Source organism: Mangrovibacter yixingensis (assembly GCF_020523985.1).
Lineage (GTDB): Bacteria > Pseudomonadota > Gammaproteobacteria > Enterobacterales > Enterobacteriaceae > Mangrovibacter > Mangrovibacter yixingensis.
In genome coordinates, this window is sequence record NZ_JAIVKM010000001.1 from 229,442 (window position 1) to 287,112 (window position 57,671).

The 57,671-nt window shown below is 50.6% G+C and carries 55 protein-coding genes and 1 pseudogene (2 of these 56 running past the window's edge); 25 read left to right on the top strand and 31 right to left on the bottom strand.

The window, feature by feature from the left end; all coding sequences use genetic code 11:
• Positions 1-228, top strand: partial view of a TetR/AcrR family transcriptional regulator gene (locus tag LC084_RS01115; RefSeq protein WP_226568606.1) — the end only. It extends 390 nt beyond the left edge of the window; 228 of the gene's 618 nt are visible here — the last part of the coding sequence; its start codon lies off the left edge, out of view; the stop codon is at positions 226-228.
• A 3-nt stretch (positions 229-231) separates the two neighbouring features.
• Positions 232-1,404 carry a multidrug effflux MFS transporter gene (locus LC084_RS01120; protein ID WP_226568607.1) on the top strand — a complete coding sequence of 391 codons (1,173 nt, stop codon included), beginning with the start codon at positions 232-234 and terminating at the stop codon, positions 1,402-1,404.
• Between the two features lie 345 nt (positions 1,405-1,749).
• Here the strand turns inward: LC084_RS01120 and LC084_RS01125 are convergent, their stop codons facing one another.
• A complete protein-coding gene (locus LC084_RS01125; RefSeq protein ID WP_226568609.1) occupies positions 1,750-2,097 on the bottom strand; it encodes a hypothetical protein in 348 nt (115 codons plus the stop codon).
• Between the two features lie 551 nt (positions 2,098-2,648).
• On the opposite strand from LC084_RS01125, the gene LC084_RS01130 reads away from it, so the two are divergent.
• Positions 2,649-4,322, top strand: a complete 1,674-nt coding sequence (locus LC084_RS01130; protein ID WP_226568611.1) for a methyl-accepting chemotaxis protein — start codon at positions 2,649-2,651, stop codon at positions 4,320-4,322.
• A gap of 92 nt (positions 4,323-4,414) precedes the next feature.
• Here LC084_RS01130 and LC084_RS01135 read toward each other — a convergent pair whose 3' ends face one another.
• The 5 genes from LC084_RS01135 to LC084_RS01155 are packed head-to-tail and all read right to left on the bottom strand — an operon-like array spanning position 4,415 to position 9,398.
• Entirely contained in the window at positions 4,415-5,500 is a 1,086-nt protein-coding gene (locus tag LC084_RS01135; RefSeq protein ID WP_226568613.1) for an ABC transporter ATP-binding protein, read from the bottom strand.
• Positions 5,487-6,449, bottom strand: coding sequence for a carbohydrate kinase family protein (locus LC084_RS01140; protein WP_226568615.1), 963 nt, complete (start codon positions 6,447-6,449; stop codon positions 5,487-5,489). The genes LC084_RS01135 and LC084_RS01140 overlap by 14 nt, the downstream gene beginning before the upstream one ends.
• 2 nt (positions 6,450-6,451) lie before the next feature.
• Positions 6,452-7,291, bottom strand: coding sequence for a carbohydrate ABC transporter permease (locus tag LC084_RS01145; protein WP_226568617.1), 840 nt, complete (start codon positions 7,289-7,291; stop codon positions 6,452-6,454).
• Positions 7,281-8,189 (bottom strand): carbohydrate ABC transporter permease, encoded by a 909-nt coding sequence (locus LC084_RS01150; protein ID WP_226568619.1) that lies wholly within the window; start codon positions 8,187-8,189, stop codon positions 7,281-7,283. The genes LC084_RS01145 and LC084_RS01150 overlap by 11 nt, the downstream gene beginning before the upstream one ends.
• Positions 8,190-8,198: 9 nt before the next feature.
• Positions 8,199-9,398 carry an extracellular solute-binding protein gene (locus LC084_RS01155; RefSeq protein ID WP_404808345.1) on the bottom strand — a complete coding sequence of 400 codons (1,200 nt, stop codon included), beginning with the start codon at positions 9,396-9,398 and terminating at the stop codon, positions 8,199-8,201.
• A gap of 311 nt (positions 9,399-9,709) precedes the next feature.
• Between LC084_RS01155 and LC084_RS01160 the strand changes: the two genes are divergently transcribed.
• A complete protein-coding gene (locus tag LC084_RS01160; protein WP_226568623.1) occupies positions 9,710-10,882 on the top strand; it encodes an ROK family transcriptional regulator in 1,173 nt (390 codons plus the stop codon).
• A 79-nt stretch (positions 10,883-10,961) separates the two neighbouring features.
• Here LC084_RS01160 and LC084_RS01165 read toward each other — a convergent pair whose 3' ends face one another.
• Together LC084_RS01165 and fhuE are read right to left on the bottom strand one after the other, a co-directional pair.
• Entirely contained in the window at positions 10,962-11,444 is a 483-nt protein-coding gene (locus tag LC084_RS01165) for a cold-shock protein (RefSeq protein ID WP_226568625.1), read from the bottom strand.
• A 251-nt stretch (positions 11,445-11,695) separates the two neighbouring features.
• Positions 11,696-13,906, bottom strand: a complete 2,211-nt coding sequence (fhuE, locus tag LC084_RS01170; RefSeq protein ID WP_226568626.1) for a ferric-rhodotorulic acid/ferric-coprogen receptor FhuE — start codon at positions 13,904-13,906, stop codon at positions 11,696-11,698.
• A 395-nt stretch (positions 13,907-14,301) separates the two neighbouring features.
• On the opposite strand from fhuE, the gene LC084_RS01175 reads away from it, so the two are divergent.
• A complete protein-coding gene (locus LC084_RS01175; protein WP_226568628.1) occupies positions 14,302-15,396 on the top strand; it encodes a YncE family protein in 1,095 nt (364 codons plus the stop codon).
• A 137-nt stretch (positions 15,397-15,533) separates the two neighbouring features.
• Here the strand turns inward: LC084_RS01175 and LC084_RS01180 are convergent, their stop codons facing one another.
• The 9 genes from LC084_RS01180 to LC084_RS01220 form a co-directional block, all read right to left on the bottom strand.
• Positions 15,534-16,313: a heme ABC transporter ATP-binding protein gene (locus tag LC084_RS01180; protein ID WP_226568630.1), complete on the bottom strand. Its 780-nt coding sequence runs from the start codon at positions 16,311-16,313 to the stop codon at positions 15,534-15,536.
• Positions 16,303-17,268 (bottom strand): FecCD family ABC transporter permease, encoded by a 966-nt coding sequence (locus LC084_RS01185; protein ID WP_226571098.1) that lies wholly within the window; start codon positions 17,266-17,268, stop codon positions 16,303-16,305. Before LC084_RS01185 ends, LC084_RS01180 begins: the two co-directional genes overlap by 11 nt.
• 32 nt (positions 17,269-17,300) lie before the next feature.
• Positions 17,301-18,119, bottom strand: a complete 819-nt coding sequence (locus tag LC084_RS01190; protein ID WP_226568631.1) for a heme/hemin ABC transporter substrate-binding protein — start codon at positions 18,117-18,119, stop codon at positions 17,301-17,303.
• A complete protein-coding gene (locus tag LC084_RS01195) occupies positions 18,116-19,171 on the bottom strand; it encodes a hemin-degrading factor (protein WP_226568633.1) in 1,056 nt (351 codons plus the stop codon). Before LC084_RS01195 ends, LC084_RS01190 begins: the two co-directional genes overlap by 4 nt.
• Positions 19,172-19,263: 92 nt before the next feature.
• A complete protein-coding gene (locus LC084_RS01200; protein ID WP_226568634.1) occupies positions 19,264-21,636 on the bottom strand; it encodes a TonB-dependent receptor domain-containing protein in 2,373 nt (790 codons plus the stop codon).
• A gap of 290 nt (positions 21,637-21,926) precedes the next feature.
• Positions 21,927-22,415, bottom strand: a complete 489-nt coding sequence (gene hutX, locus LC084_RS01205) for a heme utilization cystosolic carrier protein HutX (RefSeq protein ID WP_226568636.1) — start codon at positions 22,413-22,415, stop codon at positions 21,927-21,929.
• Positions 22,412-23,764 carry a heme anaerobic degradation radical SAM methyltransferase ChuW/HutW gene (gene hutW, locus LC084_RS01210; RefSeq protein WP_226571099.1) on the bottom strand — a complete coding sequence of 451 codons (1,353 nt, stop codon included), beginning with the start codon at positions 23,762-23,764 and terminating at the stop codon, positions 22,412-22,414. Before hutW ends, hutX begins: the two co-directional genes overlap by 4 nt.
• Before the next feature lie 357 nt (positions 23,765-24,121).
• A complete protein-coding gene (locus tag LC084_RS01215; RefSeq protein ID WP_226568638.1) occupies positions 24,122-24,367 on the bottom strand; it encodes a DUF2543 family protein in 246 nt (81 codons plus the stop codon).
• Positions 24,368-24,515: 148 nt separating this feature from the next.
• Complete coding sequence (locus LC084_RS01220) at positions 24,516-25,406, bottom strand: LysR family transcriptional regulator (RefSeq protein ID WP_226568640.1); 891 nt, start codon at positions 25,404-25,406, stop codon at positions 24,516-24,518.
• 88 nt (positions 25,407-25,494) lie between these two features.
• Here LC084_RS01220 and LC084_RS01225 point away from each other — a divergent pair, with 88 nt between their 5' ends.
• The 4 genes from LC084_RS01225 to mmuM all read left to right on the top strand — a co-directional run bounded on the left by LC084_RS01225 (position 25,495) and on the right by mmuM (position 30,222).
• A complete protein-coding gene (locus LC084_RS01225; RefSeq protein ID WP_226571100.1) occupies positions 25,495-26,943 on the top strand; it encodes a coniferyl aldehyde dehydrogenase in 1,449 nt (482 codons plus the stop codon).
• A gap of 32 nt (positions 26,944-26,975) precedes the next feature.
• The gene (locus LC084_RS01230) at positions 26,976-27,653 is read left to right on the top strand and encodes a type 1 glutamine amidotransferase domain-containing protein (RefSeq protein WP_226568642.1); all 678 of its coding nucleotides are present in this window, start codon (positions 26,976-26,978) and stop codon (positions 27,651-27,653) included.
• 204 nt (positions 27,654-27,857) lie between these two features.
• A complete protein-coding gene (gene mmuP / locus LC084_RS01235; protein ID WP_226568644.1) occupies positions 27,858-29,291 on the top strand; it encodes an S-methylmethionine permease in 1,434 nt (477 codons plus the stop codon).
• Positions 29,278-30,222 carry a homocysteine S-methyltransferase gene (gene mmuM / locus LC084_RS01240; RefSeq protein ID WP_226568646.1) on the top strand — a complete coding sequence of 315 codons (945 nt, stop codon included), beginning with the start codon at positions 29,278-29,280 and terminating at the stop codon, positions 30,220-30,222. The genes mmuP and mmuM overlap by 14 nt, the downstream gene beginning before the upstream one ends.
• A gap of 108 nt (positions 30,223-30,330) precedes the next feature.
• On the opposite strand, the gene LC084_RS01245 is transcribed toward mmuM, so the two are convergent.
• The 3 genes from LC084_RS01245 to LC084_RS01255 are packed head-to-tail and all read right to left on the bottom strand — an operon-like array spanning position 30,331 to position 32,920.
• Positions 30,331-31,152, bottom strand: coding sequence for a PfkB family carbohydrate kinase (locus tag LC084_RS01245; protein ID WP_226568648.1), 822 nt, complete (start codon positions 31,150-31,152; stop codon positions 30,331-30,333).
• Between the two features lie 7 nt (positions 31,153-31,159).
• Positions 31,160-32,137: an SIS domain-containing protein gene (locus LC084_RS01250; RefSeq protein WP_226568649.1), complete on the bottom strand. Its 978-nt coding sequence runs from the start codon at positions 32,135-32,137 to the stop codon at positions 31,160-31,162.
• 3 nt (positions 32,138-32,140) lie between these two features.
• Positions 32,141-32,920 carry an ABC transporter substrate-binding protein gene (locus LC084_RS01255; RefSeq protein WP_226568651.1) on the bottom strand — a complete coding sequence of 260 codons (780 nt, stop codon included), beginning with the start codon at positions 32,918-32,920 and terminating at the stop codon, positions 32,141-32,143.
• A 220-nt stretch (positions 32,921-33,140) separates the two neighbouring features.
• Here LC084_RS01255 and LC084_RS01260 point away from each other — a divergent pair, with 220 nt between their 5' ends.
• On the top strand, positions 33,141-33,929 hold the full coding sequence (locus LC084_RS01260; protein WP_226568653.1) for a GntR family transcriptional regulator: 789 nt from the start codon (positions 33,141-33,143) through the stop codon (positions 33,927-33,929).
• On the opposite strand, the gene LC084_RS01265 is transcribed toward LC084_RS01260, so the two are convergent.
• Positions 33,909-34,439, bottom strand: coding sequence for a DedA family protein (locus LC084_RS01265; protein ID WP_226568655.1), 531 nt, complete (start codon positions 34,437-34,439; stop codon positions 33,909-33,911). The genes LC084_RS01260 and LC084_RS01265 overlap by 21 nt on opposite strands.
• Before the next feature lie 198 nt (positions 34,440-34,637).
• Here LC084_RS01265 and LC084_RS01270 point away from each other — a divergent pair, with 198 nt between their 5' ends.
• On the top strand, positions 34,638-35,402 hold the full coding sequence (locus tag LC084_RS01270) for a hypothetical protein (RefSeq protein ID WP_226568661.1): 765 nt from the start codon (positions 34,638-34,640) through the stop codon (positions 35,400-35,402).
• On the opposite strand, the gene LC084_RS01275 is transcribed toward LC084_RS01270, so the two are convergent.
• Positions 35,360-36,457: an ABC transporter substrate-binding protein gene (locus tag LC084_RS01275; protein WP_226568663.1), complete on the bottom strand. Its 1,098-nt coding sequence runs from the start codon at positions 36,455-36,457 to the stop codon at positions 35,360-35,362. The two genes, LC084_RS01270 and LC084_RS01275, sit on opposite strands and share 43 nt — an antisense overlap.
• A 101-nt stretch (positions 36,458-36,558) precedes the next feature.
• Complete coding sequence (locus LC084_RS01280; protein ID WP_226571101.1) at positions 36,559-38,268, bottom strand: lysophospholipid acyltransferase family protein; 1,710 nt, start codon at positions 38,266-38,268, stop codon at positions 36,559-36,561.
• 165 nt (positions 38,269-38,433) lie between these two features.
• Here LC084_RS01280 and LC084_RS01285 point away from each other — a divergent pair, with 165 nt between their 5' ends.
• The 3 genes from LC084_RS01285 (at position 38,434) to LC084_RS01295 (ending at position 40,844) form a co-directional block, all read left to right on the top strand.
• A complete protein-coding gene (locus tag LC084_RS01285; RefSeq protein WP_226568665.1) occupies positions 38,434-38,922 on the top strand; it encodes a DUF2946 domain-containing protein in 489 nt (162 codons plus the stop codon).
• Between the two features lie 75 nt (positions 38,923-38,997).
• The gene (locus LC084_RS01290; RefSeq protein ID WP_226568667.1) at positions 38,998-40,365 is read left to right on the top strand and encodes a PepSY-associated TM helix domain-containing protein; all 1,368 of its coding nucleotides are present in this window, start codon (positions 38,998-39,000) and stop codon (positions 40,363-40,365) included.
• Between the two features lie 179 nt (positions 40,366-40,544).
• Positions 40,545-40,844 (top strand): hypothetical protein, encoded by a 300-nt coding sequence (locus LC084_RS01295; protein ID WP_226568669.1) that lies wholly within the window; start codon positions 40,545-40,547, stop codon positions 40,842-40,844.
• A 74-nt stretch (positions 40,845-40,918) separates the two neighbouring features.
• On the opposite strand, the gene hemB is transcribed toward LC084_RS01295, so the two are convergent.
• A complete protein-coding gene (gene hemB / locus LC084_RS01300) occupies positions 40,919-41,896 on the bottom strand; it encodes a porphobilinogen synthase (RefSeq protein WP_226568671.1) in 978 nt (325 codons plus the stop codon).
• A gap of 103 nt (positions 41,897-41,999) precedes the next feature.
• Positions 42,000-43,157 (bottom strand): D-alanyl-D-alanine-carboxypeptidase/endopeptidase AmpH, encoded by a 1,158-nt coding sequence (gene ampH, locus LC084_RS01305; protein ID WP_226568673.1) that lies wholly within the window; start codon positions 43,155-43,157, stop codon positions 42,000-42,002.
• A gap of 187 nt (positions 43,158-43,344) precedes the next feature.
• On the opposite strand from ampH, the gene LC084_RS01310 reads away from it, so the two are divergent.
• Positions 43,345-43,875 (top strand): isochorismatase family protein, encoded by a 531-nt coding sequence (locus LC084_RS01310; RefSeq protein WP_226571102.1) that lies wholly within the window; start codon positions 43,345-43,347, stop codon positions 43,873-43,875.
• A gap of 144 nt (positions 43,876-44,019) precedes the next feature.
• On the top strand, positions 44,020-45,237 hold the full coding sequence (sbmA, locus tag LC084_RS01315) for a peptide antibiotic transporter SbmA (protein WP_226568675.1): 1,218 nt from the start codon (positions 44,020-44,022) through the stop codon (positions 45,235-45,237).
• A 42-nt stretch (positions 45,238-45,279) separates the two neighbouring features.
• Here sbmA and LC084_RS01320 read toward each other — a convergent pair whose 3' ends face one another.
• Positions 45,280-45,576 (bottom strand): DUF2755 family protein, encoded by a 297-nt coding sequence (locus LC084_RS01320; RefSeq protein ID WP_226568677.1) that lies wholly within the window; start codon positions 45,574-45,576, stop codon positions 45,280-45,282.
• Positions 45,577-45,833: 257 nt separating this feature from the next.
• Between LC084_RS01320 and LC084_RS01325 the strand changes: the two genes are divergently transcribed.
• Positions 45,834-46,049: a DUF2754 family protein gene (locus LC084_RS01325; protein ID WP_226568679.1), complete on the top strand. Its 216-nt coding sequence runs from the start codon at positions 45,834-45,836 to the stop codon at positions 46,047-46,049.
• On the opposite strand, the gene ddlA is transcribed toward LC084_RS01325, so the two are convergent.
• Positions 46,046-47,146 carry a D-alanine--D-alanine ligase gene (gene ddlA / locus LC084_RS01330; protein WP_226568681.1) on the bottom strand — a complete coding sequence of 367 codons (1,101 nt, stop codon included), beginning with the start codon at positions 47,144-47,146 and terminating at the stop codon, positions 46,046-46,048. The two genes, LC084_RS01325 and ddlA, sit on opposite strands and share 4 nt — an antisense overlap.
• Before the next feature lie 312 nt (positions 47,147-47,458).
• Between ddlA and LC084_RS01335 the strand changes: the two genes are divergently transcribed.
• From LC084_RS01335 to LC084_RS01345, 4 genes and pseudogenes are all read left to right on the top strand, one after another.
• Positions 47,459-48,673: a multidrug efflux MFS transporter gene (locus LC084_RS01335; protein ID WP_226568683.1), complete on the top strand. Its 1,215-nt coding sequence runs from the start codon at positions 47,459-47,461 to the stop codon at positions 48,671-48,673.
• Between the two features lie 208 nt (positions 48,674-48,881).
• Entirely contained in the window at positions 48,882-49,133 is a 252-nt protein-coding gene (gene iraP, locus LC084_RS01340; protein ID WP_226568685.1) for an anti-adapter protein IraP, read from the top strand.
• A gap of 165 nt (positions 49,134-49,298) precedes the next feature.
• Entirely contained in the window at positions 49,299-49,433 is a 135-nt protein-coding gene (locus LC084_RS23175) for a hypothetical protein (RefSeq protein ID WP_264193493.1), read from the top strand.
• Positions 49,414-49,677: pseudogene (locus tag LC084_RS01345) on the top strand (alkaline phosphatase); the annotation flags it as partial. The gene LC084_RS23175 and the pseudogene LC084_RS01345, both read left to right, overlap by 20 nt.
• A gap of 81 nt (positions 49,678-49,758) precedes the next feature.
• Here LC084_RS01345 and proC read toward each other — a convergent pair.
• Both proC and LC084_RS01355 read right to left on the bottom strand, forming a co-directional pair.
• The gene (gene proC, locus LC084_RS01350; RefSeq protein WP_226568687.1) at positions 49,759-50,565 is read right to left on the bottom strand and encodes a pyrroline-5-carboxylate reductase; all 807 of its coding nucleotides are present in this window, start codon (positions 50,563-50,565) and stop codon (positions 49,759-49,761) included.
• 108 nt (positions 50,566-50,673) lie between these two features.
• Positions 50,674-51,435, bottom strand: coding sequence for a DUF2076 domain-containing protein (locus LC084_RS01355; protein WP_226568689.1), 762 nt, complete (start codon positions 51,433-51,435; stop codon positions 50,674-50,676).
• A gap of 333 nt (positions 51,436-51,768) precedes the next feature.
• Between LC084_RS01355 and aroL the strand changes: the two genes are divergently transcribed.
• From aroL to ppnP, 3 genes are all read left to right on the top strand, one after another.
• On the top strand, positions 51,769-52,305 hold the full coding sequence (gene aroL, locus LC084_RS01360; protein WP_226568691.1) for a shikimate kinase AroL: 537 nt from the start codon (positions 51,769-51,771) through the stop codon (positions 52,303-52,305).
• Positions 52,306-52,664: 359 nt separating this feature from the next.
• Positions 52,665-53,348: an AroM family protein gene (locus LC084_RS01365; protein ID WP_226571103.1), complete on the top strand. Its 684-nt coding sequence runs from the start codon at positions 52,665-52,667 to the stop codon at positions 53,346-53,348.
• A gap of 72 nt (positions 53,349-53,420) precedes the next feature.
• Positions 53,421-53,705, top strand: coding sequence for a pyrimidine/purine nucleoside phosphorylase (gene ppnP / locus LC084_RS01370; RefSeq protein ID WP_226568693.1), 285 nt, complete (start codon positions 53,421-53,423; stop codon positions 53,703-53,705).
• 163 nt (positions 53,706-53,868) lie between these two features.
• Here the strand turns inward: ppnP and rdgC are convergent, their stop codons facing one another.
• Positions 53,869-54,786 (bottom strand): recombination-associated protein RdgC, encoded by a 918-nt coding sequence (rdgC, locus tag LC084_RS01375; protein WP_226568695.1) that lies wholly within the window; start codon positions 54,784-54,786, stop codon positions 53,869-53,871.
• A gap of 126 nt (positions 54,787-54,912) precedes the next feature.
• Here rdgC and mak point away from each other — a divergent pair, with 126 nt between their 5' ends.
• Positions 54,913-55,824: a fructokinase gene (gene mak, locus LC084_RS01380; protein WP_226568697.1), complete on the top strand. Its 912-nt coding sequence runs from the start codon at positions 54,913-54,915 to the stop codon at positions 55,822-55,824.
• A 273-nt stretch (positions 55,825-56,097) separates the two neighbouring features.
• Here the strand turns inward: mak and sbcC are convergent, their stop codons facing one another.
• Positions 56,098-57,671 carry the 3' portion of an exonuclease subunit SbcC gene (sbcC, locus tag LC084_RS01385; RefSeq protein ID WP_226568698.1) on the bottom strand. Its footprint extends 1,585 nt past the window's final position, so 1,574 of the gene's 3,159 nt are visible here — the last part of the coding sequence; its start codon lies off the right edge, out of view; its stop codon occupies positions 56,098-56,100.

Here is a 57,671-nt window from a genome sequence, read left to right on the forward strand (position 1 = left end):
TTTGAGCAAGGGTGTGCCATGCTGAAAGCACGCTATCCACTGCTGGATGAAACTCAGGTTAATGCACTGAGCGAAGTGATGGCTGTGCTCACTGAAGGCACACTGGTTCGTCGCCATGTTCGCCCACATCGCCCAATAGATGCGCAATGCTTGCAAAGCCATTACCTCGCCATTTTGCACACCCTGTTTCCAGACTCTCTGCGCAACAACACCAGTCAAAAGGATTGAATCATGTCCACACAACAACGCACATTGTATGCCCTGATACTTGGGATGCTGGCCGCGTTGGGGCCACTATGCACAGATTTTTATTTGCCTGCATTACCGGATATTACGGCCCATTTACAGGTGTCCACTTCAGCGACACAACTCACCCTCACTGCATCATTGGTTGGTTTGGGGTTGGGGCAACTGGTTTTTGGCCCGTTAAGTGACCGAATGGGGCGAAAAGTGCCTCTGCTGGCTTCTTTGATTATTTTTATTCTGGCATCCATTGGCTGCGCGATAGCAACCAATATGCCCGGTTTAATGGCGGCTCGTTTTATTCAGGGGCTGGCAGGCGCTGGGGGGGCAGTATTATCCAGGGCCATTGCCAGGGATTGTTATTCCGGGCAGGAACTGACGCAGTTTTTTGCTTTACTGATGGCGATTAATGGTGTGGCGCCCATTGCCGCACCAGTATTGGGTGGCTTGCAATTAGCAATCACTGGCTGGCAGGGGCTGTTTGTTACCCTTGCTCTGCTGGGGCTTGTGATGCTGGTTGTGGTAACCACTAAACTCGCCGAAAGTTACCCACCGCAACGGCGGCAAAAACAGCAAAGTAATATGGTTGCATCGTTTATTGCGGTAATGCGGGACAGGCGATTTATGGGGCTCTGCCTGGTGCAGGGGTTTATGTTGGCCGGGTTATTTGCCTATATTGGCGCATCATCTTATGTTTTCCAGTCCCACTGGCAGCTGACGCCACAACAATATAGTTACCTGTTTGCGTTGAATGGCGCCGGGCTTATTGTGTTTTCCCTTGGCACGGTGAAATTATCGGGCCGCTGGGGAGAAAAGCCGGTGTTGGTGGGGGCATTGGTTCTGTCGGTACTGGCTGCGGCGATTTTGTTGAGTTGTGGGGCAGTGGGCGCACCTTTAGTGGCTATTGTGCCTGTATTGTTCGTCGCTGTATCCATTAACAGCGCAGTCTGTACGCTGGCCGGGGCGATGGCAATGCAAACACAAGGGCAGCATTCAGGTACTGCATCTGCATTTTTAGGCACGCTGATGTTTTTGATGGGCGGTGTGAGTGCGCCATTAACCGGCATTGGCGGGACGTCGTTTATCTCTATGGGCATGGTGCTGGCAGGGAGCTATCTGTTAGCGCTGCTAAGTTATGTGCTGATAGCCCGCAAAGCATAACCGGGCGAGTCTTCAATGACGCGTGATGTGCCGGGTGTTTTTACCGGGTAATGTGGCCTGCCGTCAGTTGCATTTGTGGTTGGTTGTACCGTTCCCACCGTGCGAATAACAATGTAATGCATTAAACAAGAAGGAAACCCTGAAGGTTTCCTGAGTCTGATGACAAACCTCATGTTCGCACAGAACGAGAGGATGTCACCCAATAAAAAACCAGGAAAATCAATTTATTGATTTTCGGCTGCTAACTAAAAAGAAGGAAAAACCACGCTTTTTCCTTCTTTTTCCTCACTCTGAGGAAACCCTGAGGGTTTCCTTCTGTGCATTCAGAAACAGATAAGTGCCAGCTTAACGCGGTTGTACTGGCAGTTTGTTATCACCGTTATTGTTCTGGCCCGGTTTCATATTCTGGCTACCGTTCTGGCCGGGTTTCGTATTTTGGCCGCCGTTCTGGCCTGGCTTCATATTCTTGTTACCGTTCTGGCCGGGTTTACCTTGTGAATTTTTGTGGTTGTTGTTGTGATTACCGTTGTGGTTGCTCTGGTGCTGGCTTTTATGAGAACCATTGTTTTGGTTATGGCCCTTTTTATGCAGCATCTGTTGGTCGTTTTGCCCTTGTACAGGCTGGGGCGCTGCCTGAGCAATGGGAGCTGCGGCAAAGGCCAGTAAAGCAGAAAGTGCGATTAATTTATTCATATCATTCTCTGATTAAGATTTACCGGTTACCTGGTTACAGGCTTCCGTCAAGGTTGTTTGTGCGGGAGAGATACTTCCCGAACGTTGTAATAGCTGAGGTATATAAAGGGGAATTGTGAGCAAAATATGGATCTGTTTTTAATTAAGATTGTTCTTGCTGTAATGTAAAGATATGTTAGTGTTCATGAAATGTGTTTTATTCTCAGTTAGCCGGGCTTAATTAATTGGGAAATCATACTTTTGTTGGATTGTTTTATTTTTTCAAAAATATTTATTTTTTGTGGGTATTTCTCTTGTTGTGGGTGTTTGTATTAATTTCCTGGCTGTAATTTGAATTTAAAGTATAGTAAAAACAGAGAGATAAAATAATTCTACTCTGTATTTTTGGTGTGGGTGAAGTGATAAAAATATTAATTAAAAATGTAATTGTGCCGATATTACATTCAGGTGTTGCGCGCCAGACACGGAAATGATGCAACGGCATCAGGTTGTGTTCCTGTTTCTTATCTCAGCACTTGCTTTGTTATCAGTTCAATACTTCCGGGGGTTATATGCACTTCATTCGCAACCTTAAAATTAAGGTTATGATGTTATCTATCCTTATCTTGTTCACTCTGCTGTGGAGTGGCGTGTCCTTTTTCTCTTTGCACTCTCTGGGCAGCCTGAAAGAAGAAGTCGCGCTCACCAATGTTCAGCAGGTTAATGGCGATATTATTAATGGTGCCAGTGCGCGTTACTACCAGGTTAAGCTGGCTATGGACCGTGCTATGGTTGCACAAAAAAAAGGGGATACAGCCAGTTACCAGCAGTTAGTGGATGGGATTGGTAAGGATATTGATTTCCTGCAGGGGGGGCTTAATCAGTTCAAAGTGACAGACCATGCCAACATCAGCAGCACGTCGATCGATAATATTTACAACAGTTCACTGACACTGTTTACCCAGGCCATTAAACCGATGTTCGAAACGGTGAAGGCAAATAACCTGGAAGCTTTTACTCAACTGACAAGTGATAAATACAACCCGCTTCGCACCAATTTCACTGACGCCATTCTTGCTTATAACCAGGAAATTCAGGATCTTAAAACGGCAGCAAATGGCCGTATTAATAATTGGGTTTCTGTATCTCGCATTACCATAATTATTACGATGATTATCGGCCTGGTGATTTTGGTGCTGAGCGAACGTTACTTATCCGTGTTCCTTGGCCGCCCACTGGAGTGGGTGAAACAGCATTTGCAGGTGTTATCACAAGGGCATTTAGATAAATCCACACATCCACTGGGTAATAATGAAGTCGGCCAGTTAATTCCTTTCCTTGATACTATGCAGCAAAACTGGGTAAAAACGGTTTCACAAATTCGTGGCAGTGCCAGCGAGATTTACCACGGTTCCAGTGAAATTGCCGCAGGTAACGTCGATTTGTCGTCACGTACTGAAGAACAGGCAGCAGCACTGACAGAAACTGCTGCCAGCATGGAGCAATTGAGCGCGGTAGTAAAACAGAATGCCGATAACGCAGCCCAGGCCAGTACGTTGGCGCAAACAGCATCCAAAGCGGCGAATGAAGGCGGTGAAGTGGTGCAGGGTGTTATTAGTAGTATGAAAAATATCACCAGCAGCTCACAGAAAATCGCCGATATTATCAATGTTATCGATAGCATTGCATTCCAGACTAACATCCTGGCGCTTAACGCTGCAGTTGAGGCTGCTCGTGCTGGTGAACAAGGGCGCGGGTTTGCGGTGGTTGCCAGCGAAGTACGTAACCTGGCGCAGCGCAGTGCGGGTGCGGCAAAAGAGATTAAAACCCTGATTGATGAATCAGTCAGTAATGTTAACACCGGTTATGAGCAGGTATCGCTGGCAAACACGACGATGGATAACATCCTGAAGTCTGTTTCCAGTGTGACCAGTATTATGGCAGAGATTGCCTCGGCATCGGTTGAGCAAAGCAAGGGCATTTCCCAGGTGGGAAGCGCAATTTCTCAGATGGACACCGTAACGCAGCAGAACGCCTCGTTGGTGGAAGAGTCTTCCGGTACTTCGGCGTCACTGGAAGAACAAGCTCACCGATTGACGGAAATTGTTTCGGTATTCCGCTTGCCTGGTGATTCGGGCGGAAATACAGCGAAACCCGCAGCGCGTAAAGAGCTGTCTCCGGCGAAAAAAAGCCAACTTGCCCTGGCGGGTGGTGGCCAGAAAGAGAATGACTGGGAGTCATTTTGATTTTCGGCTGCTAACTAAAAAGAAGGAAAAACCATGCTTTTCCCTTCTTTTTCATCAATCTGACGGGGGCTTAAGCCCCCGTTTTTATTATGTTACTTCCCTTGTGCCAGCCGTTCCCCGCTCGCTTTATCAAACAGGTGCAGCCGTTCACTTTTTGCCACTAACGACAGTGTTTGCCCTGGGCCGGTGTTGGGCCTGCCTGTTGCCTGAACATGAACGGCAAAACCCTGCCAGTCCACGTGTAGCAATGTAGATTCACCCGTTACTTCCATAATATTCACCTGAGCACTGGTCCCTTGTGGGGCGATAACAATATCTTGTGGCCGTAACCCGGCGATGACGGGTTTTTCACCCTGTATGCGTGCGGCTTCGTGCCAGTGAGCAGGCAACGGTATCCAGAGTTCACCACACTGCACGCCTGGCTCGCCCTGGCGAAGCTGAATAGTGCCTTCCAGCAGGTTCATTGGCGGCGAACCAATAAAGCGGGCCACAAAAGTATTGCGGGGCTGGTCGTAGATAGTTAACGGGCTACCTTGCTGAACAATGACACCATCACGCATCACCACAATTTGGTCGGCCAGTGTCATGGCTTCTACCTGATCGTGGGTGACATAAATCATGGTGGTTTTAAACCGCTGATGCAGGGATTTTATTTCGGCACGCAGCTCCATACGTAGCTGGGCATCCAGGTTGGACAGTGGCTCGTCGAACAAAAACACCTGTGGGTTGCGCACCATGGCGCGCCCCATCGCCACTCGCTGGCGCTGCCCGCCGGACAAGGCCCGTGGGTAGCGGCTGAGCAATTTATCAATCCCCAGCATGGTGGCTATTTGGGTGATTTTGCTCTTTTGCGTGGTTTTATCCACCTTTTTAACCTGCATATGAAAAGCAAGGTTTTCAGCGACAGTCAGGTGGGGATAGAGCGCGTAGCTTTGAAACACCATAGCGATATCCCTGTCGGCTGGGTCAAGGTCGTTTATCTGTTTTCGGTTCATCAAAATCGCCCCATCAGAGGCGCTTTCCAGGCCAGCCAGTAGCCGTAACAGAGTGGATTTGCCACATCCTGAAGGGCCAACCAGTACGGTGAAACTGCCATCAGGAATGGTCAAGTCCAGTGGGTGCAGAACAGTTTGCTTCCCGTAACGCTTGGCTACTTTTACCAGTTCAACCCCGGCCATGTGACATCTCCTCTATGTGGTGTTGTAACGCCTGCCAGTCAGGGTAACTACGTGGTGAACTACTGATGGCGTGGGCAGCAACGGCATTTCCCCAGTACAACGCTTCTTCGGGGGGCTGTGCCTGGCAAAGTGCGGCCAGAAAACCGGCATTAAAACTGTCGCCAGCGCCTATGGTGTCGATAACCCTGACAGGTTGGCATGGGGCGTGATAAGCCTGTTGTGTAGCCCATAAACGGGCTCCCTCAGGGCCGCATTTCGCCACACATCCCCCTTTTCCACTGAGCTGCCGGGCAAGTTCAGCCCCTGCATCCTCCAGATTTTCCAGCCCCGCGAGCCCCAGTGTTTCCACCTCGTTAAGCAGTAACCAGTCGCAGTCGGGTAACCAGGTATATACGTCTGCGCGTAATTCTGGTGTCCAGCCAGTGGGGGGCCAGCCGGTATCCACCGCTATACGGTAACCCTGCTTGCGCAGTGTGGGTAGCAGGCCTGCGTACTGGCGGAACAATGTGCTGCATAAAAAGGTGCCGCACAGCAGGACAACATCGCCCGGAATAGCTTGTTCCGGCAGTTGGTGCAGAATGTCGTCGGCGCTGAGGCGGGTGATATGGCCGTAATTGCTAAGAAAAGATCGTTCTTTGTCCGGGTGTGTTACACCTACTGTGAAAGAGGTTTCGCAGGCATAAGCTGGCCACCTGACGGCACTTTCCGGAAAATATTCGGCAAGCCATGGTGTGAAGGCATCATTGCCCTGGCAGGAAATAGCCCGGTGGGGAATGTCCATCGCAGAGAGGGCCAGTGCACAGTTCCCGGCTGAACCACCGGGGCGCAGCGCGCTATGCTCCAGCATGGCTTCAGTGCCAGGTAAGGGCCACTGCGCCAGGGTGCCCATAATGATATCGACGTTGATATTGCCTGCGACATACAACACAGGCGCGGTTAAGTTGTGCATAGTTATCCTTTACTTCCACCGCTGGCAAGCCCACCGACCAGCGTTTTTTGCAGCCAGATAGCAATAAACAGCGGCGGAACAGATGCCAGAATGCCGACTGCCGCTATCAGGCCGTCATCGGTTGCGCGCCCGGCAGTAAATCCGGCAATTGTGACGGGCAACGTTTGCGCCGCAATGTTGCTGGTAAACAGCAGTGAGTAGAAAAATTCATCCCAGGCCAGTAGCCAGCCAAACAGCGCAGAGGCACCCAACATTGGTTTTGCCAGTGGCAGCGTGATGCGCAACAGAACCTGCCAAAACCGTAAACCATCAAGCCGGGCCGCCTGTTCAATATCGCGGGGCAGGGTATCGAACTGGTTTTTGAGCATCCAGGTGAGAAAGGGCAGGATCAGCGAGCAATAAACCAGAACCAGGCCAATACGCGTATTCAGCAGCCCTAATTGTTCCAGAATAAAATAGAGCGGCAGTACGAAGGCAACGGGAGGCACCATGTAAATGCCCAGCCCGGCATATAACCACCCATCGCGGCCTGGGTAGCGTGAAAAACTGAACGCTGCCGGGACCGCCAGCACCAGTGACACCAGCGTGGCACCACAGGCAACCAGAATGCTGTTTAACAGCGCGTGCAGAAAGAGTGCTCCCGGCTTACCCGGTTCCAGTGAAACCAGGCTTGCATAGCGGCTGAAATCCCACTGGCGTGGCAACCATTCAAGGGGAATGCGGGTGAGGTCGGCGGTGGAGCTGACACTCATTAAAAATAGCCACGCCATCGGGCCCAAAATTGACAATGCCACGACCAGAGCTGCCAGGTAACGCAGGATAGTGCGAATTTTACGCTTCATGTGCAGTACTCCGGCGGCGCTGGCGCAATAGCATCAGCAGGTAAATGGCAATCAGTACGGCACACATCAGTGCCATCAGAATGGCGTAAGCCGCACCACTGCCTGCGCGCATATAACTGAACGATTCCTGGTAAACGAAAAAGCTCAGGGTTTTGGTGCTGTCCATGGGGCCGCCACGTGTCATGACGTAGATGATGTCGAAAACTTTGAAGGCATCAATGGTACGCAGAACCAAAGCTACACCCAGGGGCGCGACAATGGCCGGGAAGGTGATGGCACGAAAGCGCCGCCATGCACTGGCACCATCAAGCCTTGCCGCTTCATACAAGTCTTCCGGTATGGATTGCAGCGCAGCGAGCACCAACAATGTCACCAGTGGGTAGTTTTTCCAGATATCGGCAAACATCACACTGTTCAGCGCTGCGTCCGTTGAGCCCAGCCAGGAACGGTAGCTGTCCAAAATACCCAGTTGGGTGAGCAGGGCATTGATGCTGCCGTAATCCGGGTTAAAGTTCAGCCGCCACATCATGGCGTTAACGATGGTGGGCAGCGCCCAGGGGAGGATCACCAGCACCCGCAGAATGTTGCGCCCGACAAATTTCTGGTTAAGCAGCAGTGCCACTAATACGCCCAGTACGCCTTCGATTGCCACAGACACAACCGTAAAGTAGAGCGTGCGGCCAAATGCGTCCCGAAAATCCGGGTCGGTCAGGGCGTAAATGTAGTTATCCAGCCCAATATAATTTGGGCTGGTCCCGGTGCTGATAAGCGCGGCATCGGTAAAACTTAACCACAGGGTACGCAGCAATGGCCAGGCTGTTAGCAACAGCATCATGATAACCATGGGTGCTAACAGCACCCATGCCTGACGGTGTTCGCGTTGTTGCAAATTCAGCATCACGCTTCCTTAACGCAGACGTGCCGCGCTTTTATCTACGGCTTTCATAGCGTCTTGTGGTGTTGCTTTGCCTTGTAATACCGCCTGGAGTTGTTGCTGCAAGGTATTAGACAGGCGTGAATAGTCTGCCGTTTCCGGGCGGGAAAGCATGACATTCAAAGAAGTATCGGCGGCTTTAATCAGGCTTTCCTGGCCCTGAGCGACTGCCGGGTCGGTATAAGATGCTTTCCAGATGGGCAGGCTCAGTTTGGCGTATTTATCCTGTACCGGTTGCGAGGTGATATAGCTGATAAACTGCCATGCCTGTTCCGGATGCTGGCTGCCTTGAGTGATACCTAAGCCCATCGAACCATTTACCGCACCGGCTTTGCCTGGCGCATCGCCTGGGGCAGGCATAATCGCGACATCACCCGCTACTTTGCTCTGTTTCGGGTCATTTGCCATGTTGTACATGTAGGTCCAGTTCAGGGCGAATGCGGCATCACCATTAGAGAAGGCTTTACGAACATCTTCCTCAAGGTATTCCCGTGAAGCCGGGTTAGTCAGGCCTTCATCCAGCGAGCTTTTCATCAGCTTCAGTGCCGCCAGCGAAGCCGGGGAGCTGAAATCCAGTTTGTCGTTGTGATAGAAACTGCCGCCAAATCCCGATACCAAAGTGGTGTAATCACACACCAGCGCTTCAGACTGTGACCAACTCCAGACCAGCGGGTATTTCACAATGCCTTTGTCTTTAATGATTTTTGCATCGTCCATCACCTGCTGCCAGGTGGCTGGCGGCTGGGTTATCCCGGCTTTACTGAGCATGGCTTTGTTGTAGTAGAGATATTTGGTATCCAGAATCCACGGCATACCCAGCGTTTTCCCTTTGTAAACCACGGTGTTCATCGCACCAGGGAAAATCTTTTCACGTTCAGCATCGGGGATACGTGTGCTGACATCTTGCAGCAGGTTAAAGCGGGTAAATTCTGCCGGCCAGATGGCATCAAACAGCACCACATCGTAGCCGTTGGTGCCAGCACCACGTGCCGCGACGATTTTGTCATGCAGCGCTTCATAAGGCACAAACTCCAGGTTGACGTGAATATCCGGGTGCTGTTTTTGGAAATCACTGGTCATGGCACGAATATCGTTTTCGCTGTAGGCCGCCTGGGTCATAAACAAGGCGTTGATTTGTGTGGCAGCCGTGGCGCTGGTACAAACTGCGAGCATTGCCAGCAGGCTCAGACGCAAGCGGTGTGTATTGTGGTGACGCATGGTGTTCTCCCCCAGCCCTGTTACCTGGGTTGCTTTCTTTTGCTGTGTGCAACCGGGTGTCAGAGCGTAAAACCGTTTATGATTTATTAAATCAATTTGATTGATTTAATCAGGATGACAAAAAGGTCCGGCTGACTTCGCCTTCACTGATTAAGCTTTAAGCAAACTTTATGCCAGCCAATGAACAGGGCACAAAGCTTGCTTAACCGTTGCTATCCGCCAGGGGGCAGAAGATACTGCCCGCAGGGCCGCCAGGAAAGGAACAGATGAAAACCTCAGGAACCAACCTTGAACACGCGCGTGCGCACAACCGGCGAGTGGTTATTGAAACCATTCGGTTGCACGGTGAGCTGACACGGGCAGAGCTGGCGCGGCTTACCGCTCTGACACCGCAAACCGTTTCAAATATTGTGGCGGAACTACAACAGGCAGAAATTTTACTCAGCCATGCGCCACGAAAAGTTTCCGGGCGTGGCCAACCGGCTGTTCCGGTCAGCCTGAACCCGGCCAGTGCCTGGTCCGTTGGGATCCATTTGGATCACCAGACGTTAATTATCGTGCTGGTGGATTTGGCCGGTGAAATTCATTTCCGGCGGCTCATTATGGTGCAAAAGCCCCAGCCCGATGCCACATTTGCGCGCATTATGGCGGTTATTGATGAGATAAAAGCCTTACCGGGGCTGGACTGGCAAAAAGTGCTGGGTGCCGGAGTAGTAATGCCTGGTCCATTTGGTGTGGAAGGGATTTCTTCTGCCGGGCCGACAACACTGAATGGCTGGCAGCATGTTGATGTCGCCGCTACGCTCTCGGCGCTGATTGGGCTGCCGGTGACGCTGGAGAATGATGCCACGGTTGCGGCAATCGGTGAGCGTTTCCATGGCGTAGCCCGCCAACTCAGTTCATTTATCTACTTGTATATTGGTACTGGCCTGGGGGCCGGAATTTTTACCGATGGGCATATCTACTCTGGCCATGAGCATAATGCAGGGGAAGTGGGGCACATAGTGGTTCAGCCAGGTGGTAAGGCCTGTTATTGCGGGAACCATGGTTGCCTTGAGCGCTATGTCTCTTTGCAAGCAGCGTATGAGTTTTGCGGCCTTGACCCTTACCAGGCGCTGCCCGATGACTTGCTGGCGGTGGATGATGCGCTGTTTGACTGCTGGGTAGAGACGGCGCTGCCGCCGTTACGCCAGGCGATTAATATGCTGGAGTGTATTTTTGATGCGCAAACCGTGGTGGTGGGGGGCATGATGCCTGCACCATTGCTGGAGAAAGTGCTGGCACGTCTGCCACCGTTTTACCAGTCGGTACGCGGGCGTTACCTGGATGGCATGCGGGTGAAAATGGGGATGTCTGGCATGGACACTGCAGCGCTTGGGGCGGCAGCCCTGCCGATTTTTGATGAGTTTAACCCACAATTTCAGGTGCTGATGAAGTAGGTGCTGGCGGGTTCAGGCGTCCAGGGAAAACACCAGAGTGGGAGCCGGGGCAGATATTTCTGCCCCGGCGCTGAACGCGTCAGACTTTGAGCATTTTCACTGTTGCATCAATGTCGATTTCATCTTCTGTGAAGATCAGCGTGGTTCCCTGAAAAGTGGTGATCACCAGTTTTTTCACTGAACGCATCTCACCGGTTTTTTGTGCCGATTTTGGCCTGATGCTGTTCATCAGTATGCCGACAGACAGCACCGCATTTTCTTTATCAATCCGGGTGTCGGCAGGCTCTTCTTCACTGTAAACCAGGTAAGACTTAATCGAGGTGAGTTTCACGCGCTCACCGGCGATATACAGGTGTTTGCTCTCTGGTGCCACTTTCACCGCGAAGGCTGATAACCCTTTGTTATTGGTGCCTGGCTCAAAGGTTACCGCCGCATCTTTCTTAATCAGTTCTGGGTTAGATACCTTGATGACATGGAAATAGCGGTTGTCGCCGTTTTCATCTTTGATAAACCCAAAACCTTTGTCCTGGAACCAGGTTGTGATTGTTCCTTTCATGGTCATTACCGCTTACTTACAGGTTGTTCACTCAATTTCGCAGCGCGCAGTGTAAAGCACAATGCTCGGGCAGACTACGTCTTTGGTTTAAGTCTGGCTGTTATCTTGCGTAAAGGCGAGGGTGAACAACAAATATTCGCGGGAGTTTTGGGCAGAACATCAAAAAACGGTGTATGGCGCCCCGGAAGTACAGATCCAATCTGGCAGGCCACAGCCCCGAGTCTGCAAGGGCTGTGGTTATCTTAAACAGCTAATATTCAGAACTGCCAGGTGACACTCACCGACATGTTGCGTGGCTCACCATAAACATAGTTGTTCATGTACGCATAGTATTTGCGGTCGAACAAGTTGCTGATGTTCCCCTGCACAGAAACTTGTTTGGTCACCTGATAACGAGCAAACAAGTTAGCCAGCGGGTAACTTCCCTGGTACACGCGTTTGGTTGTGCCATCTGGCGCGCTGACATCTTCAAAGACGCGGTTTTGCCAGTTGACACCGCCACCCAGCGTAAGGGCGGGAAGTTCTGGGACATTGTAGCTGGCGAAAAGTTTAAAGCTGGTTTGGGGTTGATCCGGGTTATAACGGCCATCGGAATCTCTGGCCACATAACGTGTTGCGCCGAACGTCATTTGCAGGTTATCGGTAAGCGCTCCATTCAGTTCAAATTCCGCGCCCTTGCTGCGTGCGCCTTTTGTGGCTACATACGCCTGCTCACTGCTGTTATTCACATAAGAACCACTGACTTCCTGGCCGACATTGTTTTGTTCAATGCGAAAGAGAGCCATAGTTGCGGTCAGTCGGCCATCAAGCCAGGCGGATTTCAGCCCGGTTTCGTAACTTTTCCCGGTAACCGGGGCCAGGTAGTGCCCACTGGTGTCCCGGTAAGTTTGCGGCTGAAAAATCGAGGTATAGCTGGCATAAGCAGACCAGGTGTCGTTAATGTCATACACCACACCGGCATAAGGCGTGGTGTTGTTCTTTTTCATATCACCGCTGCTGCCAATGGTACTGTACTGGGTGTAGCGGGCACCCACAATCAGCGATAACGGGTCGGCCAGTGAAAAGCGCGCTGCGGTATAAGCGGATTTCTGCCGCACGACATCATTAGCGTTTGCATACCAGTCGCTCCAGTTTGGTTCAGCGATGTCGCCATTCCAGCTATTGTTGAAAATACCGATATCGCTGGTTGCCATGTCATAAGCGTCTTCATCGGTAACCCCATCCCGGCTGTAGGTGGAGTTATGCTGGCGGCTATACGTGAGGCCTGCCATTAGCTGGTGTTGCCGCCCGAACAGTTCGAATGGGCCACTGGCATAACCATCCACTGATGTTTGCTCACGTTTGCCCCGGTCCATACTGCCAAATCCATCGGCACCTTCCCCGGTTTGCTCATTTGGCGCAGAGAGGTAACCCACATACAGCAATTTATCACTGAAGGTATTTTCAGCGTGGGTACCGTTCAGGCGGAAGGACCATCCGTTATCAAAGTTATGTGTCAGGTCGGCATAAACTTTACGCACGGTGGTGTGGTAATACGTCCAGTCTGCCGAAGAGTTCAGGCTGCGCCGGTAGTGGGTCAATGAGCTGTTGCTGTAGAAGACAGGGTTTCCGCCCCAGGTCGGATCCCGTGTGTCTGCATCCTGGTAATCCCAGGCCAGAGACAGAGTGGTACTGTCATTCAGGTCTGCATCGACAACACCATATAAAAACTTGGTGTTTTTATGGTAACGGTCCAGCCAACTGTCCTGATCCTGATACCCTGCGATGACACGGCCACGAATCGTTCCGGAATCATTTAACGGTGTGCTGATATCAGCTACATAGCGTTGTTTATTCCAACTGCCATAGCTGGCGGTGAGGTTACCGGTGAATGTTTTACTGTCGGCATGTTTACGCACCATGTTAACTGAAGCCGCCGGGCTGCCAGCCCCGGTCATCAGCCCGGTCGCCCCGCGCACCACTTCAATGCGGTCGTAAATGGCGGTATCGGATGCGGCATCACCAAAATTCCAGGCGTCACCCATGCTGGTGGGAATACCATCGTAGGTGAAATTCGTGATTTGGAAGCCGCGTGAGTAGTAATAAGAGCGCTCGCTGTCGTCCTGTTGGGTTGTGATCCCTGTGGTATTGCTAAGAACGTCATTGATGGTTTGCAGTTGCTGGTCTTGCATACGTTGCTGTGTCACCACACTGAGCGACTGCGGAACGTCTCGCGGAGTCAGTAGCAGTTTGGTGCCAGCCCGCGTGGTTTTAACCTGGTAATCCTTGCTTTCCTGGGAAGCTGTGTCTTTCTTTGTTGTGGCATTGACCACCATGGTTTGTTCGTTGCTGGCTGTGTCTGTTGTGGTGTTGTCTGCCGCAATGGCCTGGGTTGGGTTGAACAATGTATGAATTGCCAGTGCGAGAAGAGAAAGCGTGAATCTGGGTTGAAGAATCGGTTTTCCCGGTTTCCTGTGATTAAACGACATAATATCCCCGTCCAAAAGTTGTATTGCCGCTGCACAGCTTTGTTATTTGCTGCATCAGTCCTGGTGAGCACATAGCAGGCTCATTATGAGAGGTTGAATGATAATTATTTTCTTTATTATTCGTAAAATTATTTGCATGAAATGTGTAATTGTTTATTTCAGAATGATGAATGAGGAATGTGTTTTATAACAAATTGATTTATTTAGTGTATTTGTTATTTTGTGGATTTTTTGACAGTGGGCTATGCCTGGTTATTGCATGCTGCCTGGCTGCTGATACCTGTTTTACCTGATGTTTGCTAATTGCATTCTAACGCGTATGATTCTCATTCTCTTTTTTGTGCCTGTATTGCCTGGGGCCAGATAGTACCGGGCATTGATTAATGGAGCCTGGAATGAAATCGTTTTGCAGTCTGCCCAAAAGCGGTATTGCCACGCTAATTGCCGCCACCCTTGCCCTTACTGCCTGCCAGCATCAGCCTGAAAAAACTGCGGTTCCCACGCCTGCTGTGGCTGCTAAGCCTGTATACCCGCAAGTGACTCAGCGCGAAGTGGGCGATGGCTTATATGAAATGGCCTATTCGCCAGTGGCTGATGCGTTATATGTTGCCAGTGCTCAGAGCTTTAAAAATGTTAATGGCGGGGTTATCTATCGCCTGAACCCGGTTACGCTTGCCACGGAAGGGGAAACACATACCGACCTGAAAAACTTTGGTATGGCTGCTGATGACGCAGGTGCTGTTTTCTATACCTCTAACTCCCTTGATGGCACTATTTCTAAAGTTGATGCCCGCAGCGGTAAGGTGTTGCAGCGGTTAAATTTAGGTGGGAAGAAAGACAAAGATGGTGATTTGCCGGGCGCGCGCGAATTGCTATTGCAGGGGCATAATTTGTACGTAAGCCGGGTGGCTGACCCAGGCTTTATTTCCATTGTGGATACCCGCACTTTCAAACTGGCTGGCACTATTCAACATGCCGGGAAGTGGGTAACCGGTTTGCTCTACTCACCCTCAATGGGGGTTGTGTACGCTGCGAATGGCGATGGTGATATTCTGGTGATTAACCCCCGAACCCACAAAATAGAGCACCGTTGGACAGCGGGTGATAGCAAAAAATATCTCTTCCTGAATATGGCGGAGGACCCGGCCACCGGGCGTTTATTTGTAACCGATAATTCTCAGGGGAAAACCACACTGGTCTTTGATGAGCATACTGGCCGGGTCATTAAACGTATTCCGGGCGATGCACTGGGGATTAAATTCAATGCACAGCGTAATGAAATCTACATTTCTCAGCGCGAAACGAAGAAGGTTTTGCAACTGGATGCCACGACTTATGCTGTGAAGCACAGCTGGTCATTCGACACTAATCCTAACAGCCTGCTGGTCTCACCGGACGGTAACACCTTGTACGTTACACTCAAGCAACCGTTTAATAAGGACAATTCAACACCGGGTAAAGACAGCGTGGTGCGTATTGCGCTGAAGTAACAGATGGGGTGCGGCTGCTAAACATGAACAGCCACCCTGAATACCTTTGCACATCTGCCAGTTTCTTGCCGAACCTGGCAGGTTTTACTTTGACCAGTTAATTCCCCAGGCAACTGATCACCCTGAATGCACAGCGCTTATGAACACAAAAATACCTGCGGAGTACCTTCCTTTGGATGTTCACTCACCTGCACATCTGCGCCATACCAGCGGTTAATTATTGGTGCCTGAATAACAGCCTCCGGTGTCCCTTGTGCAACCAGTTTCCCCTGGTGCATCAACAACACCCGGCTGGCCCACAGTGCAGCCAGATTCAGGTCGTGCAGCACTGTGAAAACATGCAAGTTCTCCCCCGAAGTGAGGGTTTTCAGCAGGCGCATCAGGTGCTGCTGATAGCGTAGATCCAGGGCTGACGTAGGTTCATCAAGGAACAACCAGCCTTGTGGTGCGCCATTATGCCATAGTTGTGCCAGGCAACGAGCCAGTTGCACACGCTGTTGTTCACCACCCGATAATGTGCCACACAGCCGGTTGGCAAACGTATCGCAACCGGTAAGCGCCAGCACTTGCTGCACTATACTGTGTTCATGTTGTGGCCCCCAGGGCGCGCGCCCCATTGCCACTACCGCCGCCACTGGCCAGTTTGCCAGCCCTCGGGTATGTTGCAACATAACTGCCCGCTGGCGAGAAAGCGCTTGTGCAGGCCAGCCAGAAAGCGGCTGGCCTGCTAACAGTAACTCTCCGTTTTCTGCTGGCAGATAACCGGTAAGCAGGCGCAATAGTGTCGATTTTCCCGCCCCGTTCGGGCCGATTAATGCCACTCGCTCCCCGGGCTTGAGTTCCAGAGAAATATCATCAACCAGCCAGCGAGCTTCCCGCTGTATGCGCAGGTTTTTCGCAATTAAGCTACCACTCACGGCCAATGCTCCTCTGGCGAAAAATAAGCCATAAAAACCAGGGGGCTCCCAGCAGGCTGGTAATCAGCCCAACCGGCATTTCTGCCGGAGCCACCAGTGTGCGAGCGGCCGTATCGGCAACCAGCAACAGCATTGCCCCGGCAAGGAGTGAACCCGGCACCAGAGCCCGGTGGTTCGGCCCCAGCCACATTCGTATCAAGTGCGGTATAACCAGGCCAATAAACCCAATAATACCGCTGACAGCAACAGAGGCCGCCACTAACAACGCACTGGAAAGCAGAAGTATTCGTTGCAACTGCGGCACATTGACACCCAGGTAGTGAGCTTCTTCTTCTCCCAGTTGCAGTAAGTCCAGTTGGCGACGGGCCAGACTGATAACGATGGCCGACGGCACAATAAATACGGCAGCCACGGCCAGGCTTGCCCATTGCGCCTGGCCGAGACTGCCCATGCCCCACTGGGAAAGCTGGCGTAGTTGAGAGTCGCTGCTTATCCAGGACAGCAGGCCGACAGCTGCGCCACACAGTGCATTAATGGCAAGCCCGACCAGCAGCAAACGCGACATCGCATTATCCTGAGCCTGGCTAAGGAGGAAAATGACCAGCATAACGGCCAGACTACCGATAAATGCTGCCACGACAGGCATCCATAGTGCTATCCAGGCAGGAACATGCAGGGGTAAAACCAGCCAGCAGGCAACAGCGAGTGCGCTACCGCTGCTAATCCCCAACAACCCCGGGTCAGCCAGCGGGTTGCGAAACAACCCCTGCATCACGCAGCCAGAGGCGGCCAGTGCTGCACCAAGGAGTAAAGCCAGAAGCACTCGCGGAAGGCGCACGGTCAGCCATATTTGGCGCAGAGCCTCTGCGCCCGGTTGCCATAACTGCCTTAAGGGCAATGACATTGCACCCTGCGTGGTGGCAAACAGTGTCAGCCCCAGCAGAAGCAATACCATTCCCCATAATGCCCAGGTCACAGCCCGTTGGTTCACGGGAGTTGCTCCGCTTTATGGCGCAACGCCAGCAGTGCCTGCGGGGTACGCAGGCCGAAACCGAGTAGTGCCATATCATCTACGAACAGCACTTGTTTATTGCGCCCTGCGGGGGTTTCCGCCAGACCCGGGAGTTTCCACAAACCGGCTTCACCCCCCAGACTTTTCAGGCCATCAGCGGAAATAACAATTAAGTCTGGTTTGCTGGCAATAATCCCTTCCTGAGACAAACCACGGTAGTGGGTGAAACCCTGCATGGCATTTTGCAGGCCAGCGGCACGAATGGCGCTGTCTGCCGCAGTTTCCTGCCCTGCGACCTGGGTTCCCATACCTCCGTGGCTCAATAAGAACAGCACCTGTTTGTTTAGCGGGGCTGTGGGCAGTGCGGCAATTTCAGCAGCCAGATGCCGGCGTAATTTTTCGCCCGGAGCGGTTTTTCCCAGTGCGGCGGCTACCACAGCAATTTTTTGGTCGATAGCAGACAGTGTGTTATCGCCGGGAACAGTGACGACCCTGACATGGTTTTCCGCAACGGTATTCAATACCGATGACGGTTGTGCCTGGCTTCCTGCCAGCACCAGCGTTGGGTGAAGTGACAAAATACCTTCGGTATTCAACTGACGGACATAACCGACATCCGGCAGTTTGTTCGCCGCCTCAGGCCAGGTGCTGGTGGTGTCTCGCCCAACCAGTTCAGCCTGCGCACCCAGTGCCCAGGCTATTTCGGTAATGTCTCCGCCCAGCGTAATCACCCGGGGAGTGGCAGATAACACCCAAAAAGGCACAACCATCAATAACAACAGATATTTTTTCATACCACAGTTCCTGCCTTGCACAGTGCGTCCACTTGCTCACGCCACAGTGCCTGTTCTGGTTCCCCCTCTCTGCGCTGACCATACAACTGCGCGATTTGTGTGCCATCTTCAGCAAACAGCTCCAGACTGGTGACATGCCCATCCGCGGTGGGTTTGCGCGTAACCCAGCTTTCTGCAATTGCGGCATCATCCAGGTGTAGCGTGAAGCGTTCATTGAAAATGTTGAACCAGCCTTTCATCGGTGCCAGCTTTTCGAGTTTCCCGGTGAAAATTTGCACGCACCCGCGGTTACCGACAAAAATCATAATTTCGTTCCCTTGCTGTAAAACGGTTTCCAGCAGAGTGGGCAGGGCGGTGTTGCTGACCTGGCAGGCGAGATCATTGCCCACCAGACGAAAAGCCTGCTGGCGTGAAATCCGGTGTTTTTTCAACAGGCCAAAGAACTGATGCACATCTGTGAGCGCTCGCCATTCCTGGTCCACCGCCACGCCATCGGCTTGTTGTGCGTACTGTGCAGTTTCTGCTGCGCTGATGGTCAACGCCATGGGGTCCTGTGCTGTAAAACGGGCTACCAGTGCGCTCCATTCCACCATGCGGGTTTGTGCCGTGGCCCAGACTTTTAAAATGGCATCGCCTTGTGCATCAAAAAATTGAATACTCTGGCGTACCCCGTGCAGCCCCTGTTCACGCAGGAGGAAAACACTGGCCCAGTGGTTCAAAAACAGGCGTAAATCCAGGGCGCGTGGGTTAAGCACTAAACCGGCATGCTCACCGATACGTTGGTTGGTAAAACTGCCCAATTGCTCGTGAACGGCCCAGTTATTGCGGCAAATACATTTTGTTTCACCAACGGTTTCCAGCGCGGCGATGATATCGGCGATTTCACCACACAGTCGCACGGCATCGTGCCCCACACGGGCACAGGCGAGTTCAGCTTCGCTAACAGACAGCGTACTGGCGATATCCCGGGCGTATTTCCCCGGCTCATGGTTTTTTATTGCCTGATATTCTTGCCAGATGGCAGCGAAATCGGGTGTCAGTAATGCAGGCATATTTTTATTCTCTGTGTGAAAGTAAATACCCCCGGCAGCGATACCGGGGGGCAGGATCCCCTGCGAATAAAGTTGAAATAATGGTGATGGAATTAGAAATCCACGTTCACGCCCAATTGCCAGGTACGCCCGGGCATTACGGCTAATGCTTTGTCGTAAGCATCCTGTGCGGTTGATTCCTCAATGGTTCTGCTGCTCAGGTAATCCCAGTATTTACGGTCTGTGATGTTATAGACCCCACCACGGATTTTGACGTGCTCTGCCACTTTCCACCACGCGGTCCAGTCCAGCAGGCCATAACCCGGCACCCGCATATATTCGCTGCTGGCGCTGGTAATCGCTGAGCCGGTGTTGGTGTAAGACTCCCGGTTGGTGGCCGTTGCGCGTTTGCCTTTCACAAAAGTGGCCGTAAGGGCTGTACCGTAACGTTTTGCCGGGTCGTCCCATGCCACCCCAATCACTGCTTTCATTGGCGCTACGCTGTCCAGGTCTACATATTTGTCGCCCAGGTAGCTGGATTTGGATTTCCCTTCGGTATAACCCAGTGCCAGCGTGGTGCTCAGGCCATCCACTTGCTCAAACCAGGTGCCATAGTTAATTTTTGCGCTAATTTCCCCGCCCCATATATAAGCTTTATCGCGGTTCTCAGCCTGGTAAATGGTATAGATGTTGGACGGTACATTAGTGAATTTGGCTGCATTACCTGAGCGGGTGTAACGGGTATAAGCGATAAAGTTTTTATAGCTGTTGTAGAACATGGCAGTATGCAGCGTGACACCTTCAGTCACTTCGCCTTTCAGGCCCAGTTCGAAGTTATTACTGGTTTCAGTTTTTAAATCAGTATTCCCCACCAGTGCATATTGCTGGCTGCCTGCGTAGCTGGAACCCATATTCCATGAACCGTACAACTGGCTGGCGTTCGGGAACTCTGCACCGCGTTTATATTGCAGGTAAGTCATCAGGCGCGGAGTAATGTCGTACTGGAATGTCAGTGACGGCAGTAACTGGGTGTCTGAGTTTTTGCCATATAAAGCAGCCACTTCTGATTCATCCAGTACTGTGCTGTTGCTGGTCAGGCTGGAGAGGTTTTCTGGCTTGATTGACTGATGAACCACGCGCACGCCAGGAATAATGGCAAAATGGTGCCCGTCTGGAGTGAAGTTGATCTGATCCTGCATGAACGCGCCCAGCGTGTAGCTACGGCTGTCGGCTTCAGGTTGCATTATCTCGCTGTAAACACTGGGCAACGGATTCTGGCTGAACGGGCGTTTGGTTTGCGTGGTGCTGGCATTAAATCCGGCACTCAGGTCGTGGCGGCCAATGGTTTTTGCCAGCGCGTTCTGGATACCCCAGGTGTCGGTATCGTAGTTGGAATTTACCGTCTCCATGGTGGCGGTGACACTGTCTGGCATGTAAGTGTTGTCATGGGCTTCAGTGTGCTGGTAATAAACTTTGGTGGACATGCTGTCCAGCCAGTCATTCATTGGTGTCCAGTCATCTTTCAGGCTGAGGCCCCAGCGGCGAGTTTCGCTGGTCTGGGCTGCGGTGCCAATCACGGAACTGCCACTGCTGTTCCATGCATCGTAGTGGGTATGATTGGTTTTATGGTAGTAATCCAGCGTACCGGTAAACTTGTGCTGGTCGTTGGGTTGCCAAATTCCCGATGCCATCATGGCATCTGAATGCCAGTTAGCCGGGTAAGCACTGAGTGTCCCGCTGTTATTGCGTGTTTCTTGCCCATCGCGGCGGCTGTAAACAAACACGCCACGCAGGTTATCATCCCCTGCGGCGCTGGTTATCCCGTTGTGCCAGCTACGGTCTGCTGAGTCATAATCACTTTGGTAACCGAAATAGGTTTCTTTACCTGGATGCAGGTAATCATCTGCGGATTTCGGCCGGAAAGAGACATTTCCCCCAATTGAGGTATTCGCCTGGTCGGTTGCTGTTGCTCCGGATTCAATATCGACACTGCCGTACATGTAAGGGTCGATATAATCGCGGCCAATGCCAAAGGTATTCAGCCCGGCGCGGCTAACATAACTGCGCCCGGTGGCATCAGGTTGTGGGATCCCGTCCACATCAATACCAACACGGTTACTCTCCAGACCCCGAATGTTGTAGCCAGTATAGCCGCCGCGGTCGAAACCGCTTTTACCATTACCGGAACCACCACTGGCACCTGTTGCGCTGATTAAGGGTTCATAGCGCATTACAGAGCCAAAGTCATTTGCGCCTTTATTCTGTAATTCCTGAGCACTGACTGAATGATTGCTGCCCGCTTTTTGTGCCGGAGCAGGAGCGGTTACTACCATTTTTTCAGCGGTATCTTGTTTTGTCTCTGTGGCGTTGGTTGTAGCTGTACCGGTGTCTGATGCCAGAACAGAGGTGTGGTACAGCGCTGCGAGTAGCGATGTCGCCAGCATGCTTTTCCGGAAACAGTGCGGAAAAAATTGCGATTTATACATAATGTTTTGTAAGCCTTAGCATTTATTAGTATCCGGCTCACGCCTTCCTTCCAGTAACCCCGCCAATGGGTAAGGGCCAGTCTGACTATTCGCGCGTATTGTTATTTTTTGTGAATGATAATAATTATGATTATCATATGCAATACAGTAATTGGATTATTCTCATTGCGGTTGGTTGCATCGTGGTGCTGTGGGAGCTTCGGTGGAAAAGACTTACATAACAGAGCAGTACCCGGCTACAGTGAGTGTCGCCGGGTACTATTGAACAACAGAAATGCGGTTTTCAGGTTTCAGGCATTCAGTGCCTGGGCCAGGGTACGAAAGGCATTGAGCTGGGCGGTTAATAGCTGTTTGTGCTCGTCCCGGCCAATAAAGATTTTGAACATCGCGTTTCCCGTACTATTGAGAAACAGGATTGAGGCTGTATCCATACCCATAAAACGGCGTTCAACAAAGGCTATGTGATGGCAATTATCAGCCCGAATATGCCCTGAAACACCTTGTTTGCCGCGCAGGTTAAAATACCCCTGGCGGTGAAATCCTGAAGGCAGAACCCCTGAAAATTCCAAAATAACATCTTCGGTATGTACCAGCAGGGTAACGGTGCCCCATTCACCCGCTTGTGACCAGATATTATCAAAATGGCTGCCTGGTACGATAACCGCGCCGGGAAGATGGCTGATAACCTCCCTGAGCGATGTGTTGTACTGGCTGGCGATAGACTCCAGTGTGCCTTCCGGCTGAGTTGCCAGAAACTGCGTTAATGTATTGAGACTCATAAACCACTCCGTGCGGGTTGTTCATTGGCTGTTGTTTGGGTATTTAACTGTGGGAGGAGAGCCTGTAGTGCTTGCAGGATATTGCTTGCCCAAAAACGCCCTTCGTTTGTGAGCCGGATGCAGGTTGAGGCATCCTGCGTTAGCCCGGCGAGATGCCACTGTTGTAATAATGGTTCCAGTTCACTGGCGTGTGCCGTCAGTTCTGGCAGCGGGATACGTGCGGTTTCGACTGCAGCCTGGAGCTGATGCCGCCATTGGTAACTGGCTTCCATTGGGCGCATCATCACCATGACTGGCTTTGCGTGGGCTGCAACCATGCCATGCCAGGCGTCCAGATTGCGCTGGTTCATCCATGACCAGCCGTTCACCGAGCCACCAGCCCCGGCACCAAATGCCAGACAATCTGCTCCCTGTTTTATCAGCAGGTTATAGATATTGCGCTCACGGGGAGTGCCTGCCCAGTGGCTGTTGCTGATACAGCGCCAGCCAGCCTGTTGCATAAAATCACAACCCTGCAGGTAACGGTCGCGTCGCTCTGCAGGCGATGCTACCTGAGTGCGCCCATTGGCAACTGCTTTGCCCAGCGGGGTATCGGCAAACAGGTTGAGCGCATAGAGGTCAACACCATCCAGCCCGATATCCCGGGCTATAGTCAAGTCTTGCCCCCAGTTATCAGCATTCTGCCCGGGCAGGCCGAACATTAAGTCACAGACAACAGCGGCCTTATCCCGGCGAACAAGGTTTTCCATAAAGGCAACGGCTTCCGGGCCACTGGCAGTACGGGCCATTTTTTTGCGAATTTTACTGTTAAAAGACTGAATCCCAATGGAAAAACGGTTTGCACCGGCATCCAGGCAAGCATCTATTCGATTATCATCGAAATTCAGTACCCGCCCTTCAATGGTAATTTCACAATCTGGTGCCAGCGGCAACCGTTCACGCAGGGTGGTAATGATACGTGCCAGATCACCCGCAGCCAGTGCAGAAGGTGTTCCTCCTCCAAAGTAAACGCCATGAACAGGTGCTGACTGACACAATACGCTGTCTGCTTCCTGCTCTATTTCCTGCAATAAGCGCTCGGTGTAGTGTGCACAAAGCTGTTCATTGTAACGGTTCTGGTAAAATCCGCAGAAGGTACAATGTGTTGCACAGAAAGGAATATGCAGATAAACCAGCCGTTTACGTGGTGGTGCAGGGTGGTTTATCAGGTGTTGCCAGCTTTCGTGTACTTTCTCTTTGGCAACTGGAGCTGAACCGCGCCAGGGCATGGTTGCACTCCGGTCTTCAAACGGTTGCCCGCCTGCCTGGGCAAACCAGGGGGTAAGGTCCAGAACTGAGTTATTTTTCAACATATATAGATATTTTCATCTTTTTGCTATGTGTTCATTTGCGAAATAAATGCAAATGATAATCAATTGTATTTATAAGAATGGTGACGCAGGATGTCCAGCGTCAGAAAAAGAATTGCGGTGGGTTGTTGATAAATATCAAATCCTGTTGCACTGCACAGCCATGGATGCAGCGACAAGCAGAAGTAGAAGTAACGCAGCCCGGATGAGTTGCCGGAAGTGTGTGAATTCGTTACCTGGCTATGTGGTACTTTCCCAGGCCAGATAAAGAATTAATAGGGTTTTGTGGCTGGCCCTTTGGCCTGAACAGGATAACTGCACAGGGGGGATAGCCTGTGCAGCATGTTTTTTAGCCTGTTATTCATTACCCCATTGGTTGAGGAAATTGGCAATTTCATCAATACGTTGTGCATTAATGCCGGCTTCGGTTGCCATGTCTGCCTGAGCCTGTTCGCTAATTTCTTCGTTATTCATTAAACGGGTAATCAGCAACTGGAAATAGTGCGCCAGCGCATCGCGTTCAGCATCGCTAACTGCCTGTTCAGTTTCAGTCGAATACTCATCTACGATGTCATAAAATTTGAGCGGTATGGCCTGGTTCATTGGTTGTCCCCGGAGGTTAAGTTGGTGCCTGTGGGCAGGCTTAGTACATTGCTGTGATAATACCATTCTTGCCAGGTTTCCTGGCACAAATTGCGTAAACCTGCCGTGGCTGGTGGTACTGGCTACCAGACTGCCACGGCGAGTGATTTCACTCGTGGCCGTTTACTATTTGTAGCAGCGTTTGCCGGGCGTGAGCCAGGCGTGGTTTGCGTAATGCACTGGGTAGCCAAATCAGGCTGTAACGGATTTCTGTGTTGCTGACTGGTGCCAGTAGTTGGCTGAGTTTTCCTTGCTCAATTTCGCTATGGCATAAAAAGCCGGGCATGACTGTCCAGCCGAAGCCTTTACACAGCAGGGTGCGTTGCCCGCGTAAATCTTTTCCCACTACAGCAGGAAGCAGGGCTGTGCATGGGATCTTATTTTTATCCAGCCACTCTTTAATCAGTGACAGTTCAAGGTTGTAAGCCAGGAGTGGTTCCTTGAGTAAATCGTGAGCGAAGTTGTTGCTTTGGTTCAGGCGGGCAGCAATCTCCGGTGAAGCAACAGCAATAATTTTGTCTGTGAAAATAACTTCGCTTTTTAAGCGTGTATCGGTAACCGGGTGTGCGGTGATCCCCAGGTCACAGTGCCCTTCCAGCACCATCTGGGTAACCTCAGGGCCATCCCCGGTATGCAGATGTACCCGGATCCCACTCTGAAGTAATGGCAGAAGAACACCTGCCAGCTTTTCAGCCACAAAGTCTGAGTGGCCAATAATTTGTAATGTGCCGGAGACATCCATGGAACGCGCCCTGGCTGAGGCCAGAGCCGATTCTGCGGCGTCGAGTTTATCGCCGATATCTGCCGCTAAATCGTCAGCGGTTGCTGTCGGGAAAACGCCCTGTGATTGTCGTTCAAACAACGGCCTGCCTATTGCGACTTCCAGCCCACTGATATGTTGCGACACGGCGGGTTGTGTCAGGTTCAGGGCGCGGGCCGCCGCTGAAATGGAGTGCTGGCGGTAAACTTCCATAAAGGTACGTAATCGTATTAAAGACACAACTCACCCATAAATTTATTTATATCCCTGTGAAAATAGCGTTGTTACCACCTGAACGCCAGAATCTTTAAGCTGTCCGCAATCAATAATCAAGACGACGGGACAGGTAATTAACATGACGCCGCAACAACATTTTCAGGATTTGTCAGCCATTCTTCACAGCATGAAGGCGTTTCATCTGCAACACGGGCCTGCTACTGCCCAGATACGACGTGACCGGTTAATGCGAAGTGCTAACCTGATACGTGAAAACTATGCCGGGCTGACAAAAGCCATCAGCGACGATTTTGGTCACCGTAGCGGGTACCAGACCATGGCAGCAGACCTGATAACCACAATCAATATGCTTACCCATTCCGCCGATAATCTGGATCAGTGGATGCAACCGGAGATTGCCGCAGTACCCGTTGACGGCATGCAGGCATGGACCGAGCCACAACCATTAGGTGTTGTTGGGATTATCAGCCCGTGGAATTTCCCCATTAACCTGGCTTTTGGCCCACTTGCCGGTGTTTTCGCCGCAGGTAATACCGCCATGCTGAAACCGTCTGAGTTGACCCCCAGAACGTCGGAACTGCTTGCTGAATTGGTGCCCCGTTATTTTTCGCCAAATGAGTTAACTGTGGTTCTGGGCGATGCCGATACCGGGCAGGCCTTCAGCCGTTTGTCCTTCGACCACCTGGTCTTTACTGGTAGCACGGTTGTTGGCCGCCATGTGATGCGCGCCGCAGCAGAAAATTTGGTGCCGGTAACGCTGGAGTTGGGCGGCAAATCTCCCGTGGTGGTTGACGTTGACGCCGACCCTGTCGTTGCCGCAGAGCGTACGTTAACCATAAAGACATTCAATGCCGGGCAAATTTGTATCTCTCCTGATTATGTGTTGCTCCCTCAGGAGCAAGAATCAGCATTTGTGGAGGCTGCACAGGCATTTGTAGGCAAAACTTTCCCGACACTGCAAAGCAATGAAGACTACACCTCTATTATTAACGAACGGCATTTCTTACGCCTTTTGAACTTGCTTGAGGATGCACAGCGTAAAGGTGCCCGGGTCATTAGCCTGGCACCGGGTAATGAGCCCGCTTTCGATAACCAGAGCAGGAAAATCGCCCCCCATATTATTCTTGGTGTAACGGAAGAGATGCTGGTGATGCAGGAGGAGATTTTCGGCCCACTGCTCCCGGTGAAAACGTATTCTTCCGATGTCAGTGAAGCTATCCGTTATATCAATGCAGGCCCGCGCCCACTGGCGGTGTATTACTTCGGCCATGATGCTGAACGCCAGAAGCAGGTTCGGTTACAAACAACGTCTGGTGCACTGGTTATCAACGATGTGATGACTCATGCTTCTATAAACAGCCTGCCATTTGGTGGTGTGGGGGCATCCGGTACTGGTGCTTATCACGGCGTGCACGGTTTCCGTCGCTTCAGCCATATTAAACCAGTCGTTGTCCAGGAGAGTGCCGGGCACTCTAATCTTCGCCTTCGCGCACCTTACCAGGACAAGGTAACAGCCGCTGAAGCATTTCTAAAAAACTAAACCATCTGTACTGCCGATATTCAGGAGTAAATATGAAAATTTTAATGGTTCTGACTTCACATTCCGCATTAGGTAACACCGGTAAGAAAACCGGGTTTTGGCTGGAAGAGTTTGCCGCCCCTTATTATGTCTTTAAGGATGCAGGCGCTGAAGTGGTGCTGGCTTCACCTGCGGGTGGCCAGCCGCCGCTGGATCCCAAAAGTGATTTGCCTGACTTCCAGACTGCGCTAACGGAACGTTTCAAAACCGATAAAGTTGCTCAGGATGCGCTGGCAAATACAGTCAAACTGGAGACGGTATCGCCAGCGGATTTCGATACCGTTTTTTACCCTGGTGGTCACGGGCCGTTATGGGATTTGGCTGAATCCAGCACATCTATTGAACTGATTGAGTCATTTAACCGTGCCGGGAAGCCAATTGCGTTTGTGTGCCACGCGCCAGGTGTATTGCGCCATGTGAAAAATAGCCAGGGTGAGTTGCTGATTAAAGGGCGTAATGTCACGGGTTTTACCAATAGCGAAGAGGACGCTGTTGAATTAACTCATGTGGTGCCGTTCCTGATTGAGGATGAGTTTATCGCAGCGGGCGCGAAGTATTCTAAAGGCCCTGACTGGATGCCGTATGTTGTGGAAGATGGCAACCTGATTACTGGCCAGAACCCTGCAAGCTCAGAGGCTGTGGCTGCCGCTTTACTGAAAAAAGTGCAGTAACGCGTAGAAGTGGGATAACCCGTTGAGTGCACTGGTATGCATACCAGTGCACTCTGGTAAAACTTATGGGGCTATTGAATGAGAGCCTAATAAAACGCCCTGCCTTCTGTATTGTTTTGTAAATTGTTTTTTGCATTTTGCTGGCTATAACGGTATAACATGTGTCATTCGGAAGTTTAGACGTCTATACGTTCGGAAGGTAAAATGCAGGACTCCACCACATCGCACGCGGCCCAGCAGCAGGAAGAAGGGCGGCTTAAACGCACAATGAAAACCCGCCATTTGATTATGCTCTCTTTAGGGGGCGTGATTGGCACCGGGCTGTTTTTTAACACCGGCTATATTATTTCCACTACCGGTGCTTTGGGCACATTACTGGCTTACCTGATTGGCGCACTGGTTGTCTGGCTGGTTATGCAGTGCCTGGGTGAGCTGTCTGTCGCCATGCCGGAAACCGGCGCATTCCATGTGTATTCAGCTCGCTACCTGGGGCCTGCTACTGGGTATACCGTGGCCTGGCTTTACTGGCTTACCTGGACTGTTGCATTAGGTTCGAGTTTTACCGCCGCGGGTTTTTGTATGCAGTACTGGTTCCCGCAAGTGCCGGTCTGGGTGTGGTGCCTGGTTTTTTGTGTGCTGATTTTCGGCCTGAATGTGGTGTCGACTCGCTTTTTTGCCGAAGGGGAGTTCTGGTTCTCAATTATTAAAGTTATCACCATTGTGGCATTTATTGTTCTGGGGGCGGCGGCCATCTTCGGCTTCTTGCCAATGAAAGATGGCTCACCCGCGCCTTTACTGCACAATATTACTGGTAATGGCTGGTTCCCTCATGGTGGCCTGCCCATTCTGATGACGATGGTTGCAGTGAACTTCGCATTTTCCGGAACCGAGCTAATTGGTATTGCGGCCGGTGAAACTGAAAACCCACAAAAAGTGATTCCGGTTGCCATCCGCACGACTATCGCCCGGTTGATAATCTTCTTTATTGGTACGGTTTTTGTACTGGCGGCATTAATTCCTGCAGACCAGGCTGGGGTGGTGAAAAGCCCATTTGTGCTGGTGTTCGAGAAAGTCGGGATCCCAGGTGCGGCCGATATCTTTAACTTCGTTATCTTAACGGCGATTCTCTCTGCCGCTAATTCCGGGTTATATGCCTCCGGGCGCATGCTGTGGTCGCTTTCCCGTGAACGCACGCTACCTGCCTGTTTCTCACGTCTTACCCACCGTGGTGTACCCCTCACTGCGTTATCTGTCAGCATGTTGGGTGGAGTGCTGGCGCTGTTTTCCAGTGTAGTCGCGCCTGATACGGTCTATGTAGCGCTTTCGGCGATTTCCGGGTTTGCAGTGGTGGCAGTTTGGCTAAGTATTTGTGCGGCGCATTACGTGTTCCGCCGCCAGCATATTGCCGCCGGGCGGGCGTTAAATGAATTGCATTACCGTGCGCCCTGGTTCCCGGTGACACCGATTTTAGGGTTTGTCTTGTGCCTGTTAGCCTGTGTTGGCCTGGCGTTTGACCCCGAGCAGCGTATTGCATTATGGTGCGGCCTGCCGTTTGTTGCCCTGTGCTACGGCGTTTATTACCTCACACAGTATCTGGCTAAACGTAACCAACCGGAGGTGGAACATGTCAGTGATTGATCCCGTACAAAACGCGTTGCAACACAGCTCTTTTTTAGTGCTGGATGGCGCAATGGCAACGGAGTTGGAAAACCGGGGATGCAACCTGGCAGACAGCCTCTGGTCGGCGAAAGTTCTGCTGGAAAACCCGCAACTGATTTACCAAGTCCACCTGGATTATTTCCGGGCCGGAGCACAGGTTGCCATTACGGCCAGTTACCAGGCAACTCCTGCCGGGTTTGCTGCACGCGGCATTAGCCATGAGCAGTCTCTGGCATTAATTACGCAAAGTGCACGCCTTGCCTGCCAGGCGCGTGAGGATTACCTGGCAGAACACTCAGGCTCCCCGGCGTTACTGGTTGCTGGTTCTGTTGGCCCATTTGGCGCTTTTCTGGCAGATGGCTCTGAGTACCGTGGCGATTACCAGCGCAGTGCTGCTGAATTCAAGGATTTTCACCGCCCGCGTATTGCGGCGTTAGTCCAGGGCGGTGTGGATCTGTTGGCCTGTGAAACCCAGCCCTCGTTTGCGGAAACCAAGGCATTAGTGGATTTACTGGCACAGGAATTTCCTGCGCTGCCGGCCTGGTTCTCGTTTACTTTGCGTGACAGTGAGCATTTGAGCGATGGTACGCCGCTGGCAACAGTGGTGAGTTTCCTGAAGGATTACCCGCAGGTTATTGCGGTGGGGGTGAACTGTATTGCGCTGGAGAAAACCACGGCTGCGTTAACCACGCTTCATAAGCTGACTGCGTTGCCACTGGTGGTGTACCCCAATTCAGGTGAACAATACGATGCTGTAACCAAAACCTGGCATCACAGTGGTGAAGCCTGCCACCAACTGGCTCACTATTTACCCGAGTGGCTGGCAACCGGAGCCCGGTTAATTGGTGGCTGTTGCCGTACTACACCGGCGGATATCGCAAGCATTGCGGCTGGGGCGCACAGCCATTAATTCTGGCAGATAAAAAAGGCCCATCCGGGTGGATGGGCAAGGTCAGAATCGCGCGCTTTCTGGCGCGCGCAACACATTTTCACTCAATATATTATTACTCAACACATTTCATAGCCGTGCTAATTGTATGGGTTCCCCAAATGCGCCATCTGTAGTGCAAACCTGTGCAGCAAAATCGGCACCGGCTTGCAGGCTGGTTACCAGGCTTTGCCCACTCAGGTGCGCCAGCAAGAACGCAGTAATAAAACCATCCCCGGCACCCAGCGTATCTACCGCTGTAATCGGTGTCGGGCGCTGGGTTAGCCATGTTTCACCATCGAATAATAACGCGCCTTCCGCACCACGGGTTGCCACGGCAATAGCGCCATTTTTGTGGTGCGCTTCGGCCAGTAACTCACGGGTTTCACTTAATGAACGTTCAGAACAGGAAAAGAAGGCATAGTCCAGCCACTGGCAGCAGGCCAGAGCATTGGCTGGGGTAAAGTCATCTGAAAAGTCATAACTGAGCAGGCCGGGAAGGCGCGCCAGTTGTGGCAACAGGTGTTCGGTATAGCTGTAAGCTGCACTGTGTATCAGAGAAAATTCACTAAGCCAGGGCAGATATTGCAGGATGAAATCCATGGGCGTGCGCTGGCGTACTCCACCAGCGTTCGAGCCCAAAAATACCCGGTCACCATCCTGAATAGTCAGTGTGGCAAAGCCACTTTCACCCGGGACATCCAGGCAGTGGTGGGTTTGAATCTGCCGGTTAGCCAGGATATTGCGAATATGTGCCGCCGCCACATCATCACCAAAAATACCCAAATAAGCGGCATTAGCATTGAGTTCATGGGCAAACACGCTGAAATTCAGCGCATTGCCTCCCGGATAACCAAGCCCGGTATGCTGATAGCGGTCAATAACATTATCGCCCAATCCCAGTACTTTCATTCTGCCCTCAGTATTCGATTTTGCCCATGTACCGGCGTGTTTCCAGTGGGTGCTGGCGAATGGTTGCCAGTGACGCGCGGTAATCACACATCACACTGTAGAACAGTATGGGGTTAAAGTAGTCCACTACACTGGCGTCTATTGCCCCAAGCCCCAGTTCGCGAGCATCAACAATTTCGGTTTTCTCTGCGTGTTGTGCCAGAAACTGGACCACACGTTCATCCAACGGGCGAGTCAGCCCTTCGTTAACCAGCACAATCCATGGTGTGGAATGGTCGGTAACTTCGAAAGGGCCGTGGAAGTATTCTCCGCTATGGATGCTGGCGGCGTTAAGCCATTGCATTTCCATTAATGAGCAGATAGCAAAACCATAGGCATGCCCATAGGATGCGCCACTCGACAGGACATAAAATAACGATTCATCAGCAAAACGCTGGGCAAAGTCTGCAATGCGGGCAGTGATTTTTTGGCGAGCACGGCTAATCAGTGTATCTATCATGCTCATACCGTGATGAAACGCGGAGTTGCTGGCATAACCTTCAGTGTGATTGAGTGCATTGACACACAGATTAAGGATGATAGCCATCGGGTTATTGACGACCTGGCTGGTGTCCCCCCATTCATAAAGAATGTGGCGCGTAGCCGCTTTTAACAGTGAAGCATCAGGATTATGTGTAAGGCAAATTGTGGCACTGCCATTTTGTTGTGCCAACTGCGCTGCTGCCACGGATTCCGGCGTGTTACCACCATGTGAGCAGACGATAGTCAGTGTTTGTGGGCCGAGTGTTTTCGGGGGTGCGTAGACAAACTCATTGGCTGTCATCATATAACTGCGCAGTTCACTGGCCTCACGGTTTAAAAAATAATGAGCCGGATACATATCGACCAGAGAGCCGCCACAGGCGACCAGGGCAATATGTTTTAGCGGTGAGGTTGCACTGAAGTGAGAGTGCAGTAAGTCGGTAATCAGCGTGGTGGTATTCATTTATTACTCGCCATAGACATTGAAACTAAAATATTTTTTTGCCAGTTTGTCGTAAGTGCCATTTGCCCGAATGGCCGCGATAGCGTCGTTTATTTGCGCCAGATGTACAGTATCTTCTTTGCGCAATCCGATTCCCGTGCCTGGGCCAAATATTGCAGGGTCTTTTACCTGGTCACCTTTTAGTTCGAAATTTTTGCCCTGAGGCTTCGTTAACAACGCCTCTGTCACGACTGTGGCATCGTCCAGTGTTCCGTCAATGCGCCCGGCCACCAGGTCGGCATAAACGGCTTCAGCGCTGGGGTAGGAAACCAATTCAACACCTTTATCTCGCCAGTGTCTTTGGGCGTAGACTTCGAATACTGAACCCTGCTGCACACCAATACGCTTCCCTTTCAGGCTTGCGGCCGTAGGGAGCAGAGCATTATTTTTCCCCGCAACCAGGTATGCCGGGGTGTTAAAGAGTTTATTGCTGAAGGCAATGGCTTTTTTGCGTTCATCTGTAATCGAAAGGGAGGACAGAATGGCATCGAATTTGCGGGCTTTCAGTGCAGGAATCAGCCCGTCAAAACTGTTTTCCACCCATTGGCACTTCACCTGCATTTGGGCACAAATCGCATTACCCAGATCGATATCAAAACCGGTAAGTGCACCAGTGGATGTTTTGGATTCAAACGGGGGAAATGTTGGGTCAGTCCCCAGGCGCAGTACTTCTTCTGCCCCCCAACCTGGGGACGCAATGCAACAGGCAACACTCAGGCACAACACAGACAGTACGCGCTTCATGATGATTCCTTAAGTTGACCATAAAAAAGACCATAAAATATATACTCATTGTCTCTTTGTTGTGCAATATATTTCTGTATAAAACTAAAATATATATTTATATTATGACGTTATGGTATATTTTTGTTGTGCGCAGGTAAAAGTGGCAGGCGATTAACGCACTGATTATAAAATGATAAAATTAAACCAATAACGGTCTGAATAACGGGTAATTTATACCATGAGTGATTTAGCAAGTGGGAAGCGGCGGCCACGTAAAGCCTATATTGAGGCCAAAAAAACATTGCTGGCGTACCTGAATACCCCAGAGTTTACTAATGGGGATCAAATCCCGCCGGAGCGTGAGCTGGTTGAGTTATTAGGTATCAGCCGCATGACACTACGCAAGATCCTGGCTGAGCTGGTTGAAGGAGGTATTCTTGAACGCAGGGGCAATCAGGGTACATGGCTGCGGCAGGCTGCGATTGCACGTCCCCTGACAACACCTGTAGAACAGGGTATTGGGCAGATAACCGAAATGAACGGAGCGAAGTCCGGGAGCCAGCTCTTGTATTTCCAGCAGGCGCCTGCCAGCACACGTATTGCGCGGTGGTTGCAAATTCAGCCCGGTGAGCCTGTTGTGGTTATCAAACGTTTGCGGCTCGCGGATGGTGAGCCATTTTGCCTTGAAACCAGCTATTTACCAGGGAACAGAGTACCTAGAATAACAAGGCAGATGCTTGAACAACAAGGTTCGTTGTACAAATTATTGGCTGAGTTTTACCACTTGCACGCGGCATCAGACAATGGCTCATTGCAGGTTGGCCGGATGAATGAAGAGGAACATACGTTGCTGCAGGTTCCACCAGACAGCCCGTCACTGGTATATCGGGGTACTATTAGCGATGGGCAGGGCATTCCATTGGAATACCTGGTGTCAGTTAACCACCCGGAACGGGTTGTGTTTAATGTGCAAAACCGTGGAATAGTTGTGGCACCGCAATCCCCGTTAATCGAGCCAGGCCATTAACCAGGGCATGGCAAAAGCACCTGGGGCCAGCATGGCAAATGCCCACACGCAGGCAGATGCCAGGTTTGCCAACTGAAAGGGCAGGCGTGGCATGGCACAAATACCCCCTACCAGCGGTACAATGGCGCGGAGTGGCCCAAAAAAGCGGCCAAAGAAAATACTCAGTGTGCCCCAACGCTCGAAGAAAGCGTGGCCGCGAGCCAGTAACCATGGCTTGCGTGAAAGTGGCCACCACTTTGTTACGCTGTCTTTAAAGTGATACCCCAGCCAGTATGAAACGCTGTCACCCAACCATGCACCCGCACTGGCTGCTGCCCACAGCCACCAGAATGGCACGATGCTGTCTGCCAACAAGGCACCAAGTGCCAGTAAAATAACGGTGGCGGGGAGCAACAGGGAAAGAAAAGCCAATGATTCGCCAAACGCCAGCAAAAATACAATTGGCGCAGCCCAATAGTGATGCTGGTTAATTAGTTCGCTCACCCAACGGGTTATTTCCTGAATGGACATGCCTTTATTCTCCCTGTGGTTATTTCGGCTTAATAGCATAGAGGCGGCAATAAAAACCATGGCTAAACAAGGCGATATCTGTGCTGATTTGTATCGTCACTGTTAGTAATAATTCCTTATGCTCTCTCAGGGATATATCGTCGCTTTAAGTTAAATCAACAGGTATTATTCGGAAAAACGATTATAGGAATGGATTAAATGGACAGACAATCGTTTGCTGAGCTTTTTGTTGGCATGCAATCTCTTGTGCGGCCTTTATTGATTAATGTGATGTTGAATGATGGCGATACCCACTTAATTAATCAGTTGCCTGTATTTGGCGGCGAGCCGCGCTGGCAGCGAATAACCAGCCTGACACCGAAAAATTTACAGCAGGCTTTTTTGACTCTGATTTTCCCTGGGGTGAAGCTTCCGTTGGAAGCTTTATCTCAGTTTGATGGCCTGGTGGTGCTGTTATTGCCCGCAGGGGCGGGCGCGCCTGCTAATTTACCCAAGGGTGTTATTGCCTGGCCAGTTCAGGGGCCGCTGATGCGTGGGTTACAGGCCAGATTAATGACATTACTGGTGCCATTGTTACAACCGGGCCTGGTCATGTCGGAATGTGAAGACGTTTCACAAATACTTAAAGCGGGCAGGACACTCCAGCACTGTATTGTGCGTAATTATCAACCAGAAACTCTGGCGAAAAATATTACTGCGCGCCTGCCGCTGGCTGAACAAAATAGTTTACTGGTGGTGCTGTTATCCCCTTTTGCTCGCGGGCTGATTACCAGTTATGAAGAAGCAATGGAAAAAATAGCGGTGCAAATGCGGCCCCAGGCAAGGTTGCTGGGAGGTATCTGGCAATGCGCAATAGAAGAGCCTACCGCGCGGGTGATTGGGCTGTCCGGGTTTCCGTCAGATATTTTGACCGCCAGGCATTATTTGGCCACTGGCAGCCTGACCCAGAATGTGCCGCTGTAAGGAATGGGCAGAAAGCGCTGGTAAAGTGTTTTCAGTGTTTGTTCCGGGTTTATGTCGGCAAATTGTTGTGGGTAGAATGTTTTCGCGAAAAACTCGACTGCTGCAACATGATAAGGGCTGAGGTAGAAATTATGCCACAGCCCCCATGCGTTCCCCTGGCGTATGGCATTGAGGTAGCTCAGGGGTTGTTGCGCTGCGATGGCGCGCTTCATGCTGCTCTCTGCCTGTTGCTGGCTAACCTGTGGGCCGAGTTGTAATGTGCGCCCGCTGTTGCTCATTCCTGTGCCGATGTAGACCTCAGGCTGGCTGGCGAGTAATTGTTCTGATGACAGATTACCAAAAACCCCTTTAAGCAGCGGTTTGGCAATATTATCCCCGCCCGCGAAATCGAGTAATTGCCCTAAATTCCCATGAGCAACCGTGGTGCAGCAAGTGTCACGTCTGCCAAGGTGGAGGTGTAAAAATACCCGGGGTTTAGGTTCGTTAATTGTGGCCAGCCGTTTTTCCACTTGAGCCATATGTTGCTGGTAGAAATCAATAAAACTTTGTGCCCGTTGCTGCTGGTTTAATACTTCGCCTAATAAACGAATACTGGGTACGGTGTTATGCAGCAGATCAACCCGCAGATCGATTTTAATTACCGGGATATGGGCCTGGGCCAGTAATTCAATGAACTGGTTTTCCGAATGGCTGTTCTTTGCTAACTGCGGCAGGATAACCAAGTCTGGTTTGAGACTGATGACTTGTTCAATATTACTTTGACTCAGAAAACCGTCACCCAATTGGGTTATCGAGGCCAGTTGTGGGAAAGCTTTTAACCATACCGACCAGGTTTGCGGGTCGTATTTCGCCATATCACCCGGCCAGCCAATAATCTTACCTGCGGGATAACCTGGCTCCAGTAAGCCCAGGGTATACAACATGCGGCTTTCTCCCAACACAATTCGCTGTGGGTTATCAGGAATGGTGACCTGGCGGCCAGTAATGTCAGTGACTGTTTTGGCGCAGACAAATGAGCTGAACAGCAGGCATAAAGTGAGAAGCAGGGGGCGCATACGGCAGGTAGCCTGAAACAAATAAACGGAGCTAAATGATAATTAGAATCAGTTATTTTTGCAATGTGAACCATCCCGTCTGGCTAACGGGATGGTTACAATCAGACATCTTGTGGTAGGTGGGCACCAATATAACGTTGGTACTTGCTGGCTTTCAGATAAGTGAGGTCAACCAGTACCAGTCCGTCAATACAGTCGTTAAAGTCCGGGTCGCTGCCGAAATCAATAAACTGCACGCCGCCGGGTTCACACAACTCCGAATATTGTTTGTACAGTGGCGGAATACCGCACCCAAGATGATTCAGACGTTGCTTCAGATGCGCCAGGTCTTGCTGGTAATCTGTGCCCGTAAACTCACCCAGCACTTCCGGGAGAGAAGAGGGCCAGGGGCGGCGAGACACGCCCAGCGCGCAGGCAGGAGCAAACCATAAGCGGTAAAAAGCGACCAATAAGTGGCGGGCAGTCAGCGGCATGCCACCCGAAATGGACACCGGCCCAAATAAATAACGGTAATCGGGGTTACGGGCCAGCCAGGCCCCGATGCCATACCACAGGTAATCCAACCCGCGTCGCCCCCAGTAGCGGGGTTGAATAAAGCTACGGCCCAGCTCAATCCCTTGTGCCAGAATGGGTTCCATTTCCTGTTGGTAGTCGAACAGGCTGTGGCTGTACAGACCGGTGTAACCCTGTTGCTTCAGCGCATCTTTGCCTGGCATAAAACGATAGGCACCAACAATTTCCAGTGCGTCGTCATCCCATAAAACCAGGTGCCAGTAATTGTCATCCCAGGCATCAACATCGCGACGTTTCCCTGTGCCTTCGCCCACAGCCCGAAATGCGATTTCACGTAACCGCCCCAGTTCACGCAGGATGGGCGTTTCCTCAGCGCCATTGCGCCGCCAGAGATAAATCCGTTTCCCATCGGGCGCACTTCCCAGGCATTCTGTTTGGTTGAGTGCACGGCGTAGTCCCTGCCGGTCTTCCGGGGGCGCAATGCCTTTTTCTGTACGGAAATATCCTGTATTGCGTTTCCCAAGCCCATGAACATGTTCGCGAAAGTGGGCGGCCAGTTCACGGGATGGCTGGGTTGTTTGCCAGCCAGACCAGGGAATGCGTTCGCCAACTCTGACGGGTAAGGTGCTACCACGCAGGCGGAACATTTCACGAATCAGTAACAGTAGCGATAACCCCGGTGAAATCAGGGAAGTGAGATAAAACAGGGCGCTGTTACGTGCCTGAATGTGTACTGGCAGAATCGGTGCCTGGTAGCGCCTGGCGAGCTTGATAAACCCGGCAGACCAGGGCCGGTCACTGATCCCTTCTGGCCGCCAGCGGGCCACTTCCCCGGCAGGGAAAAAGATTAATACGCCTCCGGCAGCAAGGTGATTATCCATTTCCGTGACTGCCGATTTGCGTACCTGGTTGTTCATGTTGTCTACGGCGATAAACAACGAAGCGAGCGGTTCAAGCTGGCTAAGAATGCGGTTTGCCACCACTTTGATATCGCGGCGAACGCGTGAAATAGCATAAAGCAGTAACAGGCCATCGGCAGTGCCAGTGGGGTGGTTGGCAACCACGACTAATGGCCCATGCTCCGGTATTTGCTCCAGATCCCTTGCTGGGATATCACACTGTATTTGCAGGTGCTCCAGCACTTGCTCAACCATATCCAGCCCCTTGAGGTGACGGTAATCGTGCGCAAACTGCTGGAAATCCTGTTCGTGAAGTAAGCGTTTGAGCATACGCACGGCGCGTTCGCCGGGCTTGTGGTGGGGATATAACTCATCCAGTACGTTGTCGATACTAAACACGGTCATTCCTCCTCTATTTTGAGGCTGACCTTAAAGCGGCAACATGACAGGTGCATGTCAACGGGGTGACGTTCTTGTGGCGTGCCGCTGACTGCTATTTTTGTGCAACAAAATAATTTCTGTTAATGTACAATCCTGCAACATTTCTTTATAGCAGGCTGTGTTTTGTTGCATTGTTTCCACGCAAGAGTGGGCCGGGTGGGTGTTCTGCTGGCACTACTCGCCATCTTCATGCTGTTTGTTGCACCCATTGTGTCAAAAACACTGGTGCGACAAGGGTTGATGATGCCTGAAATGGGTAACATGCTAATGCCCGGTATGGCGATGGCGCACTCTGCGCATGAGCTATCTCATGAACATGCTGGTGAACACCCTCTGTTACACCAACCCCTTTCGCAAGACACCTCACCTGAGCACCGTGTTGGGGCCGGGAGCGTGGCTGCTCAACAGGCAAGCTGGATGGATGATGCTGCTTGTGGTTATTGCCAGTTATTGCTGCATATGCCGCTTATCTTTTGGGTTGCCGCGTTAATATTGTGGTGCCTCATTACATTACGCCGCATACCGGCGTTTGTGCAGACCAGTACACCTGCGTTCAGCGGGTGGTTCCGACCATTTCTGGCTCGCGCCCCGCCTGTTGCCGTTATCCACTAAAAACACAGTTGCTGTGCGGCGCTATTTAGTGCTGCAGGGCAGAGTACTTTCTGGATAACTGATTACAGGTAAACCATGATCTCTGAACACTCATCGCCCGGTGGGCGAGGCGCTTTCGTACATTTGCTGCGTCGTCTGCATTTCTATATTGGTCTGTTTGTTGGGCCGTTTATTTTCCTTGCTGCATTTACCGGGACAGTTTATGTCCTGACCCCACAATTGGAAAATGCCTGGTACGCCAGCACGTTATTTGTCACCCCACAGGGGGAAGCACAGCCGCTGTCGCGCCAGGTGGAAGCAGCCCGGCGTTATGTGGGGCCGGATGAACCCTTTTATGCTGTGCGCCCAGCCCCTGGCCCACAGGACACAACCCGAGTTCAGTTTGCTGACAGTACGCTTGGTGCTTCACGTTCCAGAGCGGTGTTTATTAATCCTTATACGCTGGCGGTAACCGGTGATATGCCGGTATACGGCACTAGCGGAGTTTTACCGTTACGTACCTGGATTGATGAATTTCACCGTAGCTTACAACTTGGGGTTGTTGGGCGTAATTACAGTGAGTTGGCTGCATCCTGGATGTGGGTTGCTGCCCTGGGCGGAATGGTGTTGTGGTGGCAAACACGGGTAAAAAAACGGCGCAATGGACCGGTTCGTGGGGCAAAAGCACGCACTCGCCACTGGCATATTGTGCTGGGGTTAAGCTTGCTGGTGGGGATGGTTTTTTTCTCGGCCACGGGACTAACCTGGTCGCGCTGGGCTGGGGGTAATATTGATACGCTGCGTAGTAACCTGGGCTGGATGACACCGCAAGTCCGTACATCTTTGACGGTTGATGGTACTCCCACACAGACGGACCCGCATGCCATGCATCACATGCAAGGTGGCATGGTGATGGCAGGCCCTGTCCAGGACTGGGATAAAGTGCTGGCAGCAGCAAGGCAGGCGGGCATATCAGCGAATAAAATTGAGATTCGCCCGCCGAAAAAAATGGGTACAGCCTGGACGGTGACGGAAATTAACCGGGCATGGCCCACGCAGGTTGATGCGGTTGCAGTTAACCCAACGAATTTTCATATTGTTGATGCCGTGCATTTCGCGAACTTCCCGCTAGTGGCGAAGCTCACCCGTTGGGGCATTGATGCACATATGGGAATACTTTTTGGCCTGGCTAACCAAATTTTGCTGGTGGTATTTGGCTTTGGTGTATGTGTGTTAATTGCACTGGGTTACCGGCAGTGGTGGTTGCGCCGCCCGGCTCGCACTGAACTACCTTTAAGTGCCGCCTGGTTTGCCTTGCCAGCCAGGATTCGTGTCGTCGTGGCAGTGTTGGCCGCCGCATTAGGGTATTGCCTGCCTGTTATGGGTGTGAGCCTTGTGGCTTTTCTGTCGGTGGATGTCTTGCGTGGTTACTTTGGGCGTTCACGCCTGGTGTTGAATGAGTAAACCCCGAGGTTGGCGATAATCAGCATGGCGCGTGATCCTTACTGCAAATCCTAACTATGCACCCTGTAAGGATGCGTAGCCGCGCAAAGTTTTACCCGGTCGAGCTTGAAAAAATACAAGGTACCCGCACAATTTGAGCGGGTAACATTGCCCGGTGACACAAATGTAAGGATACATTTATGACGACGGTTTTATTGAAAATTGAGTCAGGTGCCACACAATCAATGCCACCAGAAGGTTTTAGTAGTTGGCTGGCGTTTTGGGAAGCTCAACGTGGTAGGCGTGCAACGGAATGCGAAGCATTTGGTTGCGACCGCGAGGTAACCGAAGCAGGAAGAGTGATTAAAAGTGGCAAGGAAGATGGGGTGTATATTTTGCCATTATGCGATCGCTGCAGCAGCCAGGCCAATACCCGGATTTTTAAAGCCTGGGATAAAGACCTGGTGATGCTCAACACAGACCTGGAAGCTGTTATCTGACATGCCCATATCTGCTGTTATAACAGGCAAAGCAGGAACGCTGGTTTCCTGCTTTTTTTGCTGTTACAGAGCGATTACAGAATATTCTTTTCTGCCAGGTCCAGTGCAAAATAACTCAGAATGACATCAGCGCCAGCACGCTTGATTGCCCCCAGACTTTCCAGTACCACGTTTTCTTCGTTAATTGCCCCGGCCAGTGCAGCCAGTTTAATCATTGAATACTCACCACTTACCTGGTAGGCCGCCAGTGGCAGTGTTGTGCGTTCGCGAATATCCCGAATAATATCCAGATACGGACCTGCGGGTTTCACCATCAGCGCATCTGCACCTTCTGCTTCATCCAACAGTGATTCACGAATGGCTTCACGGCGGTTTAATGGGTTCATTTGGTAGGTTTTACGATCACCTTTCAGTGCTGTTCCTGCCGCTTCACGGAATGGGCCATAAAATGACGAAGCAAACTTGGTTGAATAGGCCATAATGGCCGTTTCACTGAAACCTGCTGCGTCCAGTGCCTGGCGAATTGCTTTTACCTGGCCGTCCATTGCGGCGGATGGGGCAATAAAATCAGCCCCTGCTGCTGCGGCGACTACGGCTTGTTTTCCGAGGTTTACTAAGGTTGCGTCGTTATCGACACCGTGGTCGCACAATACACCACAGTGGCCGTGGCTGGTGTATTCACAAAAACAGGTATCAGACATCACCACCATTTCAGGTACCGTGGATTTGCAGATACGCGACATTCTGGCAACCAGGCCATTTTCATTCCAGGTATCGCTGCCGGTGGCATCGGTATGGTGCGAAATCCCAAATGTCATTACACCGCGAATGCCTGCTTTGGCAATACGTTCAATTTCATAAGCAAGGCGTTTTTCCGGGATTCGCACCACGCCAGGCATAGCTTCAATGGGGGTGTAGTCGTCCAGGCCTTCTTCAACAAATATTGGCAGAATCAGATCGTTACGGGTCAGTGTGGTTTCTTCGAACATAGCCCGCACGGCAGGTGATTTGCGTAACCGGCGAGGGCGGTTAGTCAGATTAAATTCAGACATAGTGCTTTCTGCTCTTCATTGTTATCAGTAATGCCAGTATACCCGAATGGTTAAACAGCTTTTTACGATTCAAGCCCACAACACCGTGTGAGCTTGAATACATTCAGGAGGACGGGATAACCAGCGGTTTATTGTTGCTCAGTGAGGCGACTAAATCGTTCACGCCATCACTCATATTGGTGAAGCGGGTTGATGCGGAGCGTGTCACCACAATAAACACGCCAATATTTTCTTGCGGGTTCATGGCCATATAAGTAATAAAACCCCCGGCCCCCCCGGTTTTTTGAATAATCCCCGGCCGACCATCTTTAGGCGCCATATAAACCCAACCTAACCCTAATGCATCCGCTTTGCCGGGAACATCCATTCCCACCAGGCGGGTTAATTGCCCGCGTTGATAAATCAGAGTTTGCATCCGGTCGGCTTGTGCGGAGCGGTGGTAAACATCAGATGATAAAAACTGCTGCATCCAGCGCATCATATCTGCCGGTGTTGAATACACACCTCCGCTACCTATAGCGGCTAAGGTATTGTTGCACGGGCTGGCGCTTTTTTCGGCCACCATTAATCTTCTGCACTGGTCTGGTGAAGGCGTATAGGTTGTGTCTTTCATGCCCAGTGGGCGAGTAATGTATGAGTCAAAGAGTGAGACCCACGATCGCCCAGCCGCACGGGATAGCGCATCGGCCAGTAAGTCAAAACCCAGGTTTGAATAGGCGGCGACGCTGCCTGGTGTAACTTTCAGGCTGGCGTGCGACAACCAGTTCCAACGTTGGGTATATGTCGGCCAGACAAATACTGGGCGGTGAGCCGCCCCACCGGGTTGTTCTCGGGGTAAGCCACTGGTGTGAGTTGCCAGGTTTTCCAGTGTGACAGGAACACCGTTGTGGCTGGGCACGGAATCACCGGCAGGTGCGTATTTTTGTAGCGGGTCATTGAGTTTCACCACCCCTTGTTCTGACAGTTTGACCAGCATTTCGCTGGTCATCAGTTTGGTCAGTGAAGCGATGCGAATAACCGAATCCAGTTGCGGGCGCACATTACTGCCAGGCCTTGTCTCACCGAAACTACGGAAAACACGCTGATTACCATCAATGACTACCATTGCCATGCCTGTGGCAGCCGTGCCGTAGTAAATCAGGTTGGCATAACGGTCAACAATATCCGCTGTCAACAACGGATCTGGCGATGGGCTGGCTTTTACTACCAGCGGTTGTAATGACATCAATAATGCCGTAACGGCGAACAGACAACGTTTCAAGGCGAATCCTGTATGCAAAACCACTCGATAACATGGGTATTTATACTACTTCTGACACATGTGCAAAGTGATAAATGCAAATCATTGTCAACCGCCTGGTTTTCAGGTTATTCGCTCACTTTGTATGGCGCTGTGTTTGGCGATTTGTGCTGTGGTAATATCTTTTTTTCTGCGAGGGTGAATGGCTATGGTACAGCGTCAGGCAGTAATGGTAGTCGATATGCAATTGGGTGTGTTTGCGACGGAACGTGTCGCACGTGACCTGTGTTGCCAGCGTATTAATCAACTCATTGATGCCGCTGAACAGGTTATTTTTATTCAACACGCGGAAGCAGACATGCAGCCTGGTACAGAGGCCTTTGAGGTACTTCCGGAGCTTCATCAACCAGCAAGCGCGTTACGTGTTACCAAAACAGCCTGTGATGCCTTCTGGCGCACTTCTCTGGCCCAGGAGTTGGAAGCCACAGGCATTACCGAGTTTGTCGTGTGTGGGTGTGCCACTGACTATTGTGTTGATGCAACGGTAAAGCGTGCTGCTGGCCTTGGTTACCGCGTTACAGTGGCGGAAGATGCACATACCACGGCAAACCGCCCTGCGGCAAATGCCGAAGTGCTGATAGCCCATCACAATGATGTGTGGCGTAATTTTACTGTACCGGGGAACCCCATTGATGTTCGCCCCGTTACCAGCATTCTTGCCCATTGGCGCGGGGATTGATTTGTCAATCAGCTTCATGCTTTGAAACAAGTTTGGCACCTTACCAGAAGTTGAAAGCGTTATGGTTAATGGAGACGGAGATCCGGCCAGAGTCGCAGTAAGTAACAACCCAATAACGAGACGTTATTTTCAGGAGTTTTTTTCATGTTCAAGTCTTTTTTTCCCAGACCGGCAGCTTTTTTCCTGTCGGCTTTTATCTGGGCGATGATAGCAGTGATTTTCTGGCAGGCCGGGGGAGAGCGTTGGTTGGAGCATTTGGTCGGGGTCACAAATGATGTGCCGATTAGCGCCGCACGTTTCTGGTCTGGGTGTTACCTGGTATTTTACGCTTACTACCTATTCTGCGTGGGGGCTTTTGCTCTGGCCTGGTTCAAAATAAGCCCACATCGTTGGCAATACTGGTCAATTCTTGGCTCCGCATTAATCGTGTTTGTTACCTGGTTTCTGGTGGAAGTCAGTGTGGCTATTAACGCCTGGTATCAGCCGTTTTATGACCTTATTCAGCGTGCGCTGGCAAAACCGAATACCGTGCCTATTTATCAGTTTTATAATGAACTGGGCGTTTTCCTGGGGATTGCGTTGATAGCGGTTGTGGTGGGGGTGTTGAATAATTTCTTTATCAGCCACTACGTGTTCCGCTGGCGTACTGCCATGAACGAACACTATATGGAGCACTGGCAGCGCCTGCGCCATATTGAAGGGGCTGCACAGCGTGTACAGGAAGATACCATGCGCTTTGCTTCCACACTGGAAGATATGGGGGTTAGTTTGATAAACGCTATCATGACTTTGATTGCGTTTTTGCCTGTGCTGGTGGCGCTGTCGCCCCATGTTCCTGAGTTACCCATAGTTGGGCAGATCCCTTACGGGTTGGTGATAGCGGCTATCGTCTGGTCTTTGTTTGGTACCGGGGTTTTGGCGCTTGTTGGGATAAGGCTGCCAGGGCTTGAGTTCAAAAACCAGCGTGTGGAAGCGGCTTACCGGAAAGAGTTAGTCTATGGTGAAGACGACAAAATGCGGGCAACACCACCCACGGTAAAAGAGTTGTATGCCGGTGTGCGTAAAAACTATTTCCGCCTCTATTTCCACTACATGTACTTTAATATTGTGCGTATTCTCTATCTGCAGGTAGATACTGTATTTGGTATTTTTCTGCTGTTTCCGTCCATTGCTGCGGGCACAATCACTCTGGGGCTGATGACCCAGATTACCAATGTATTTGGCCAGGTTCGCGGGGCATTCCAGTATTTGATTAGCTCCTGGACAACACTGGTAGAATTAATGTCAATTTATAAGCGTCTGCGTAGCTTTGAACGGGAGCTGGATAACATTCCTGAACCGGAAGAAGTGGAAGTGGCCTGACAGGGCTTTGGCTGCCGGGAGGGGATACTCCCGGCAAAAAAATCACATCCGGCGTAGTTTGAATACCAGCGCCAGTACCGCCAGCATTAAACCGCCCGCCAGCATAGGCACCAGCCCAAAAATGGTGCTAACCAGCATACTCATTTGAATAACAGGTTGATTTGTCTCGCTGTTTGCCTGCAATAGATGCTCAAAAACACCTTGCGAATGAGACAGCATGTTGAGTAAGTGCGAACCTACCCAGAAACAAAACAACACGAAAACAGCATAAGCAATATTCCCCGGCAGCGTTGCTTTGGGGCGTGCCCGGGGCAGGTTACGAACTGGCAGGTCTGTCATAGTGCACTCTCTTGCCGTAATTGTTACGCGCATGGTGAATATTGAAAAGTAACGAGAGTGTTGCAGCCTGGTATCATACCGGACATAAGAATAGTGGTAATTTGGGTTACGGAATAATCCTGGTTTGTGCAGGCTGTAATGCATGTCATATTTTTATGCTTTCGGCATGGCGTTGTCCGGGCGCGACATACCACACAGACAGGCAGCGCTGAATAGTAGACAATGGGTGTTTATTAGGTAACTGGGGCCTGTTGTGTATGACTCTGAGCACGAAACTTCGCCGTGACTGGCACTATTATGCGTTCGCTATTGGGCTGATTTTTATTCTTAATGGCGTGATAGGGCTGGCCGGTTTTCCAACCGAAGGATGGAAAAGTTATGCTGTGGGGCTGGTGACCTGGGTTATCAGTTTCTGGCTTGCCGGGAAAATTATCCGCCGCCGCCCGGAGGCAACGGCGCAAGAGCGTGATTAATGTGAAACGCTGCTTTTCAGTGCGTTATCTTGTTGGTGGCGTTCCAGAGCAAGTTCAATCAGCCGGGTGATCAATTCTTGGTAACTTAACCCACTGGCCTGCCACAATTTGGGGTACATGCTGATATTGGTAAACCCTGGCAGGGTGTTGATTTCATTAATGATGACCTGGTTGTCTGGTGTCAGAAATACATCCACTCGTGCCATGCCAAGGCAATCCAGAGCCTGGTATGCTTTTACAGCGATAGCACGGATATTATCGCTGACTTCACTGGGGAGTGCTGCCGGAACAACGACGTCGGCACCCTGGTCATCAATATATTTTGTGTCGTAAGAGTAAAAAGCACTTTTCACCACGATTTCACCGCATACGCTGGCCTGCGGGTCGCTATTACCCAACACTGCGCATTCAATTTCTCGCCCTTTAATTCCTTGTTCAACCACCACTTTATGGTCAAATTCAAAAGCAAGATCGACGGCTGCAGTAAATTCGGCTTCACTGGTCACTTTACTGACACCGACAGAAGAACCTTGGTTGGCGGGTTTTACAAACATCGGCAAACCAAATTGCTGTTCCAGCGCCTGGAACTCATAGTGCTGGCGATTGGTGCGGGTAAGCGTAACAAACGGCGCAATTTGCAACCCTGCATCACGCAGAAGGCGCTTGGTAACATCTTTGTCCATGCACATGGCTGAACCCAGTACACTGGAGCCAACAAAAGGCAGATTTGCCACGCGTAACATGCCCTGCAAAGAACCATCTTCGCCTAACGTGCCGTGAACTATCGGAAAAATCACATCAACCTGGTCTAGTGAATGCGCGCTGCTTGAGTCTATAAGCTGGTTTTGCTCAAACCCCGGTATCAGCGCCACATTTTTTTCTGAACGGTTCAGGGCAATTAATGCCGGATTGTTTGCATTCAGGAGGTAGCTGGATGCGTCGTTAATATGCCACTGGCCTTGCTTATCAATACCCAGAAGGACAACGTCGAATTTTGTTTTATCAATGGCGTCGACGATATTTTTTGCCGACTGAAGGGAAACTTCATGCTCGGAAGATTTACCGCCAAACACGATCCCCACACGTAACTTTGCCATGTCGCACATTCCTGAGGCTTATCAAAAACGACACCATATCATGCTGGCGTAGTGGATTCATGTGCTTCATGAAGCGGAAGTGAAAAGGGGAGCGGAGTGCTGCTATTTTGTTCACTTTACCCATGAAAAAACGGCCGGATGAGATGTTGTATATGTAGCATACATTCATACGACCACTGATATTTGTACTACAAATAAAGCTTATTACCCGATAAACATCCAAAATAAAAATAAGGGCATGTTATGTGAGGGCAGAAGAAAAGTTCGCTGTTATGCTGGCGGTACTTCATTTTGTCTCACTGTGTTTTCTGTATGGAATCCTGGAAAGTTAACCTTATTTCAGTCTGGTTTGGCTGCTTTTTTACCGGGCTGGCCATTAGCCAGATTTTACCTTTTTTGCCGTTGTATATTTCCCAGTTGGGCGTGCATTCCCATGAAGCGCTGTCGATGTGGTCAGGGTTTACGTTCAGTATCACTTTTCTTGTTTCCGCGATTGTCGCTCCCTGGTGGGGTAGCCTTGCCGACCGTAAAGGGCGTAAGTTGATGTTGCTGCGTGCGTCGCTGGGTATGGCAGTGACTATTTTGTTACAAGCGTTCGCGACCAATGTCTGGCAACTTTTTATTCTGCGCGGTGTGATGGGGCTGACATCAGGTTATATCCCAAATGCATTGGCTTTAGTGGCTTCTCAGGCTCCTCGGGAACGCAGTGGCTGGGCAATTAGCACGTTATCTACCGCCCAGATAACCGGCGTGATAGTTGGCCCATTAATGGGTGGGATCCTGGCGGATAATTTCGGGCTGCGGCCAGTGTTTTTACTCACCTCAGCCCTGTTGATGGTTAGCTTTTTAGTGACCCTGTTTTTAATTAAAGAGCGGGCACGTCCAGCACAAACTAAGGCGGAGCAGTTAAGTGGTAAAGCAGTATTCAAAGCGCTGCCTTACCCTTTTTTGATAGTCAGTTTGTGTGTGACTACACTGGTAATTCAACTGTGTAATGGTTCTATCGGGCCGATTCTTGCCCTGTTTATTAAGTATCTGGATCCCGGTAGCAATAATATTGCCTTTATTAGCGGGCTGATTGCTGCGATTCCCGGTATTCCGGCTTTGCTTGCGGCACCACGCCTTGGTCGACTGGGCGACCGGATAGGCACAGATAAAATTTTGATGAGTTCACTGGTATTTGCTGTGGTGCTGTTTTTCGCCATGAGTTTTGTTGCGACACCAGTGCAATTGGGTGTGCTGCGGTTTTTATTAGGTTTTGCCGATGGTGCAATGCTCCCGGCAGTGCAAACATTGCTGGTTAAGTATTCTACTGAACAAGTCACCGGGCGCATTTTTGGGTATAACCAGTCGTTTATGTACCTGGGTAACGTGGTTGGGCCGCTGATGGGGGCAAGTGTTTCCGCAATAATCGGTTTTCGCTGGGTATTTGTGGTAACAGGTGTGGTGGTTCTACTGAATATATTACAGTTTGCTCTGGTGTTGCGTAAGCGTAACCAACTGCTCGCCGCCAGACGTGAAAGCTAATCTTCTGTTGAACCGGGTATATTTGTATTCCTGGTTTTGTTTATCAGTAGGCACTTTCACTGCGAAGTGCCTGAATACTTTTATTGCAGTTTGATTTTTCAGATTAACCTTGGGTAATAGACGGGTCATCAAAAAATAGTGTTGTTATTTTTTCAACTGAATGCGCAAAATAGCAAGCTGTTTGCGTATTCCTTCAAGGAACTACAGCATGAAAAACTTAATTGCTGATTTGCTTATCACGCTGGCTGAGAAAGAAGACACTACAAGAGAGCTTGTAGCACAGGTTGAAGCACTGGAAGTCGTGGTGACTGCATTACTGAAAGGAATGGAAGAGCAGCAACGCCAGAGTGTAATTAGTAATATTGAAACGGCTCTGGAAGACCTTCATCCAGCATCAGATACGCCTGACCCGAATATGGAACTGTTGGGCGAAAATATAAAAAAAATATTGCACTATTAATATTTTTGGTTGGTTATTAATAAATAGGCCATGAGGTATTGTGGTTCACTGTGACGAATGACTGCGTCATGGTGTGTGCTTATATATCTGTCATGGTACTGTCATATTTATTAACTGTTGTCTCCTTGTATTGTAAAGGGTAAGTAATTTTACAAGAAGATACAAATGATTAAACCAGCCTGTTGCGTGGCGTTATTGCCACTACTCATTTCTACAGTTGTCTTTGCTACGGGTACTCCGGGTCTTTTCGACAGAACGGCACAGGCCGACTTATCTGCTCCTGGTGATTGTGACGGCTGATCATGCTCACGCCAGCCAGATTATCCCGCCGAAAACGAAAGCACCAGGCCTGACTCAGGCGCTGAATACCAAAGATGGCGCCATTATGGTGATGAGTTATGGTAATTCAGAAGAAGACTCACAGGCGCACACTGGTACACAGTTACGTGTGGCAGCCTATGGCCCCCATGCTGCTAACGTTGTTGGCCTTACTGACCAGACAGACTTGTTCTGGACGATGAAAAATGCCATGGGGATTGATTAACGCAGAACTCGAACCCTGAGAAACGGCGCGCTGCTCGTACTTGCGCGCCGCTATCAATATCCTGTTTATCCCCAGGTTGGGTTATTTACTGAGTGCTTTAGACTTTTCCATGCATTGTTGCATAGCTTCAATCACAGCTGAACGAAAGCCTTTTTCTTCCAGCACCTTTACTGCTTCAATAGTTGTTCCGCCCGGTGAACATACCATGTCTTTCAATGCGCCGGGATGCTGCCCGGTTTCCAGAACCATTTTTGCCGCCCCCATGACTGCCTGGGCTGCAAAGCGGTATGCCTGGGCGCGTGGCATACCACCCAGAACGGCGGCATCCGCCATTGCTTCAATAAACATGAATACGTAAGCGGGGGATGAACCACTGACACCCACAACCGGGTGAATCATGGCTTCACTGACAACATCTGCTTCACCGAAGCTGCGGAAAATTGCCAGAACATCTTGCAAGTCTTCCTCTGTGATAAGGGCGTTGGGGGTAACGGATGTCATCCCCATATTGACCAGCGAAGGTGTATTTGGCATGGCACGTATAATTTTACGATCATGGCCTACTGCGGTAGCTAACTGGCCCAGAGTGACACCGGCCGCAACAGAAACCAGTACTGCATCTTTATTCAGGCTGCTGTTTATATTGCTGAGTACCTGGAGAATAATATGGGGTTTGACTGCCGCGAAAATTATATCGGCCTTTACCGCGACCTCTTCAGCACTTTCCGCCGCGTTAATTCCCCATTTTTGATGCAGTTCGGTGACTTTATCGGCAGTTGGGGTATAGACCCAGATTTGGCTGGCAGCAACTTTCCCGCTGTTAATCAACCCACCAAGAATCGCTTTTCCCATATTCCCACAACCAATAAAGCCTATTTTACTGTCCACGCGTTGCTTCCTTAAAGTTATGTTTCTGTGATGTTAATAAATCATAGATTACCCCGGTTTCACTGGGTATGAAACCGGGAGAAAGGCAGGAAGATGCGATAAAGGGGGTTAAATCCAGCTATCATCATCGCTGTTAAAGCCATCATCGAAGCTATTGCCGAAATCGCTGTTGTTATCCATAAATGAATTGTCGTTGCCCATAAATGCATTATCATCCCCCAGCCCTGAGCCGCCATAAAAGCGGTCTGTGGTATCGCTAAAGTCCTGGGAAGCATCGGGCTGAAATGAAGTGGTATTATCCAGGGCTCCGGGCATAAAGCCATTTTGATCCGGGGCTGGTTCATTGATGATATTCACGATTTCCTCTGGGCGAGAGGAGTGAAACAGGCCGGTAAGCATATTTCCCAGTACCATACCGCCTGCAACGCCCGCTGCGGTTTGCAGTGCGCCGGTCATGAAGCTACCGCCGCTACGCCCAGTATAAGCTGGGGGGGATGTGGGTGGCTGTTGTGGTGAGTATCCCGCGGGTGCCTGCGTTACGGGGGAAACAGGTTGCGATTGTGGTTGCGGTGTGGTTGTATGCCCTCCACCAAATAGCCCTGAAAGGAACCCCCCACTTTTGGAATGTGTGGCTTGTGTTTGTAACTCGCTTACCTGGTTTTGTAATTGCTGAATTTGGCTGTGAAGTTTGCGTATAGCAGCATCCTGAATTAACAGCGTCTGTGCCATATAGTAGGGCGCTTCAGGTTGCCGGGCCAGGTGCTGCTGAATTAATTGCATGGCCTGCTCATCTCGGGGTGAGCCACTGTGGTCTGTGGTTTCCAGGCGCTGAAATAGCCCGTCTATCAGATTTTTTTCTTCTGGTTGCATAATATACCTCCTGCAGGTGAATACTTTCAGTGTGCATAAATTCCATGCAGTAAAAAGGGGCTATAACGTAAAGCTTTTCATAATATTGTTACCGAGTGCAGGCCTTTGCCCTTGTGTTTCACCTGGCATTTCCAGTATGGTTACTGTCCACTTCTGACATGAATTGTTTACAGCTAAGTTTATGAATGAAACCTTGTCTGATAAGGGGTTTCCTGTTTTTATGGTCTCGGTGTAATGAAGAATTTACATGTGTGTAGGGCGAAATTAATGATAAAGTGACAGGCCATTGATATCTGTCACTCGTTCGTTGTGAAAAAAGAGGAATGTAAATCCATGACGCAACCCATTTTTCTTGTTGGCCCCAGGGGAAGCGGAAAAACCACCATTGGTCAGGCGCTTGCAGAGGCGCTGGGGCTGCAATTTATTGATACCGACCATTGGCTGCTATCACAGAGTGGTATGTCCGTGGCAGAAATCGTGGAGCAGGAAGGGTGGGATGGTTTTCGTAAACGGGAAAGCCAGGCGCTTAAATCGGCAACTCGGCCTGGGGCTGTTGTTGCGACTGGGGGCGGTATTATTCTGCGTGATGAAAACCGCGCATTTATGCGTGAGCAAGGGGTTGTGCTTTATTTACGTGCCTCTGTGGATACGCTCACCCATCGACTGGAAGCATTCCCTGATGAAGGCCAGCGCCCAACGCTTACTGGTAAAACGATAACTGCTGAGATTTCTGAAGTATTGGCGGTGCGTGAATCGCTCTATCAACAATCTGCTCACCACTTCATTGATGCGTCTCTGAGCCCTTCTGAAATTGTTGCTGATATTTTACAGCGTATCTCTGCCGCGAGAGCGAGCCAGGCGGCGAGTTAATTTCCCTTAATACCCCGGCCCACATTGGATTACAGCTATACTGGTTATGTGTGTCGGAGATGTTAACACGAAGAATACTGTGGGTAAGTATCCTGTATTCGTTGCGTTTAATTTTGCCTGTATTGCACAGCACTTCTCTTCGCATCAGTATGCGGTAATTGAATGTTCTGTTTGCTGTTTTATCAACAGAATGCGCATTACTGGATGCTGCAATTTACGTTTGGTTACGATTGGTAAATATATCCGCAGGATTTTTTGCCAATTGCTGCCAGAATTAATGATTATTTTTTGATCAATCTTCAACGCAGTGGTTACAGACCATGTTAAATCAAGCCGTTATAGATCATGGTAAAAATGTGTTGCAGTCGACGATGGCGATACTTTGTATCGATACCATGCCTGTCGGTGAGATGTTGCCTTTTCTCTCTGAGCATATTTCTGAGCAACAAATTACTTACCTCACTCTTTTGGGTAATAAAACACGCGCTGAAGCGCTGGCGCAATATGGGGCTGATGACGAAGTCAGTGAACCGACTATTTCTGCTTTACTGGCTGATTTTCAACGTGTTCGTTTATCAAGATACAAAATTGAGCAGGCATTGCACGCTGTTCTGAAGGTTTTGGATAACCAGGGTTATGAAGTCATTTTGTTGTTAAGCCATGTGCGTTTCCATGGCCTGCAAACAACTCACGCAATGTTGCTTGAACCTGAGCGCCTGATTCCCCCGTTGGTCGCCTCCATTGTTGGTGGGCATCAGATTGGCGTAATGCTACCTCAACCTGAGTTTCAGGCAGTCCAGGAAGCTAAGTGGGGAAGATTGTATATGTCTCCAGTTTATGGTTTAGCAAATCCATTAACCCAGAATGACGACGAATTAGTGGCGACTGGGCGGAATATGATGGACCAGGGTGCCGATGTTTTAGTGCTGGATAGTCCTTGTTATCAAAGAAAGCACAGAGATTTATTGCAAAAGGCGCTGGATGTGCCGGTATTATTATCTAATTCACTACTGGCGAGGCTTGCCAGTGAAATCTTGAACTGACCCTGAATTTGGATGACGGCCTGCAATTTGCTGTTTATAGTGTTTTTTTGTTAGTTCATAAGGGTTCAGTAAATGCTTCAGTCGAATGAATATTTTGACGGTAATGTAAAATCTATTGGTTTTGTTAGCGAAAGCGCTGGCCGGGCAAGTGTCGGTGTCATGGAACCGGGTGAATACACTTTTGGTACCGGGCAGGCAGAAGAAATGACCGTTATTAGTGGTGCGTTAACAGTGCAATTGCCGGGCGAAAGCGAATGGAAAACATTTGGTCCAGGCGCGCAATTTAATGTTCCGGCTAACAGTGAGTTTTACCTGAAAGTGGCTGAAGCAACAGCATATTTGTGCCGCTACTTATAAGTTATTATCGGTCTTTCCGGCAACCGCCTGTATAAAAAAGCACTGCCGTAGGGCAGTGCTGAGCCTGCTAACTAAAAAGAAGGAAAAACCACGCTTTTCCCTTCTTTTTCACCAACCTGATGGGGTGAATGGGCAGGTTCGCCATCCTCCAGAGTCTGGTATCTTACTGGCTGGTTGCTTCGCCACCCAGAGCTTCAGTCAGTTGGGCTATCAGTGCGGCCAGTTCCCCAGTCATTAGTGTGAAATCGGCATCGAAGCGTTGTGCGACATCTTCGCGGTCGATATCGTCATTTTGCTCACGTAGTTCATCGGCAAATTTTAATCGTTTTAACGAGCCATCATCTGCAATAACAAATTGCACACGCTGTTGCCAGTCCAGAGCCAGCTTAGTGACCACTTTACCTGCATCAATATGCACGGTGATTTCATCGGTCATCAGATCTTGTTTTTTACAGCGCACCACACCACCATCTTCCAGAATAGCTTTTAGTTCCGCTTCATCCAGTAGCTGGAACCCTTGTGGTACATCACCGCTTTTCAGCCATTCGGTAAGGCTCAGTTCAATAGGGGTTGCCATGCTAAGAGGCACCACAGGTAATGAGCCGAGGCTTTTGCGCAGCAGCGCCAGAGTATCTTCTGCTTTTTTTGCGCTGGCACTGTCAACCATAATCAGGCCGTTGACGGTGTCAATCCACATCATTGTCTGGCTGAAACGGCTGAATGCCCTTGGCAATAAGTCTTGCAGCACTTCGTCTTTAAGGGCGTCTTTTTCTGTTTTGCGTAGTTTGCGCCCCTGGTCGGCTTCGAGTTTATTAATTTTTGCTTCCAGGGACTGCTTAATAACGGGTGAAGGGATAATTTTCTCTTCTTTGCGGGCACAAATCATAATTTGCCCAGCAACAGCATGAGTTAATGCATCGCCACCTTTGGCTCCTATGGGGGCAACCCAGCCTGTCTTTGCCATATCCTGGCTACCGCATGGGCGAAATGCCATATCAGCCAGTTTTTGTTCCATTTCTTCCGCACGCAGTGATACGTCACGGTTTAAGCGGTAGACCATTAAATTTTTGAACCACAGCATGTTTGTTCCCCGGCTGTTAGTAAAAAGGCAGCGGGCATGATACCCAATTGGCGCGAGCCTTTCATTGCCTTTTCCTGATACGCATCTTAGGCTCTGTTCATCGGGCCAGAAAATAAGGAGCAGCAGGTGAGAATTGGCATTGATCTGGGTGGCACAAAAACGGAAGTCATAGCCTTGAGTGATGCGGGAGAACAGTTGTTCCGCCATAGGGTGGCAACCCCACGCGGTGATTACCAGGAAACGCTGAACGTTATTGTTGATTTAGTTCACCGGGCTCAGGCCCATACTGGGCAACAGGGCTCTGTTGGCATAGGTATTCCGGGAACGTTGTCACCGCAAACACACCGGGTTAAAAACGCCAATTCTGTGTGGCTGAATGGTCAGCCTCTTGACCAGGATCTGGCTGCAAAATTAGGGCAACCGGTTCGCCTGGCAAATGATGCCAACTGCCTCGCAGTATCTGAAGCGGTAGATGGCGCAGCCGCTGGCGCCGGGGTGGTATTCGCGGTGATTATTGGCACAGGATGTGGTGCCGGAATCGCCATTGAAGGGCGCTGCCATGCAGGTGGAAATGGCACTGCCGGGGAGTGGGGGCACAACCCTCTGCCCTGGATGGATGATGATGAACTGCGTTATCGGGACGATGTTTCTTGCTATTGCGGGCAGCGTGGGTGTATCGAAACTTTTATTTCCGGAACAGGGTTCGCAACGGATTACCAACGGTTAAGTGGCCACTTACTTCGCGGAAATGAGATAGTCGCACAAGCTGCTGGCGGCGATACTCTGGCAGAGCAGGCTTTATGCCGCTATGAGCAAAGGCTGGCTAAATCTCTGGCCCATGTGGTGAACCTGCTTGACCCGGATGTGATTGTGCTCGGTGGTGGAATGAGCAATGTTGACCGTTGGTACCAAACTGTACCTGGGTTGATGAATAACTGGGTATTTGGGGGTGAATGTACCACGCCAGTGCACAAGGCAAAGCATGGTGATTCCAGTGGTGTTCGTGGTGCTGCCTGGTTATGGCCGCAAGTAAAATAAAGACGAAGCCCGTATGAAGTCACCAGGGTAAGTGAGCCATTACTGACCTGTGTGTATTTTTCATATGCGAATTTCTATACGTGAAGTGCGGGCATGAAGTGTGGGCATGAACTGCGGGCGTGAGAGCCACAGCGCTATGTCTGCACTTAACCCGGTTTACACTTGACCTGGTTTGCATGCAGCCTGCACTCATGCCCACATAAAAGTGAGCCATCACTCACTTTTGTTGCTAATTTTAATCCACCGCCAGGCCTGGCGGTGGTTGTTTATTCGCTAGCTTTCTACAGCAAAGTGTTTATCCAGCCGGCTATACCCCAGCCCATTCACTTTCCGAACTTTGATTTGCACCGGAATACGCTCTTTCATTGCTGATACATGGCTGATAACACCAATGATTTTGCCACTGGCGTTGAGTGTATCCAGTGCATCAAGGGCGGTATCCAATGTTTCTGCATCCAGAGTACCAAAGCCTTCATCAAGGAATAACGAGTCTATGCGGGTTTTATGGCTGACCAGGTCTGACAACGCCAGAGCCAGCGCCAGACTCACGAGGAAGCTTTCTCCACCAGATAATGTCCGGGTGTCGCGCACGGCATCGGCCTGCCAGGTATCAACGACTTCCAATTCCAGTGCTTCGTTATCTTTGCGTTGTAGCAAATAGCGGCCATGTAACCGGTGCAGTTGCTGGTTAGCCAGCCAGACCAGGTTATCCAGTGTCAGCCCCTGAGCAAATTTACGGAATTTATCACCTTCTTTAGACCCAATCATTTCATTCAATGCGCCCCAGTCGGTGGCTAACTGTTGCTGTTGTTCAAGAGCGCTAAGCAGGCTTTGTTGTTGTTCCCTTTGGCGAGAGTCGTGCTCCAGTTGCTGGCGCAATGCTCCCTGGCCTGATGTGTTTTCGCGCCACTGAGTGTTGATAAGCGCCAGTTGTGCTTCCAGAACGCTTTGGGTGTCTTGTTCGGTAAGATGCTCAGGACGTGCTGCGATATGAGCAGCAAGTTGTTGATGTGCCTGCTCTGACAATACCGTTTGCTGTTGCACCTGTTGGGTCAGGGTTGCCTGGCGGTCAGTCAGGTGTTGGCGAGTGGCGTCATCGAGCAATGCAGCTGTCATTTCATGTAGTGAAGCAAACTGGCTGGCCTTTAGCGCGTTGTCCAGTGCGAGTTGGTACTGAGCCAGTTTCTCTTTTTCCTGCACCAACTGCTGATTCAGTGCTTCAACCTGGCTGTGTAAAGCTACCCATTCGCTGTTATGCCGTGACCACGCCTGTATCCGTTGCTGCTGGGTGTTTTCATCCGGGAGCGGTATTTCACTACCATCGTCTTCCAGTGTCTGGAGGATCTGCCTGACGGCTTCGTGGTCTGTGTTTAATTGTGCCAGCAGAGCTTGTTGTTGGCGCCATTGTTCGCGTGTTTTCTCGCGTGCCGCCAGCCAGGATTCAACTTCATCAGGTTGCGGCCAGGGTAATTGCCAGGTTGCCAGTGCAGTTTGAAGTGTGAGCTGTTGTTGCTCACACGACTGGGATAATTCAGTAAGTTGCGCCCTGGTTTGCTCTACCAGCGCCAGTTGCCCCAGCCACACCTGATGTGCCTGAAGTTGGGCCTGGTACGTTTCATTGTCGCTTAACCACTGTGTAATATCGTCACCCGGTACGGCAGAAAGACCGAGTACCTGGCACAGTTGTGCCCATTGTTGATGATGGCGTTCCAGAGCCTGTTCAATACTGGCCTGTTGGCGGGTTAATTGCTCGGCTTGTGTTGCCAGCGCATCATGCTGGCCTTTTAATGTCGCGCCTTCGTCTGCCAGTAGCCGCTTACGTTCTTCCAGCGCAGCTTTACGTTGCT

Excerpts from the sequence above, each read along its gene's own strand:
- LC084_RS01120 (WP_226568607.1), top strand. The coding sequence starts at position 232 with ATGTCCACACAACAACGCACATTGTATGCCCTGATACTTGGGATGCTG.
- LC084_RS01125 (WP_226568609.1), bottom strand. The coding sequence starts at position 2,097 with ATGAATAAATTAATCGCACTTTCTGCTTTACTGGCCTTTGCCGCAGCT.
- LC084_RS01130 (WP_226568611.1), top strand. The coding sequence starts at position 2,649 with ATGCACTTCATTCGCAACCTTAAAATTAAGGTTATGATGTTATCTATC.
- LC084_RS01135 (WP_226568613.1), bottom strand. The coding sequence starts at position 5,500 with ATGGCCGGGGTTGAACTGGTAAAAGTAGCCAAGCGTTACGGGAAGCAA.
- LC084_RS01140 (WP_226568615.1), bottom strand. The coding sequence starts at position 6,449 with ATGCACAACTTAACCGCGCCTGTGTTGTATGTCGCAGGCAATATCAAC.
- LC084_RS01145 (WP_226568617.1), bottom strand. The coding sequence starts at position 7,291 with ATGAAGCGTAAAATTCGCACTATCCTGCGTTACCTGGCAGCTCTGGTC.
- LC084_RS01150 (WP_226568619.1), bottom strand. The coding sequence starts at position 8,189 with ATGCTGAATTTGCAACAACGCGAACACCGTCAGGCATGGGTGCTGTTA.
- LC084_RS01155 (WP_404808345.1), bottom strand. The coding sequence starts at position 9,398 with ATGCTCGCAGTTTGTACCAGCGCCACGGCTGCCACACAAATCAACGCC.
- LC084_RS01160 (WP_226568623.1), top strand. The coding sequence starts at position 9,710 with ATGAAAACCTCAGGAACCAACCTTGAACACGCGCGTGCGCACAACCGG.
- LC084_RS01165 (WP_226568625.1), bottom strand. The coding sequence starts at position 11,444 with ATGACCATGAAAGGAACAATCACAACCTGGTTCCAGGACAAAGGTTTT.
- fhuE (WP_226568626.1), bottom strand. The coding sequence starts at position 13,906 with ATGTCGTTTAATCACAGGAAACCGGGAAAACCGATTCTTCAACCCAGA.
- LC084_RS01175 (WP_226568628.1), top strand. The coding sequence starts at position 14,302 with ATGAAATCGTTTTGCAGTCTGCCCAAAAGCGGTATTGCCACGCTAATT.
- LC084_RS01185 (WP_226571098.1), bottom strand. The coding sequence starts at position 17,268 with ATGGTATTGCTTCTGCTGGGGCTGACACTGTTTGCCACCACGCAGGGT.
- LC084_RS01190 (WP_226568631.1), bottom strand. The coding sequence starts at position 18,119 with ATGAAAAAATATCTGTTGTTATTGATGGTTGTGCCTTTTTGGGTGTTA.
- LC084_RS01195 (WP_226568633.1), bottom strand. The coding sequence starts at position 19,171 with ATGCCTGCATTACTGACACCCGATTTCGCTGCCATCTGGCAAGAATAT.
- LC084_RS01200 (WP_226568634.1), bottom strand. The coding sequence starts at position 21,636 with ATGTATAAATCGCAATTTTTTCCGCACTGTTTCCGGAAAAGCATGCTG.
- hutX (WP_226568636.1), bottom strand. The coding sequence starts at position 22,415 with ATGAGTCTCAATACATTAACGCAGTTTCTGGCAACTCAGCCGGAAGGC.
- LC084_RS01215 (WP_226568638.1), bottom strand. The coding sequence starts at position 24,367 with ATGAACCAGGCCATACCGCTCAAATTTTATGACATCGTAGATGAGTAT.
- LC084_RS01230 (WP_226568642.1), top strand. The coding sequence starts at position 26,976 with ATGAAAATTTTAATGGTTCTGACTTCACATTCCGCATTAGGTAACACC.
- mmuP (WP_226568644.1), top strand. The coding sequence starts at position 27,858 with ATGCAGGACTCCACCACATCGCACGCGGCCCAGCAGCAGGAAGAAGGG.
- mmuM (WP_226568646.1), top strand. The coding sequence starts at position 29,278 with ATGTCAGTGATTGATCCCGTACAAAACGCGTTGCAACACAGCTCTTTT.
- LC084_RS01245 (WP_226568648.1), bottom strand. The coding sequence starts at position 31,152 with ATGAAAGTACTGGGATTGGGCGATAATGTTATTGACCGCTATCAGCAT.
- LC084_RS01250 (WP_226568649.1), bottom strand. The coding sequence starts at position 32,137 with ATGAATACCACCACGCTGATTACCGACTTACTGCACTCTCACTTCAGT.
- LC084_RS01255 (WP_226568651.1), bottom strand. The coding sequence starts at position 32,920 with ATGAAGCGCGTACTGTCTGTGTTGTGCCTGAGTGTTGCCTGTTGCATT.
- LC084_RS01260 (WP_226568653.1), top strand. The coding sequence starts at position 33,141 with ATGAGTGATTTAGCAAGTGGGAAGCGGCGGCCACGTAAAGCCTATATT.
- LC084_RS01265 (WP_226568655.1), bottom strand. The coding sequence starts at position 34,439 with ATGTCCATTCAGGAAATAACCCGTTGGGTGAGCGAACTAATTAACCAG.
- LC084_RS01270 (WP_226568661.1), top strand. The coding sequence starts at position 34,638 with ATGGACAGACAATCGTTTGCTGAGCTTTTTGTTGGCATGCAATCTCTT.
- LC084_RS01275 (WP_226568663.1), bottom strand. The coding sequence starts at position 36,457 with ATGCGCCCCCTGCTTCTCACTTTATGCCTGCTGTTCAGCTCATTTGTC.
- LC084_RS01290 (WP_226568667.1), top strand. The coding sequence starts at position 38,998 with ATGATCTCTGAACACTCATCGCCCGGTGGGCGAGGCGCTTTCGTACAT.
- LC084_RS01295 (WP_226568669.1), top strand. The coding sequence starts at position 40,545 with ATGACGACGGTTTTATTGAAAATTGAGTCAGGTGCCACACAATCAATG.
- hemB (WP_226568671.1), bottom strand. The coding sequence starts at position 41,896 with ATGTCTGAATTTAATCTGACTAACCGCCCTCGCCGGTTACGCAAATCA.
- LC084_RS01310 (WP_226571102.1), top strand. The coding sequence starts at position 43,345 with ATGGTACAGCGTCAGGCAGTAATGGTAGTCGATATGCAATTGGGTGTG.
- sbmA (WP_226568675.1), top strand. The coding sequence starts at position 44,020 with ATGTTCAAGTCTTTTTTTCCCAGACCGGCAGCTTTTTTCCTGTCGGCT.
- LC084_RS01320 (WP_226568677.1), bottom strand. The coding sequence starts at position 45,576 with ATGACAGACCTGCCAGTTCGTAACCTGCCCCGGGCACGCCCCAAAGCA.
- LC084_RS01325 (WP_226568679.1), top strand. The coding sequence starts at position 45,834 with ATGACTCTGAGCACGAAACTTCGCCGTGACTGGCACTATTATGCGTTC.
- ddlA (WP_226568681.1), bottom strand. The coding sequence starts at position 47,146 with ATGGCAAAGTTACGTGTGGGGATCGTGTTTGGCGGTAAATCTTCCGAG.
- LC084_RS01335 (WP_226568683.1), top strand. The coding sequence starts at position 47,459 with ATGGAATCCTGGAAAGTTAACCTTATTTCAGTCTGGTTTGGCTGCTTT.
- iraP (WP_226568685.1), top strand. The coding sequence starts at position 48,882 with ATGAAAAACTTAATTGCTGATTTGCTTATCACGCTGGCTGAGAAAGAA.
- LC084_RS23175 (WP_264193493.1), top strand. The coding sequence starts at position 49,299 with ATGATTAAACCAGCCTGTTGCGTGGCGTTATTGCCACTACTCATTTCT.
- LC084_RS01355 (WP_226568689.1), bottom strand. The coding sequence starts at position 51,435 with ATGCAACCAGAAGAAAAAAATCTGATAGACGGGCTATTTCAGCGCCTG.
- aroL (WP_226568691.1), top strand. The coding sequence starts at position 51,769 with ATGACGCAACCCATTTTTCTTGTTGGCCCCAGGGGAAGCGGAAAAACC.
- ppnP (WP_226568693.1), top strand. The coding sequence starts at position 53,421 with ATGCTTCAGTCGAATGAATATTTTGACGGTAATGTAAAATCTATTGGT.
- rdgC (WP_226568695.1), bottom strand. The coding sequence starts at position 54,786 with ATGCTGTGGTTCAAAAATTTAATGGTCTACCGCTTAAACCGTGACGTA.